This is a genomic window from Segatella copri, from assembly GCF_003465495.1.
Lineage (GTDB): Bacteria > Bacteroidota > Bacteroidia > Bacteroidales > Bacteroidaceae > Prevotella > Prevotella copri_G.
In genome coordinates this window covers 1-57,671 of sequence record NZ_QSAV01000019.1, presented here as the reverse complement: position 1 = coordinate 57,671, position 57,671 = coordinate 1, and the positions used below count along the sequence as shown (strand labels likewise).

The following is a 57,671-nucleotide window of genomic DNA, read 5'->3' as shown; positions in this document are numbered from 1 at the left end:
CCTTTCTACATATAAATCTAAACTATGCTTATTTATTATTGCTTTTTCTGCTTTTTTCTAAGGTTTCGGATAGATTTTCTGGTAATCTTCCATCCCTTCGGCTGCTCCCTGCATCACACCTTTAAATATATAGGAGTCGGAAACCACCTGCTTCTTTCTGTCGAAGATGGTCATGTGAGGAAGAGGCTGCACATTGATATCCCAGACATACGGGATAAGACCTGCCTTCATCATTTCGGCAGTCACAGCACCATACCATGCCATCATACTCTCATTATGCTTCTCCTGATTACCACCGAAGAGAGAGGCATCCTTACGGTTGGCACCATATTCGCCGATGACTACCGGATAGCCCTGATCTACAAACTTCTGTTTCATCTTCATCACCTGATTGGTGATATGCTGGTAGGCATCCACGTTCTTATTATTATACCAGATGGTGTTTACGGTTCGTCCCTGGTCATCGGCAGGCGCATGTCCTTTCCAATAAAGAGCCACCTTGCCCCAATCGGCATCTTTGTCCATCAGGGTAAATATATAAGGATCGTAGAAATGAACCTCTGCCATCAGACGGTTCTTCGCATTATCTTTCAGACGGGTGATGTCGTAAGAATCCTTGGCAGCCAAATCAATCTCGGTCTTTGGAGTCTGTACGATGAGCACACGACTGGAATTATTACCACCGGTAGCACGGACGGCATCGATAAACACCTGTTCGTATGCCAGGAGACGGTCGGCAAACTCCTTACTATCAGGAGCCAGCATGTCGCCTTGAACCTGCGGACTGGCACCTCCCACTCCCGGTTCGTTGAGGGCAGCAAAGAGAACCCGCTGGTCATAAGCCTTGAATTCCTTGGCGATATTCGTCCACAGTTTGCGGAACATTTCCTTATGCTCTGCCACATTCACCCCACTGGTAAAGGCATCATGCTCCATCCATCCGCCATCCCAGTGTTCGTTGATGATGACACAGAGACCGGCATTGAGACCATAGTTTACGATTTCCTTGATTCGTTTCATCCAGACAGAATCTATGGTCATATTCTCCTTATCCGCAAGATGTCCAGCCACCCAGGATGTAGGAATGCGAAGACTGTTGAATCCCTGCTGTTTCAAACTCCGGATATAGCTCTCAGTAGTCTTATCATTCTGCCATGAAGTTTCTGACTTCAGTCCTGCCTGATTGGTAAAGACATCATTCCAATCGCACGCCTCCATCGTATTACCCAGGTTGACTCCTGGAGCCATATAGTGAGCCAGTTCGGTAGCCGTGAGTTTCATTTTCGAGATACGACCATCCACTGGTTTAACCTGTGCACCAGCCCAAGCGAAATGAGCGGCAGCCAATATAATCATAACTATCTTCTTCATATATCAATCAAACGTATTATCGGGTTTTGAAGTTATCATGTTGCAAAGATATCGAAAAAACTGTAGCGTGAATGTATACTTTTGATAAAAGGATAGGTATATTATGTTAGGATGTACGATATTTGCACAAAAAAAGGACGCACATCAGAGAAAAATTCCCCTGATATGCGCCCACACACTTTATATTAAACCTAAAGACTTAATATCTCGTTTTTTATTTAGCAGGCCACTTTGCTGCAGCAACAGCAGCCTTAATACTCTCAAGCATATTAGCATTGCTAACACTTGCACCAGCACGGTTGAAGATAGTCATACTAGGATAATTACTATTTGTATCCCAAGCCATTGGAACACAACCATTATTGATAGCACTAGTTACAACAGCCTTGTAATAGTCCTTAACTGATGCATCATGAACAGCATCCTTACCGATGGCCAGACGCTGGTTGGCACCAAACTCACCAATCACTACAGGATAGCCCTTGTCGAAGAAGTTGGTCTTCATCTTCTTCATCTGAGCCTCTACATAATCCTCGTTGTATTTGGCATCAGCTGTACGACCAGCCTCAGAACCATTGGTGTTGTTCTTGCCCCAATAGAGGCAATACTTACCCCAATCCTTGTCTTCACTCAAATCGGTAAAATTATATGGATCATAGAAGTGAACCTCTACCATCAGTCGGTCGGTAGCAGAATCCTTAATCTTAGACATGTAGTTGTTGGCTACGAATTTATCGATATCGGTATTAGGGCCCTGAACTATCAGAACTCGCTTGGCATTGTTGCCACCTGTGGCACGAACCGCCTCAATGAAAGTCTGCTCATATTCAGCAATTCTATTGGCCAAATCCGCAGTGCCCAGCAATGCATTGGCATCACCGCCACCCACACCAGGCTCATTCATACCGGCAAAGATAAGACGCTCGTCATAATTCTTGAAACTATTGGCTATCTGAGTCCAAATCTTGGTGAGTTTTGCCTTGGTAGCATCCACATCAGTAGCAGCAGTGAAGCCATCATGCTCAATCCATCCACCATCCCAATGCTGGTTGATGATGACATAGAGATCGTTCTTGATGCAGTAATCTACCACCTCGTGAACACGAGCCAGCCAATCGGCATCGATGGTGCAAGCCTCAGCTTCTGTGATGTGACCCATCACCCAAGAACAAGGAATACGGACGCTCTTGAAACCGGAAGCCTTCACCAGGTCGATGAGCTGCTGGGTAGTCTTTGCCGACTGCCAAAAAGTTTCAGAACCGATACCGGCATTCTTCCAGTTATTGGCAGCATTTCCTGCCTCCATCGTATTACCCAGATTCCACCCCGGATACATCAAGGCAGCAATATCCATAGCTGTCTTGCTCATATCACCAGTAGTAGTACCCTGCTCCTGGTTAATGGTAACAGCTTCGGTGATGGAAGTACTGTCGTTTACCACCATGGTATAGCTGATGGTTGCCGAACGGGCATTGCTGATGTTGGCAGCCACCGAATAGTTGCGGGTGTATTCCACCATGTTGGCACGAGAAGTAATCTCACTCACCCAGTCATTGCTGATGACCTGAGAATAACTTGCATTTGCCTTCAGGGTAACAGTAACCTGACCACCGGCAGCCCCCACATTCATGGTTTTACCTGATGATATGAGCAGTCCCTCGGTAGAGTTCTGGCTCACGGTGATAGTCTTGGTATCAGAACCAGCCGCTACGGTGATAGTTGCCGAACGGTCATCATTGGCTGTATTTGCCTCTGCCTTGATGAGAAAATGATGGGTAATACTAGAAGAGCCAGCCACTGGAGTTACAGCCAACCAAGCCGCTTCGGTAGAAACCGTTGGTACCTGAGCCGCCTTGACATATAAATCAGTCTCACCACCATTCTTCGTAAACGCCATATCAGAACGGGAAACCACGAAGTCCTTAGAGAGTCCTTCACCGCCTCCGATGGTATCCTCATCAGAACAAGCTGAGAAACTGACCATGGCAAAAGCCATGATCAGAAACGATAAAATTGTTATTTTCTTCATATTCATAGAATATCAAAATAATACGTATGATTACTTACTTGGAGTCAAGACATGATTAATCTTAACCTTAACCTGAGTAGGATCAACCAGGTCTTTCCACAAATCGTAGAGTTCGATGGACCAAACCACTGCACCCGAGCACTTATCTGCCAAAGAAGCGGAAACTTCGTAGGTGCCATCGCCCTTCACATAAGTGCGACCGAATTCAGAACCGCCCCAGTAGCTAGGATACCAGCTAGGTGTGGCATAAGAAAGTTCTGTCTTGTAGTTCTTGGAAGCAGAATCCTTCAGGTTGCCGTCGATACCTGTGATGGTGAAGTTGACAATCAGATTACCAGTGAATGACAAGGCTGAAGCATCCACTCCATTTGCCTTGGTATTACCATACTCATTGTAGATTTCAATGCGACCGTCTGTGCCCTTGCCATCCTTGTTGACGAACTCTGTCTTGGAGAAATCCATAGAGAATTCAGGATCCACATCAAACTTGATGCTCACAATCTCTGCAGTAATCTTGGATGCATCGATGGCATCAGCTGCCAGATTGTTGATATCCACACAGAATACCGCTGCACCTTCTGCCTCGGCACCACCTGTCTCCATCCAAACCGTATAGAGACCATCGCCAGTAACGTTGGCATCATACTTGGAATTATCAAAGGCTGACCAGCGACTTGGATCCCAAGAAGCATCACCATATTCCAAACCAGCCACATGACTGCCCGCACCTTCCTTCATGTTATCTGTCAAACCAGAAAGACGGAAAGTAACCACCATGTTCTTGGTAAACTTAATCTGAGCCTGGTTGATGCCAGGATTGCTGCCCGTAGAACCATACTGGTTGAAAATCTCGATACGGATTCTACCATTATTCTCAAGGTCACCGACAACCAATTTGGAATTATCAACCTTCAACTCAGGTGACATACGAACAGGACGAATCGCCAAGCCCAGGTTGCGGGCCGAAACACCAGATGAAGCAGTACCATTGCTCAGATTGAGCGTCTGGCTATAATCCGTAGCGATGCTATAGTTATTGCCGCTCCAATACAAGCCCTGGTTGCCCTCACCTACCTTGGCAGTTCCATTGCGGTAACCGGTGTAAGGCATAAAGATGCTGTTGCCATTGGCTGCAGTAAATCTGATACCCTTCACGCCCTTCACCTCAACTTCTGTCTGAGTGGTATTGGCAATCAACTCACTCATCTGATCAGCTGTAGGAGTAGAACTGCGCATCAAGGCACCCGCATCCACGTTCACCTTCTTCAAGATATCCTTATCCGTACCGGCGATATCCTCCACTGTATTGTAATCGATGAGATAAGTACTCTGATTCACACCAGTCAAATCACCATAGCCCAGAAGGGTACCTGTCTCTTCCTCTGATTCTGCACCCAGGTTGCATTTAGCCCAAAGGATGCTCAAACCCAAGTCAACATATTCCATTGTCTGAGCAGGAGTGGTAAAGCTCTTGGTCTCACCATAGACAAAACCATCGCCCAACTCGAAATATGATGTATAATAGTAAGTAGTTCCAGGAAGCAAACCTTCCACACGTTGACTGATGGTCTTGGCACTGGCAGAGATTGGATAATCGATACCATTCTCTACATCTGCCTCAGAGGTTGAAATCTTGAAACCATAGTTCATCTGGGTCTCTCCCTCTATCAGGATGCCTTCCAAGCCATTGGCTGTAGCACTCAGGGTAGCCTTGGTAGCCGTAACATCCGTGGCTCCGGCTGTAGCAATCTGGGCATCAGTAGCCACGAAGCTCTTTACCTCACCAAACTTGGTTACTATGCCCTGTAACTGTACGTAAGTGGCATAATAATAGGTATTGCCCTTGGTCAATCCCGAGAGAGTGGCGGTTACATTACCTTCGGCATCAATCACGCCAGGCTGCTTGGAGCCGGCTGTGGTAGGATCGGGGTTGGTACCGTAAACAACACCCACCGCATAGGCACCGGCATCCTGCTTACTCAAGTCCAAGACCTTGCCGCTGACTACTGCCGAAATAGCAGTAACAGAAGCATCACCCGTCTCAATGGTGCTAATTACATTTCCTGTGGCTGCAGAGTAGTCATCATCGCTACAGGAAGAGAGCGAGCAAAGACCGGCCATCAGCAGCATCACACCTGCTAAATATTTCATTTTCATAATCTAATCCACATTAAAGTTTCTAATCTTATTTACCCTCTGAAGGTGTCACTACAGGAGCACCTGTATCCATCTTCACGGTGATAACCACTTCGATGCTTGAAGAACACTTGAAGTCGGTAAACTCATTTTTGCCGGAATCAAACTTGAAGCATGCGGCAGGTCCCCATGGGTTCAATACATAACGACGGAAGGAGTTGGTACTTGGGTCGTCATCTGTATATCCTCTTGGGATGAGTGTATCATCAAAATCAACACTCTTGCCATCTACCTTGATGCTCTTGATGGTGATATCGCAGTTTGGATTGTCCTTCAGAATCTTGTTGACGTCGATGTAGAGAAGATATGGATTGCTCTCTGCACCCTCAAACTTCAAGGAATAGTCGCCATCGCCTGTGATGAACACATTGGTGCTCATATAGTTGGCGATATCGCCATCGTGCTTCCAGCCCCAACCGGAGTTGTTGAAGAAGAGGTTTGCCTTATACTTAGGACCTGATGCAGAACTTGCGCTCTGGGCTACCCAGTGGTATGCCTGATACTGATAGAGATTGCCCTGGTCATCAAGACACTGGCTACCGAGCCACAAATCCTTCAGATGTCCGGTATAGTCATCCTTGCTGACTTTCAGAATACGCAGGGTGTTGTCGGCATTGGCATGCATGTTGTAATTGCCCGTTGCAGAAAGCTGGGTATTTCCGAAGCCCTTGTCGAAAGTGAATACGCCTTCATCGTTCAAGGTATATTTACCGGAAACCTGACTTCCATCAGGAGCGGTATAGATATAACTCTTTGACTCGCTGTTCATCACGAGGGTTGCATCCTCGATACCACTAGCTGCTGTAAGCTGAATGCCCTTGGCACTACCGTCGAGGTTGCAATAGTCAAACTGCCGTCCCTCTTCATTATCAGGGTTAGCCAACTTGTAGGTGATTTCCTTATTGGTCTTCTGCTCTACCCAGTCGCGCCAGTCAGTCATCAGCGTTGGCTTCACCTGGGTGTTCTCTGGCGCGGAAGGAGTCCAATTGTCCCAGTATTCCTCTGAAACGAAGTTGTAGCAAAGCAAGCACTTGCCCTCATCAGAATTGTCTCGAACTGTTGCTATCTGCAAACGGTCGTCGGCAAGTCCCATCAGCTTCAGTCCGCTACGCCAGTTGGTAGCAACCTGGTCATGTCCCGAATTGTGGAGCAGTTCCGCATCCGAGAAGGTGATGGTATGATTGTCTGTATCCAGCATGTAAGTACCCTTGAGGGTCTCACCGGTCTCAGCATTATATACGGTGACATGGGCACCGCCAATCAGGTCGAACTCCATATAACCATAGTCCATAGCCGACATCACCCAGGAGTTGCCTGGGACATCAGGAGTCCAGTTCCAATGGTCGCCGGCTGCAGCGGTCTGTCCCATCATGCAGGTACTCCAGTCATCATCCATACCCCAGAATCCGAGCGGACCTGCCCAGAGGTCTGAATGCTTGGTGATGACATTGGCATCGATATCCAACTTCCATCGCTTCGATTTGCCTACGCCGCCACTCAGATAGGTCCACAGAGGATCGGTAACGAATTCGGCACAGAAATCATCTACCTTGAACTCGGCGTAGGGTCCCCAGAGGAAACCGCCGCGGGTTTCAACACCGATACGTGCCTGATAGGTACCATTGAAAGGAATCTTCAGGCTCACCTCATCCTGCTGGAAACGTCCCTGAGGCGTATCAAAGACCACCGAATAGCTCGATGGCAACAGACTCTTGAACTTGACAATATTAGGATTGCTTTCGTCGTGAGTAATCGTGAAGGCGATGTTCTCAGCCAAATCCTCAGAAGACAAGTTCTTATCGCCCAGACCAAACTCGTCTGGAGAGCAGCTCGCCATGACGAGAATCATGACAGCTGCCAAAAGCGAATATATTTTATTTATAATCTTCATAAAACCAATACTTTAAAAAGTTAGAATTACCAACCTGGATTCTGTTTCAGGAGACCATGAGAAAGTCCGATCTCGGTGATAGGAATCTGAATCAAACCACGTTTCTTGATGATATTCTCGGCACTGATGGATACGGTGGTTTTCTCGCCACCATCCTTCACTTCCCAGGAACCGGCAATCTCCTTGGCTGCCTGCTCCACGCCCTGACGGAGCTGATCCCAATAGCGGATTCCCTCGAAGGCAAACTCAAGCTTGCGCTCTTTCAGGATGTTCTCCTTGGTGGCTGTCTGCTGAGAATAGTTGCCACTCAGGGTGGTGCCATCATCCTCGGTATAAGCACGCTTGCGAACCTGGTCGAAGTAAGACTGGGCATTAGGACTGCCCAACTCTGCTGCCATCAACAGGACATCGGCGTAACGGACGAGGACCCAATCCTGGAACTGACTGATTTGGAAATCGCCTGCACCAACTGTTTCCGTGTAATGCTGCAACTTGCCATCACCAGCAGTTTCGTGCTTAGACAAAGGGGTATATTTCTTCACGAAATATCCGGTGTATTCACGCTGGTCGGCAAGATAGGTGTTCTCGTAATCCTTCAACTGTGAAGCATCGATGATAGAGGCTGAACGGCGGGTATCACCCGTAGCATAGGCTGAAGCAATGGATGGTGTAACAGTGCATGCACCCCAACCCTGGCCATAGCCTTCGTAAACCAGACTACCGGTACGCATTCCTATCATTACCTGGAAACGGTTACCATCATTGTTGCCATTATAATCGGCTGTGTAGTTGAACTTCATCGAGAGTATGGTCTCTGGGTTTCCAGGACCAGCCCAGGAAGAGTTCTCATGTGCCCAAAGTCCTACGTGGTCACCGCTCTTGTCATCAGCAGAAGCTGGCCACAAATCTCTGAATCGAGGTACCAGACTGAACTCGCCACTGGAGATGATATCCTCGCAGGCTGCCAGGGCATCCGCCTTGGTCAAGCCCAACTGATCAGGCTCCTTGCCATAATAGCCACTATAGAAGAGGTACGCGCGAGCCAGAATTGCCTCGGCACCATACTTGGTGATATGTCCATCATTGGAAGCCGCATCCTTCTTAGGATAGGCATTGGCAGGAATATGCTCGATGGCATACTTCAAATCTCTAAACACCAGACTATATACAGAGTCAGGAACAGCCTGCGGAACCACATCGCTGGTGGCATGTTCCAGCAGCGGGATGTTCTCCCAAAGGCGAAGCATATCGAAATAGCACAAGGCACGAAGGGCATGAGCCTCACCCAGATAGGTGTTCTTTGCATTCTCATCATCCCAGGTAATGCCTTCACCCTTATCGATAAACTCATTGCAGCGGAAGATGGCTGCATAATAGCTCTTCCACAAGGTTTCGTGCATATCGGTATAAGACGGTGCCTGATTCATGTCGAAACGGTCGAGAATCTGCGTGTTGCGGCCATCGGTGTTACCCGTACCGCCAAAGCACTCATCACTCATCGTCTCGGTCAACTGATAGACGGTGAACGAAGGACCATCTGAAACGGTACGCTGCCAACCATCGTAGCAGGCATAGAGCGAGCGAAGTCCATCTTCCTGACTCTTATAGAAATTGCCGGAATTTGATTCTGTCTTGGAAGCCACATCCAGCCAACTGTCGCTGCAAGATGCCAGACCTCCCATAGCCAAAATACCCAAAGCGGCTATCTTTATTTTATTTGTCTTCATAATGATATCTCCTTTAAATTAGAACTTAAGATTCAAACCTACCATGAAGGTACGTGGACGTGGATAGTAACCCAAATCTACGCCTGATGCCCAACTATTGACACCATAACCGATTTCTGGGTCCATGCCGTCATACTTGGTAAAGGTAAACGCATTCTGAACCTGGAAGTACAAACGGGCCTGAGATACGAACTTCTGATGAAGCAGCTTGGCAAAATCATAACCTAAGGTGATGTTGCTGATTCTCAGGAAGTCACCATCCTGGATAAAGAGGTCGGAGAACTGATAGTTCACATTGGTCTCTGTTACACGTGGATATTTGTTGGATGTTCCCTCACCTGTCCAGCGCTGCAGAATAGCTGAAGTGTAGTTGGCAGTCTTGGCACCTACATTGCGGTAGCTCTGAACGATGTCGTTGCCTACAGAACCGTTGGCGGTTACAGAGAAGTCGAGTCCCTTGTAGCCGAAACCGAGTGAGAAACCATAGGTAAAGTCTGGCATACCATTGCCCAGGTTTACCTTGTCGGCATCATTGATGGTACCATCGTGGTTGACATCGTAATACTTTACATCGCCAGGTTTTACAGAAGACCCCTGAAGTACGCCATTGCCTGCCGCTACCCACTCGTTGATTTCTTTCTGGTTCTGGAAGATACCAGCGGTCTTGTAACCCCAGAAGTAACCGATTGGTTCGCCATTGCTGCAACGGTAGAACTCGGTAGAGTTATCATAGAGCTGACCATTACCATCGGTACCATGAATGATACCATCGGATGTAGGGATGCTTCCCACCTTATTCTTATTATAGGCACCGTTGACATTCACATAGTAGTTGAAATCTCTACCAATGTTGTCGTTCCAGCCCAAACCGATTTCTATACCGGTATTCTCTACGTCACCTCCATTGAAATAAGGGGCTCCCGTACCGGCTGTGCCTGGGATAGGCTTAACCAGCAACCAGTCTTTGGTGGTCTTCTTATACCAGTCGATGTTGACATTCAGCTTGCCCAGGAGACGCAAATCCAAACCGAAGTCCAACTGCTCTGAAGTTTCCCACTTCACATTCTCGTTAGACAGACGGCTTTCGTAAGCACCATAGTAATTTGACTGTCCGTCAGCACCCAAAGCCGTACCGAAGTTATAGTAAGCACCCGATGTTGAGATAGGAGAAATAAACATCAGGTCGCCAATATTCTGGTTACCAACCTGTCCCCAGCTTGCACGCACCTTGGCATAATCAAGCACCTTGAGCAGAGGCTTCACCCATTTTTCATTGGTTACAATCCAACCGGCAGAAACAGAAGGGAAGTAGCCCCAGCGGTTGCTACGGGCAAACTTAGAAGAAGCATCGGCACGCAGGGTAGCTGTTGCCATATAGGTTTCCTTCCAGTTCCAGCTTACACGACCAAAGTAGCTCACCATGCGCTGTGACAGAGAAGGAGCACCGCTAGCACCCAGACCATCGGTAGCGGTAGCAGCGGTACCATTGCTTACATAAGCATGGTTCCAGTCGGCAAAGCCACTCTTCAGGGTGGCATTGGATGCACTTACACCTACGCCATCAAAGCGCCAGGACTCCATACCTGCCAAGGCTGTGAAGCTATGATCCTTTACCTTGAAGTCGTAAGACAGGGTGTTGGTCCAGGTCAACTGCCAGTTATGTCCCATATTCTGGTTCACACTGGTACGGTTGGCTGTGTTGTAGCTATAAATGGAGAACTGATAGAGAGGAGTAAACGAACGGTAATCGCTTGCATAATATTCGTAACCTACTACAGTGCGATACTTCAAGTTCTTGATAGGCTCAATCTCCGCATACACATTACCGGTGAAACGGGCTGCATTCGTCTGATTGTTATTGTTCGTCATCATCAAGCCGTATGGGTTGCCATCGGCATTATACCAGTCGCTGTTGCTGGTATCATTAAAAGGAGAATCATACTTGTTGTTGTCGCTATAGACTGGCGACAATGGAGAGGTATTGAAGGCACTGCGCAGAGTGTTGTTGTAAGCATTGCCCACAGCGATACCCGTATTCTGGGTATAGATGAAACTGATCTGCTCACCCACCTTCAACCAGTCCTTCACCTTCCAGTCGGAATTGACACGGAAGTTGTAACGTTCATAATTGCTGACGTCCTTGCCGCCAACAATACCTTCCTGGTTCATATAACCCAGCGTCATGGCATAATTGGCAGTCTTGCTACCACCATTTACACCTATATTATAAGAAGAAGTCTTGGCATTCTTCACAAACATCTGATCTACCCAGTCGGTGTCAATCAAATCGCCATTGGCATCATAGATACTCTTGTATTTGCTCCAGTCGTAGGCGTTCTTACCTGAGTTGATGGCAGCCTCATCCAGAATAGTCATATACTCCCTGGCATTGAGCATATCAATGCTGCGTGGCTTGTTCTGCCAACCTACATAGCCGTCGAAGCTAACCACGGCACGGCCTTCCTTACCACTCTTGGTAGTAATCAGAACCACACCATTGGCCGACTGCGAACCATAGATGGCAGCCGATGCCGCATCCTTCAGCACATCAATGCTCTCGATATCGGCAGGATTCAGAGAAGCGATGTCACCACGTACACCATCAATGATGTAAAGCGGATCAGAACCACTCACGGTACCCATACCACGGATGTTTACCTTCAAACCGGAACCCGGCTGACCGGATGTTGAGATGATGCTCATACCAGGAGTCTGTCCCTGGAGCGCCTGAAGCGGATTGGAAGTGTTCAACTTGGCGATGTCATCACCCTTCACGTTGATGTTAGCACCCGTCACCAGCTTTTTCTTCTGAACACCGTAACCTACTACGACAACTTCATCAAGTGACTGCTTGTCTTCATTTAAGGTTACGTTGATTGTCGAACCTGTAACTTTAATCTTTTGGGTAATAAAGCCCAGATACGAAACTTCGAGTGTTTGTCCATTTTTTGCTTCAATGGTAAAGTTACCATCCAGGTCAGTAACGGCACCCGTCTTTGTACCCTGCACCATGACACTTGCACCAATCAATGGTTCATTGTCACTGCCAGAGATGACAGTACCCTTAACCGTCTGAGCATTGAGGACACCCGCTCCGATTCCTAACATTGCCTGGAACACCAACATGATGGCTACCAGAGCAACTTTGCAGAGCATGTGGCTCTGCGAGAATTTCTGAGATGTTTTTCTCATAATTACTTTAGGTTTAAATTAATAATTGTTGCTTCTAGGTGTAATATAGGGCCTATGTAACATAGGTCGAATATTGCCTTTATATAAATAAGGTATAAGCCTCGGTTATGAGGATTGCCTCGATTTATCGTTGTTTACATTTACTTTTCGGGGGCAAAGATAGATAAAAAACAGACACAATGGGGTATGTTTTGGTTAATCAATTACGTATAAAATGTTGCGCAACCTACATTTTTTAACGAAAAAGCACCAAAATGTAGCATAAAATACATTTTGGTGCAAAAATTGCTTAATTAATATGATATTTTATCAACCCCGGCATCGGAGCTTTCAAAATCTGGGAAATCTTGAGATGAAACTCATCCTCCATCACATTTCTCAAAGGTGATTCAAAGTAATAGGCAATGCTTCCAACAAAACCAAGCATCGGGATTTCTTCTTCCAAGGATGAATGCCATGCCTTCATGCCTGGCTCCAACTGGCTTATATCCTCGGTGCTCGCCTTGACATATTTAATATAAGGTGTGAGATTCTTTGCGTAGAACTGATTGAAACTCTCCAGTATCATGCGATAGAGAGCCATCGCTTCGTTCAGTTCGTCAGTCCCGTTCTCGTGTTTCTCACCTTCTGCTATCTGTTCTGAGATAAAAGGACAGATGGAAGCCAGGAAGCGATTGGCAAGCGGCTGTCTGTACACCTTATTAATAATAGTAGGATAATCCAAGCCCGACCAGGCAAGATATTTATTCTTTAGCGATACAGGCAATGTGCCCTTGAAGATACCATTGAGGAAAAGTTTGCCGATTACTGCCCCACTACCCTCATCGCCCAGAATATATCCCAACGGAGGCGTGTTCATCACAATCTTCTCTCCATCGTAAAGACAACTATTGGCACCGGTTCCCAAAATACAGGCGATACCCGGTTTCTTGCCAAAGAGGGCACGGGCTGCTCCTAGCATATCACCTTCTGCCTCAACCTTGGCTTCGGGAAAAGACTGCTGCAAGAGTGATTTCATGCGAGACTTCATCGCCTCGGTTACTCCACTGCCATAAAAGAAAACCTCCTGAGGCTGCTCTGACAGAACAAGTTCCTTACACAATACATCCAAAATCTCGGCATCACTCTGATGAATCGGACTGATGCCCTGCGTCTTACAGGTAACCATCACGTTACCCTGTTCATCAACCAGAGCCCAATCGGTCTTGGTGCTGCCACTATCTGCTATGAGTATCTTCATATTCTTATCTGATTAATTAACGTATCCTTTGACGTTGCAAATGTAATCAATTTATATGAAAAATGCAAAAGATAACCCTAAAAATCGAACGTAAAGGTGCTAATATATCAAAAAAGGCGGTTTTCTCTTTGCTTTTTCACGAATTATTAATAACTTTGCAGTCAAATTTACTAAATATGAAGAAGAGACTATACATCATAATTCTGCTGATGGTGGCATTCGTGCTGCCAAGCAACGCAGTGCTCAAGGAAGCCAACTTGGACACAACGCTCTATATGCTGCGTACAGAATTGACCAACTATCACATAGACTTGGAGAAACAGAACCAAGCTGCCAAGGCTCAACAGTTGGCTGTGATTCAGGAGCTCATCAGTATTGTGAAACAGGCTGACCAGAACTCCATCATGCTCTATTCGCAGCGCAATGGGTATATTTTCGACATGACGTATGCCTGTCATGAGGCTACAGAGCAGTTTAAGAAGTTTAAGTCGAAGGCTGTTCCTTTCCGCCAGATGATCAAGAAGAACAATGTTGAGGTGGCGCGTTTCGATTCGCTCATCAACTATCTCTACGGCATGAACACCATGTTTCTCAGCGAAGAAGCACAGGTGAACCGAAACGTAGACCTGACTCTGGCAGTCAATATCCGCCGCCAGCTGGTAGAGAAACAGAAACAGCTGCAAGCCTATGTGCAGGCTTACGACAGAACCGACCGTAAGCTACAGGCACTCAACGACTATGCCAACCGCAGATATGAAGATATCCAGAACAGCATCTTCAATAATGGAGGCGACAACTATCTGCGTATACTCCGCAATATCAGCATGAACTATAAGGAGGCGAAGACGTCTGTAACCGAGAAATACAAGCCCGTACCAGGCATGATGTCACAATGGGATGTTCGTATCATCTTCATCCTCTTTGGTATCATCGTCTTCTGGGGGCTCATCTCCATCTTCCTCAATCTCTTTACCATCCGCATCGTGATTACCCAACTCATGAAGCATGGTATGTTCGAGAACAGAAAGGAAAGTTTTATGGCAAAACGACCATGCCTTATCATGGCGATGACGGTAGTAACCTTCGCATTCATCCTGGGTATCGTAAGAATGGCGGTTACCCAGAACTTCGTGATTATGGCAAGCCAGCTGCTGGTAGAATATTCCTGGCTGGTTGGCGTCATCCTGGTATCTATCCTGCTACGTGTAGACAACGATAAGATCAAGAATACCTTCCGTATCTATTCGCCATTGATGCTGGTAGGTTTCATCGTTATCGTGTTCCGTATCATCCTGATACCAAACGACCTAGTAAACCTTATCTTTCCACCAGTCCTTCTGCTCTGCGCTCTCTGGCAGTGGAATGTAATTGGCAGAAAGCACAATCATGTATTGCGTACCGACAAGACATACGCATTCATATCGCTTGCAGTATTCGGAGTAAGTACCATTTTTGCCTGGACAGGTTTCACACTGCTTGCTGTCCAGCTTATCATCTGGTGGACCATGCAGCTTACCTGCGTGCTTACCATCACCTGTTGCGAAGGATGGCTCAGCGTATATGCCAAGCGTAAGAAGTTGGCTGACAAGGCGATTACCGACAAATGGCTGTATCGCTTTATCTATAAGGTATTGCTCCCTATTTCAGGCGTATTCTCGTTCATCATCTCTATCTACTGGGCAGCAGATGTATTCAACATGAGCGATACTACTTGGGAGATATTCAACAAGGATTACATCAAGACCAGCAACTTCACAGCATCGCTCTTCAGCATTTCAGAGGTAGCTTGTCTGTACTTCCTGTTCAACTACATCAACATTACTTCTGTAGACTTCATGCGCCATCACTTCGAGAAGGCAGACCCGACATCTGCTGCCTCAAAGATTGTGATGTTCAAAAACGTGATGCAGGTGATTATCTGGGGTATCTGGCTGATGATAGCCCTAAACGTGTTCCAGGTAGGAAAATCATGGCTGCTTGCTATCTTTGCCGGCTTATCAACCGGTCTGGGTTTTGCATCAAAGGATATTCTCGAGAACATCTACTACGGCATCTCTCTGATGATGGGCCGTGTGAAGGTGGGTGACTATATTATCTGTGACGGCACCCGTGGTAAGGTAAGCAGTATCAGTTATACCTCTACAATGCTGGAGGCTACCGACGGTTCGGTCATAGCCTTCCAGAACTCGCAGCTTTTCTCGAAGAACTACAAGAACATGACCAAGAATCATGGTTATGAGTTGGATATTCTGGAGGTAGGTATTGCTTATGGCAGTAATGTGAAGGAAGTGAAACAGATTCTCATCGATGCCCTGATAAAACTTGACTGTATCTATCAGGACAAAGGGGTGAAGGTATTATTGAAAAGTTTCGATGACAGTTGCATCACACTCAGAATTGTGGTATGGGTGAACGTGCTTACCCAAGCCATCGATGATGCCACCATCATGGAGTGCATCTACGATACGCTCAACGATCACAACATCGAGATTCCGTTCCCACAGCGTGAGATTACAATTAAACAAGTTAATAATTAACAGTTTGTAGTTTACAGTTAATAGCAGGTTTACTCCCTATTAACTATAAACTATCAACTATAAACTATAAAAAGATATGGCAACATTCATAGCAGGTCCTTGCGTCATCGAGTCAATGGAACTATTGGAAACAGTAGCTCAGGAACTCGTCCGCATCAACGAAAAGTTAGGAACCCAAATCATATTCAAGGCTTCATTCGATAAAGCCAACCGTACCAGCATCCACTCTTTCCGTGGTCCAGGACTGGAGAAAGGACTCCAGATGCTGGGAGATATCAGGGAGAAGTACAACCTTCAGGTTACAACAGATATTCATGAGAGTTATCAGGCTTCAGCTGCAGGCGAAGTATGTGATATTCTCCAGATTCCAGCCTTTCTCTGCCGTCAGACCGACCTTCTGGTTTCTGCAGCCAAGACTGGTAAAATCGTCAACATCAAGAAGGCACAGTTCCTGAGCGGTAGAGATATGAAATATCCTGTAGAGAAAGCATTGGAGAGCGGTGCCAAGGAAGTTTGGCTCACAGAGCGCGGCAACTGTTTCGGCTATAACAATCTCGTGGTAGATTTCAGAAACATCCCTGACATGAAGGAGATTGTGCCAAATGTCATCATGGACTGTACCCATAGCGTTCAGCGCCCGAGTGCAGGTGACGGCAAGACCGTAGGCGACCGTAAATTCGTTCCAGCAATGGCAAAGGCGGCTAAAGCTTTCGGAGCTACAGGCTACTTCTTTGAAGTACATCCAGACCCAGACCAGGGCAAGAGCGATGCAGCCAATATGCTGGAATTAAACAAGTTGGAATCACTTATAGAAGAACTCCTGTAAGTGAAGAACGAAGAAACAACGTTCGGCGTCCGAAGGGAAAGCCAATTCAAATGATTTAGAAATGACCGATAAAAATAACAATATAGATGATAAGATTGTTCGCGGTTATGGCGAACAGGCTCTTAGAGACGAGGCGCAGGCCATCCTCGACCAGATACCTTATCTGGACGACAACTTTGAGAAAGCTGTAGACATGATGTATCATTGCCAAGGCAAGATTATCGTTACAGGAGTGGGCAAGAGTGGACACGTAGGTGCCAAGATTGCCGCTACACTTGCCTCTACAGGCACACCAGCCTTCTACATCAATCCACTGGATGTCTATCACGGCGACTTAGGTGTGATGACCGACAAGGATGTGGTTCTGGCACTGAGTAACAGCGGTCAGACCGATGAACTGCTTCGTTTCATCCCGATGGTACTCCACATGAATGTTCCTATCATTTCCATCACCGGAAATCCAGATTCCCTGCTGGCAAAATACTCCAACCATCATATCACCGTAAAGGTAAAGAAGGAGGCTTGTCCGCTGAACCTCGCCCCTACCAGCAGTACTACTGCAGCATTGGCTATGGGTGATGCACTGGCTATCGCCCTGATGCAGGTACGCCACTTCAAGCCTCGTGACTTTGCACAGTTCCATCCTGGTGGAGAATTAGGCAAACGACTGCTGACCACAGCAGAAGATGTGATGCGCAGCGATGATATGCCTATCATTCCTAAGGAAATGCACCTGGGCGAGGCTATCATCCACGTAAGCAAGGGCAAACTGGGATTGGGTATCTCATTGGATGAAGACAACCACGTTATCGGACTTATTACCGATGGTGATATCCGACGCGCCATGGAGAAATGGCAGGCTGAATTCTTCAACAAGACTGTAAGCGACATCATGACCACCACTCCGAAAATGGTGACTCCGAAGACGAAGATTTCGGAGATTCAGCGCATCATGCACAAGTATAAGGTGCATACGGTACTGGTTGTAGACAAGGATAATCATCTGAAAGGTATCGTAGATCACTATGCCTGCATGGTATAATTTTTTAGGCACGGATAACACAGATTACACGGATTTATTGATAACACGGTTATAGATAAGATGAGATATTTTTTATTAATAGCAACATTATGGCTGTCTTGTTCGCTGTGCAGCGCACAGACTAGCGATTCACTGATCGTAAATCAGCTTCGTGGGAAAGGTGTGAGTTTTTCTCACGATAATTCAGTAACCCTACTGATGAACGGTCAGGAAAAGTTTGATGATATGTTCCAGGCAATCCGACAGGCTAAACATAGTGTACACCTGGAATACTTCAACTTTCGCAACGACAGCATCGCCTCCCTTCTCTTCGACCTGCTAGCTCAGAAAGTCAAGGAGGGTGTGAAGGTGAGAGCCTTATATGATGGTTTCGGAAACTCTTCCAACAATAAGCCTCTGCGAAAGAGACATCTCAAGAAAATCCGTGCCAACGGCATAGAGATTTATGAATACAAGCCCCTGAAGTTTCCATGGGTACATGCAATCTTCAACCGTGATCACCGTAAAATCGTAATCATTGACGGACAGATTGCCTACACAGGCGGTATGAACGTTGCCGACTATTATATAAAAGGTACGAAGGTTGTAGGAGAATGGCACGATATGCACTGCCGCATCGACGGAAGCGAGGTGAATACCCTGCAGAAGATATTCCTCAAAATGTGGAATAAGGTGAGCGGACAGAATGTGCACAGCACTGAGTTCTGGAGATATAAGAAGAAGGATTATCTGGTAGAGAATCTCAAGCCGGATACGACAGCTACAGCCTACAGAAAGATGGTCGGCATCATCAACCGCGAACCGCATATTACAAAGGATATCATCCGATATTTCTATGTGAATGCCATCAATGATGCACAGGACAGCATCAAGATTATCAGCCCCTACTTCACCTTGAGTCATAAGCTCAAAAAGGCATTGAAGAATGCTGTGAAAAGAGGAGTAAAGGTAGAAATCATGCTCTCTACCAAGAGCGACATTCCTCTGACTCCTGACTGTGGTTTCTATAATGCCCACAAACTGATGAAGGCAGGATGCAATGTTTGGATGTACACACGGGGTTTCCACCATACCAAGATTATCATGGTAGACGGCAAGTTCTGTACCGTGGGCAGTGCCAATCTCAATGCCCGAAGCCTGCGCTGGGACTATGAAGAGAATGCAGTGATTGTGGATTCTTGCACTACCCAACAACTGGTACAGCTTTTTGATGGAGAAAAGAAAGACAGTTTCTTACTCAATGAGAAGAACTGGAGAGAGTGGCGTACGGGCTGGCAAAGATTCAAAGGATGGTTTGCCGCAAAGGTACTCACTCCATTCTTGTAAAAACAAGATATAAGTATAACCCAACTTTCACTAGCAGAAATAAAATAAACAGAGATGAATGAAGAAATGATGAAAGCCATGGCTGGCAAACAGATGCTGGAAATGGCAATAGTAGAGAGCAATACACTCGCCGCAATGGGACTCAGACAACTGCTTGAGTCGGTGATGCCCATGATGAAAATCTCGACCTTCGGTTCGTTCCGTCAGTACGAGGCAAACAATCCAGACCACTTTGTTCATAGCTTTGTATCTATGCACATTGTACTGGAACACCGTTACTTCTTCACACAGGGCAACAGGAACCGCCACGTGATCGTTCTGACACCCAGCAACGATCCCAATTCGCAACTTGCAGAATTTCATTGTCTCTGCGTCAATATACCAGAAGGATACCTGATAAAAGAGCTTCTCAACCTGCAGCATTCCGGTCATCCTCATGGCGAACATATCCCTGCCATGCCCCCTGTCACTCAGGAAAAAGTTCTGTCGGATAGAGAAATAGAGGTATTATCTCTGGTAGCACAAGGGAAAATCAACAAAGAGATAGCCGACCAACTCTGTATCGGACTGACTACTGTGATTACCCATCGCAAGAATATACAGGAAAAACTGGGATTAAAAAGTGTGTCTTCACTCACCATTTATGCTGTGATGCATGGTTTTGTTGACATCAATATGATCTAACCTTCACCATAAATAGTGATGCAGAATCATCACATACCTAAATATAATGATAGCGCCTTCACCTCATGTGAGAGGAAGGCGCTATCATTTTAGGAAAAATAACATTATTTAAACTGATATTCCACAGATAAACTACAGCTTTACAGTAGAAATATCAACCAGATTGTTCACGATGGCATAAATTGTAAGACCTGCAGGAGAGTGAATCTGAAGCTTTCGGGCGATATTTCTGCGGTGCGTAATGACCGTATTGATAGAGATAAACAGGTGGTCAGCAATCTCCTTGTTGGTCATTCCCTGAACCAAAGCAACAATCACATCTTTCTCACGGTCGCTCAACTGTTCATCGCTCATCGGAGTCTGATTAATCATGCTCGAAATCTTGGCACTCACATCGTTCTGCTTCAGTTTACGCTCTGCATTTCTTACTGCCGGAATAAAGATTTCTTCCTCAACCTCAGAATGATGTTTCAGCCATTCCTCATTATTATATATATCATAAAGAGTGGCGCTGAGCTGATTATTATGCAAGCCATCAGAAGGCAAATACTTGATAATGATACTCTTGAGTTCCTTTAACTTCAAATCTACCTGAGCATGGTGCTTCGAGAAGGTTTCTATATCAAAGTTTGCATTGGCATTACCATCTATAAGTGCCTGAACATAAGGGAATACCATTCTTTCCTCATACTTCATGTGATTGGTGATGCTATGGGCATAGTCATCATAAAGCTTGAGGATAAGGCGCGCCAGATTATCCTTTTCATCCAGCGCTTCAACCAGTTCCTTACGGATAAACGGCAACTGGAAATCTATGTAATAGGCATGCGATGCTTTGAGATAATGCAATAGGGTCGGCAGCGACAGGCGGTCAGCATCGTCATACTCCTTGTAACCATTAATCGTCAAGTTAACCACGGACAGGAAAGTATAGGTATCCACCTGCTGTTCTTCGCAAACTTCGCACACAGTTTTATCACCAAAGCCCAGGTTGATACCGAAGCTGCCGAGGCTCTGTAAAATGTTATAATTGTCTCTAATGATGCTGATCATCTTGTCATCAGCTTCATACATCTTCTGATTTTTCATCTTTCTTTATCCTTAAATGAAAACATCCTTGTATCAAGAACATTCATAATGTTTCTATTTCGGTTGCAAATATACAAAAAAGTTTCGAAACTCGCAATACCTAAAAATGGGGATGCGACAGTTTACCGATTTTTAGGTATTGCAAGATATTTTAAAACTCTGTAACTTTGCACCCGAAATCGAGAAAGAGCGCGGTGATGATTGCCACTCCCGAGCGGCAGAGCTGCGTAATTCCTTATCATGCCTCATGGCTTTAAGGAGATACTAGGCCTCTAAAGTATCGAGACCACAAGCAGACATCCGCGCTCTTTTCTTTATTATACTAAGGATAGTACGATAACAATAATTTCAAAATATTAAAGATGAACAATTTAAGAATTGGATTGATGTCAGCTGCCCTCGTTGCCGGTTTGGCAACGGCAAGTGCACAAACTGTGGCTGCTGACAGCGTGATGCAGCATGTAAACGGCAAGCGCCTCAGCGTGGGTGGTTATGGCGAGGTTGCCATGAGCCGCAACTTCTATAGCGACCACGTAAGCCGTTACAGTTTGGCTGACGAGCACAAGAATGACCCTAGCCATGGTCGTTTCGACATTCCTCATGCAGTAATTTACCTGGGTTACGACTTCGGAAAGGGTTGGACTATGGGTACCGAGATTGAGTTTGAGCATGGTGGCGTAGGAATGGCCTATGAGAAAGAAGACGAAGAAGGTGGCGAATGGGAACAGGAAGTTGAAAAAGGCGGTGAAGTCGAACTCGAACAGTTCTGGATTCAGAAGTCATTCGGTCATTGGGCTAACATCAAGGCTGGTCACATTGTAGTGCCTGTAGGTTTGAACAACGCTTACCATGAGCCATTGAATTTCTTCACTGTTTATCGTCCTGAAGGTGAGAATACGATTCTTCCAAGCACCTGGCATCAGACAGGTGTCAGTTTTTGGGGACGTACCAAGGGTTGGAGATATGAATTGCAATTCCTGGCAGGCCTGAACTCAGACAACTTTACCAATACAGGTTGGATCAAAAAGGGACCAGGCACTCCTACCGAAGGTGAAATTGCAACAAAATATGGTACAGCCCTCCGTATCGACAACTACTGCATCAAGGGCTTACGCATCGGTCTGAGCGGATACTATGGTCATGCCATCGGCAACTCTTATCCAAACAACAAGGATGGAGCAGAATCTAAGTACAAAGGTGTGGTAGCTATCGGAGCCATCGACTTCACATACAATAATTATAACTGGATTGTACGCGGTCAGGCAGACTATGGTTACCTGAGTGATGCAAAACAGCTGAAGTACTTCACCAACCGTCTGAATGGTCTCTCTCCGTTCCACCACTCAGCATTCGTCAGCAAGAATGCTTTTGCCTATGGTATCGAGGCAGGATATAATATCTTCTCACAAATTGAGAAACTCCGTCAGGACAACCAGAAACTGTATCTCTTTGGCCGTTATGAGCACTATAATCCATACGCTTCCAAGACCAAAAATACATCATACGACTACACAAACGTACAGCGTATGGCATTTGGTATCAATTACTATCCTGTGAAACAGATTGTAGTAAAGGCAGAATATTCACATCGCTTCCTGAAGAGCCAGTACAACAATGAGCCAGCCATCAACATCGGTGTGGCTTATGAAGGATGGTTTCTCTAAAGATTCTCACAGAAGAACTTAATATAAAGTGATTGAAACAAACATATCAGTAACAAAATATTTATATAAAAAATGAAAAAGGTTTTTAAAAGTGCAGTAATGCTCATGGCAGCTTTCATGTTGCCATTAGGTTTCACATCATGCAGCAGCGATGATGATCCTGTAGAGAAAAACAATGACTTTACAAACAAGGAGTATGGTCAGGATGCCATGGATGCCTGCGAAGAACTTTGCAATGCCCTCCGTGCAGCCTACAGCAAAGTAGACAACGCAAATTTGAGCGCAGATCAGGAAACATACCTGAAGAATGTATGTGCTAATGCTGTAGATAATACCATCCAGCCAACCTACAAGTCATTGGGTGACGCTGTAGAGAAGTTGCATACAGCTCTTCCTAAGAGTGTAGATACCAACAACCTGACTCAGGAGAACATCAACAATGCCTGCGCAGCTTTCAAGGACGCACGTGCATTGTGGGAGAAGAGCGAGGCTTTCCTCGGTGGTGCAGCATCAGACTTCGATATTGACCCACACATCGACTCATGGCCATTGAACCGTACACTCCTCCACAGCTACTTTGCTACAGGTAAGTTTAGTGATGCTGCGATTGAGGATGCTTCTATCCTTGGTTTCCATGCACTTGAGTTTATCCTCTTCCGTGATGGACAGCCACGTAAGGTTGCAGAGTTCAAGGGTAACGATACATACAATGGCTTTACAGATGTAAAGGGTTCTGAGGAATTGAAGTATGCCGAGGCAGTTATCGAGGACTTGGTAAACCGCGTATATGAGCTGGAGGTAGCATGGTCTGAGAATCCTAACGCATCTCGCCTCGCAGCAGTAAAGGCAGCAGGTCTTGAGTACCAGACAGACAAGGGTCAGTCATACGCTGCCAACATGAAGAATGCAGGTAACATTTCTGTTAGTAAGTTCCCTTCTTTGAAGAGAGCCGTCCAGCAGCTTCTCTCTATGGAGGAAGGTTCTTGCTTTGCTATCTCTAACGAGGTAGGTACAGCCAAGATTGCCAACCCATTCCAGAATGGTGATATCAGCTACGTAGAGTCTCCATATAGCTACAACTCTATCACCGACTTCCAGAACAACATCCGTTCTATCGAGAACTTGTGGTATGGTGGAACTAATGGTACAAGCTCAAATGCTAAGTATAGCTTCCATCAGTTCTTCAAGGATAATGCATCTGCAGAAGGTCAGCGTGTAGAGACAGCTATCGCTAATGCTATCAGCAAGATTGGTGGTATGCCTTACCCATTCGTTAAGTATGTAAGTACCGTTTGGGGCAAGAAATTTGACGAAGTAAACCCAAAATAATCTTGGGTAAACAAACATACAGGAAGCATCTCACCATACGCTTTTTGGTGAGATGCTATTCTGCGTAAAACAAGAATATAAAACATTATAAAACAGAATAACATTATGGTTTATCAAAGAATTAGCAAAATGTTATTGCTCGGCTTGCTCGTATTGCCATTGGCATCCTGCTCTGACGATAACAGTGTTGTAAACAATGACAAGTTAAATGGTGACTCTCAGTTTGGTAAGGCAAACGATGTTTTTGAGGCCTCAGAATGGTATCCAGGTGGTGAACTTGGTACAGACGAAGGCATGAGCTATTCGGCAGAAACTCCAGCTACCACCAACCAGGGATTGTCAAACAGTTTCAACAAAGGTGAGGATTTCTTCGAGCACCTTTACACCATCACAGAGGCTCCACGTAAGGGTCTTGGCCCAGCTTGGGTTCGCAGCAGCTGTATTCACTGCCATCCTAACTATGGTCATGGTAAATTCCAGAACCAGTATCAGGCAGACCAGTTTGGTAACGGCTATCTGCTCGTAGTTTATCACCCTACAGCAGGTACTACCGCTGACGGAAAGCCTTACGCAGCAAACAGCTACATATCTGAGGTTACAGGTATGCCACAGACCAAGGCAATGACTCCATTCTCTGCTCCTATCGACGAGAAGCAAATCAACATTCAGTGGAATGAGGTTACAACCATGCCTAGCGGTTTGGCTATGAAGTTCCCTAAGGATGGCGAGGCTTTTGCTTTGCAGTATCCAGAGGTTACTATCCCTCAGTCTGCATTCAATACCAATCCTAAGCCAGACAACTATGAAGTACGTTTGGAATCAACCATCGGTATCTATGGTACAGGCTTGCTTGATGCCATCGACCAGGATGATATGAAGAAGGTTTATCAGGATGAGGCGAAATACGGGGTAAAGCTGAACCCTGCCATGTGGGACAAGACTGCTAACGATTGGGCTTCAAGTGCCTGGTACACTTTGGCAGATGGAACCAAGAAGGTGAAGAAGTTTACCTATGCCATGACCCGTGCCTCCCTGCAGGATGGTCCAGGTGCTAACGCCATCTGGAACATTACCAACGTAACACGTTCCGATCGTCATTACCTCTATACCACTCCAGCCTGGGCAAAGTATCAGAGCGAAGACCCAGAAGTAATTAGCTATATCAAGAAGCATGGTGCTGACAAGTCTTCTGTACTCCACCCATACTATGCAGATGGAACTGACGAAGGTATCAAGGAGAGAGTAAACGAGATTCTGAGCTGTAACAAAGCACCTAAAGATGGCAAAGAAAATGCCTTTGAGAAGTACCTCCTCAAGGGTGCTCCTTACAATGGCGAGGAAGAGATGAACAACAAGGATTACTATGACTTCATGGTATGGCACCGTGGTCTAGCTGTTCCTGCTGCCCGTAACCTCGACAACGCACAGGTTCAGGAAGGTAAGAAGCTCTTCACTCAGTGGGGATGCACTCATTGCCACAAGCCATCATGGAAAACAGGTGCTGACAACTATTGGGTAGATAATGCTATCAAGGCTTACGCCAAGAGCATAGGTCAGGATCCTAACACTATGTTACCAAAGTATCCAAACCAGACTATTTATCCATACACCGACTTGGTACAGCACCGTCTGTTCATGGCTAACGACATCCGTACAGGATGGTGCCGCACTACTCCACTTTGGGGTCGTGGCTTGTCAAGCATGCTAACTGGTAGCAGCGACCGTTTGCACGACTGTCGTGCCCGCAACGTAGTAGAGGCTATCATGTGGCACTGCTATGATAAGCGCAGCGATGCATACAAACCAGCACTCAACTTCTACAATGCAACCAAGGAAGAGCGTGATGCTGTAGTGGCATTCATCAATGCTATCTAAGTCTTTATATGAAGAAACAAAAATAAGAAAAGCTGCCAGGCTATCAAAAGCATTTGGCAGCTTTTTTTATCAGAACCTCTAAATATACATATAAAATCTTGCTCGTCTCCGAATAATATCGTAATTTTGCAGCGGAAATTCTATCAAGATTCTAACTAAGTATGGTTAAAAAGATTATATTCATTCTTTACATCCTTGTGCTCGTATGCATGGCAGCCGCCACCATCGTGGAGAAAAGCCAGGGCACGGATTATGCCCATGCCCACTACTATGGGGCATGGTGGTTCATTCTTATCTGGGCAGTACTTGCTGCCCTCGGTGCTTTCTACATCATAAAAAGAAAAGTGAAGTGCGCTTCTACATTGGCACTCCATCTCTCCTTCATCATCATCCTTGCCGGGGCATTGCTCACACATATATCAGCTAAACGGGGCATGATTCATCTGCGCATCGGTCAGCCTACAGATACTTATATGGCTCAGGATGAAGAGCAGGGTATGCAGGAAGAGAAACTCCCTTTCTCGCTCTGCCTGCAGAAGTTTGAAGCGAAGATGCACGATGGAACCAACGCCGTGGCTGACTATTCTTCAAAATTCACCGTAATAGACGGAGATGATAAGAGCGAAGGCGAAGTTTCGATGAACAACATATATTCCCACCAGTCTTACCGTCTTTATCAGTCATCTTACGATGAAGACGGCAAGGGAAGCGTGCTCGCTATCAATGCCGATCCATACGGCATACCAGTCACCTATACTGGCTATGCACTGCTCTTCATCTCCCTCGTATGGATGCTCTTCGACCCTAAGGGCGGTTATCGCAAACTACTGAAGAGTCCTTTGCTCAAGAAGGGAGCCTTGATAACAGCACTCATCCTCAGCATGGGCAATATACAGACACTGCATGCAGAATCTGCAACAGGCAATCTCCAAAATGCTGTATTGCCAAAGGAAACTGCAGAGAAGTTTGGCGAGCTTCATATTCTCTACAACGACCGCATCTGTCCGGTACAGACCTTTGCCCTCGATTTCTGCAAGAAGATATATGGAGCCAGGAGCTATCTGGGATTGACTGCAGAACAGGTACTCTCTGGTTGGGTATTCTATGGAAATACTTGGGCAAACGAGCCTTTCATCAAGATCAAGAGCGGAGAAATGAAAACAGCGATGAATCTGCCTGACTATGCTTCGCTCAATACTTTCTTCAATCGTGAAATGGGTGGCTATACCATCGGACAGTATGTTCAGGAATACTACAATGGGCAGCAGGACAAGTTCCATCAGCAAGCCGCCGATATCGATGGCAAGATACAAATCATCATGGAGTTGCGAGAAGGTATCTCATTGAAAGTTCTTCCTTACACCTTCACCAAGAATGTGAAGGCTACCAAGGATCATTCATTCATCAAGGCTGGCACTACCACGTGGTTTTCACCTGTAGATAAGTTGCCACAGGCCGTGGAGCACCAGCATGCGCTCTATATCAAGAATGTATTCTCTCTGCTGAATGGTGATGTAAAGGCAGGCAATACGCGCCGTGTAAACGAGTTCTTCGTCAAGATGAAGAAATATCAGGAGGTTAGTAGCGGTAATTCGCTGCCAACAGCTACACAGTATAAGGCAGAACGCATCAATAATGCCTTTCCTTTTGCCACCATTCTCTTCATGGCAAACCTCACATTGGGCTTCATTGCCCTCTTCTACACCATCTATCGCATGACGAAGAAGAGAGAAATCAAGGCATTGAACATCGCTTTGCCTATCTTGCTTGGCGTATCCTTCCTTGCATTAACCTTCGGATTGGCATTGAGATGGATTATCAGCGGCAACATACCTATGTCTAACGGATATGAAAGTATGCTGACTGTAGCCTGGTTCGTGATGCTTATCAGTATTCTGATGCAGTTGCGCATCCGCATCGTGATGGTATTCGGCTTCCTGATTTCAGGATTCTTCCTTCTTGTAAGCCATATCAACCAGATGGATCCTGCTATCGGACAGATGATGCCGGTATTGAACAGTCCGTTACTCAGCATCCATGTCAGCATCATCATGATGAGCTATGCACTGCTATCCTTGACTTTCATCTGCGGCATCATGGGCATCTGCATGCGCTCTCATGGCGACGAACTGCGGGATTTAAGCCGTCTCTTCCTCTACCCTGCCCTCACCACGATGGGGTTCGGCATCTTCATCGGAGCTATCTGGGCTAACGTGAGCTGGGGTAATTACTGGAGTTGGGATAGCAAGGAAACATGGGCACTCATCACCTTTATGATTTATGCTGTGGTGGTACATACGCAGAGTCTGCCGGTCTTCCGCAAGCCGCTGGTGTATCACATCTACATCACCCTAGCCTTCCTGAGTATCGCCATGACCTACTTCGGTGTGAACTATTTCCTCACGGGCATGCACTCTTATGCATAGCCCGTCAGAAGCCAGAATATATTTAGTCTTAAGGCAAAATTTATTTTCCCTTAAAGCTAATTTTATTTTCCCTTAAGGATAAATATATGATGGTGTTGACATCAATCTAATCATCATGCTCTTCAAGAAGGGAGAAATCCATTCCCCCACACTCTTTTTATGTTTTTTTAATATCCTACGGTCACAATTGTTACCGTAGGATTATTTTTAAAGCCGTAATTTTGCAGCCGGAAACCAGGAATGGCAGATTGCCGCCTGGAAGAAAACATTAAAATAACTCATTAATTTATAGCAATATGGCAGAAAACAAGATGTTCTGTTTCCAGTGTCAGGAAACAGCTAAGGGTACAGGCTGTACCATCAAGGGTGTTTGCGGTAAGGAGGCTACAACTTCCAAGTGGCAGGATCTGCTGCTCAGCGTGGTTCGTGGCATAGGAACCATACAGCATAGCATAGACGAAGAGCCGACACCAGAGGTAACCCGTTTCCTCACGGATGCACTCTTCACCACCATTACCAACGCCAACTTCAACGACCAGGATATCCTGCAAAAGGTAGATAAGGGCATCGTACTGAAGAAACAGCTGCTGGAAAAGGCGGCAAGCATGAATATCCACCTACCTGCCTATCAGGAGGTAACCTGGGGTGGCGAGAAGACAGACTATGAGGCAGAGGGCGCCCGTGAATCCGTGCTCCGCCACGAGAATCCAGATATCCGCTCTCTCAAGGAACTCACCATGCTCGGTCTGAAGGGTATGGCAGCATACTACGAGCACGCAGCCCATCTGGGAGAAGAGAACAGCGAGATTATAAGCTTTATCTGCCGTGCTCTCGCCACCATCAGCAACCCTGATGCTGATATGAACACGCTGCTGGGCGTGGTGCTCGAAACAGGAAAGTACGGCGTGGATGTGATGGCACTCCTCGACAAGGCCAACACCCAGGCATACGGTAATCCGGAACTCACCCGGGTGAACATCGGCACAGGCAGCAATCCGGGCATCCTCATCTCCGGTCACGACCTGAAGGATATCGAAGATCTCCTCATCCAGACCGAAGGCACGGGCATCGACGTCTATACCCATGGCGAGATGCTTCCTGCCCACTACTATCCGCAGCTCAAGAAGTACAAGCATCTGGTGGGCAACTACGGCAATGCGTGGTGGAAACAGAAGGAGGAATTCGAGAGCTTCAACGGTCCTGTAGTCTTCACCACCAACTGCATCGTACCGCCATCGCCATCGGCAGGCTACAGGAACCGCGTCTTCACCACCAACTCTACCGGTTTCCCTGGCTGGAAGCATATCCAGGCGGGTGCCGACGGCCACAAGGACTTCTCCGAGGTGATTGCGCTTGCCAAGACCTGCCAGCCACCTAGGGAGATAGAGACAGGCGAGATCATCGGCGGTTTTGCGCATGCCCAGGTCTTTGCCCTGGCAGACAAGATAGTAGAGGCTGTGAAGAGCGGAGCCATCCGCAAGTTTGTGGTGATGAGTGGCTGCGATGGCAGAATGAAGAGTCGCAACTACTACGAGGAGTTTGCCAAGGCGCTGCCTCAGGATGTAGTGATACTCACCAGCGGCTGTGCCAAGTTCAAGTACAACAAGCTCAATCTGGGCGATATCAACGGCATTCCTCGTGTGCTGGATGCCGGTCAGTGCAACGACTCCTATTCCTGGGCGGTTGTGGCATTGAAGCTGAAGGAGATCTTTGGAGCCAGCGACATCAACGAACTTCCTATCTTCTTCAATATTGCCTGGTACGAGCAGAAGGCAGTCATCGTACTTCTTGCCCTGCTGCATCTGGGCATAAAGAACATCCATCTGGGTCCTACGCTCCCAGCCTTCTGTTCACCAACCGTACTGAAGGTTCTGGTAGATACCTTTGGCATTGCCGGAAACGGAACGGTAGAAGAGGACATCAAAAAATATATAGGATAAGAACTGCAGCTACAGAGTTAAGGGAGAATTTGCAGCCGTTAGACAACGTCCATGCCGAGCATACAACAATAAAGGGAGATTTCTTGGCGAAATCTCCCTTTATCTATTGCTAAAAGCAGCTATAATTTCTTTATTTCATCTAATGACAACTGGGTTGCTGCTGCCACTTGCTCGGCAGACAAGCCCATTGCAAGAAGACGACAGGCTGTGGCCTTCTTCTCATCTTTGGCTCCTTCGGCACGACCTTCTTCTCGACCTTCTTCTCGACCTTCTTCTCTACCATCGGCAAGACCTTTCTGCCAGCCATCATCATAACCCGTCTTGATAACGCTGCGCTGATAGCGCAGATTCTCCATGTGACGGACATAATCATTCTTTTCCGCTACGGTCAACTTATCTATATCCAGGCATTTGCGGGCATCTGCCAAACCTGGGGCCTGGGCTGCCTCGCTGATCTCGCCGGTCTTGAGAAACTCGATCCATTCATCCAGATTGTTCACCGCCAACTTATCAAAGTTGTTCACGCAGAGCAGATAATACTCCGGGAATATGTCTCCGGCTTCGCGATTAGTCTTGCGCCCCTGAGGGATTTCATCACCGAAGAAGAGTTCACTCTGTCGGTTGGAGAGTTTCAGGACATCATTCGGCTGATGCAGTCCCTGGAACATCGTCTTGCCATGATATACATAATCCTTAGCCTGTCCCAATGTGAAATACACGATATTGATGGAATATACCTTGCGCACTTTGTCGTAATCATCGCCCAGACTGATATTGTCTGTGATGACCTTGGAAACTCCATAGAGCATACGGTGGAAATAGGTATGTTCACGGGTATTCTGTATCTCGAAGATGATGAATTCTCCCTTCTCATTTTCTGCCAGGATATCCACTCTGTTGAATTTATCATTCTCGGTCTGCTGATTGCTCTCACTATCCAGGAATCGGTTGATCTTGAATTTCTCGTTCAGCAGCGAACACATAAAGCCTTCCAGCACGGCATAGTTTGCCTTGTTGCGAAGCAGGCGCTTCATCGCCCAGTCAAATCTGATATAATTTGCCATATTCTTCCTCCATTTATTAATATTCAGCTGCAAAGTTACGACTTTATTTTAAGACACCAAAGTTTTTTCGTATTTTTCTTGCTTATTACCAGAACTTTAGCTAGTAAGATTCCACTCTTATAGGGCGTGCGGAGATTCTGCCTTCAAGATTCTAAATGGAGCAAACAATAAATCGGGGGAAAATGCGTTATTGAATATAAAACTTAAAAGTATGAAAGAATCAATATTCGTTACCTTGCAGAAATGCACAGTGTTTGAGGGGTTTACTCCAGAGGAAATCAGAGAGGCACTGTCGATGGTAAGCTACAGGATGGTGGAGCTTGCTGCCAGGGAAACCTATGTGCTGGCAGGAATGCCCTGCAGATATGCCGACATCATTGTCGAGGGGGAGATGATAGCCCGCATGTCGGGATTGTCGGGCAAGCAGGCCCAAATAGAGCGGCTGGGAGAATCGATGCTGATAGCCCCTGCCTATATCTTCGCACATCATAACGAGATGCCCGTAAGCGTGGAGACAAGCAAGAAGACTACCCTCCTGCGCATGAGGCCTTCGGAACTGAAACTGCTGATAGATACCGACGAACGCATACGCTGGAACTTTATCCAGCACCTGTCAAGGATAGATATCTTCCTTTCGCAGAAAATGCGCATGCTCTCCCTTTTCTCCGTCAAGGAGAAGGTGGCGCAATACCTCATCAAGATGGCTACCGAACAGCAGAGCAGAACCATCCGACTGGATGTCAGCCGCCAGGAAATGGCGGATATCTTCGGTATCCAGAAGTTCTCGCTCCTCCGCTGCCTCTCCGAATTCGAGGAGAAGGGTGCCATCAGGATTGAGGGCAAGACCATCACCATACTCAACTCGGATGAAATGAAATAAGAAGCAAGAATGAACATTGCAGACTACATCCTGGTTGCTGGGGATAACATATCCCCAGAGCATAAAGAGGTTAGGACATTTATTAGCGGCGGATTGTAAATCCGCCGGAACGCCTAACGGAGGAAAGGGCATATCCAACGCTACGAAATTACCTTAATATATATGTGAAACAAGACGATTATGAGAAAAAACTGCCTTAAAATTTGGAGGTTACAAATATTCAGCGTATCTTTGCATAAGATTTGCGGCACTCGGCAATTTGAAAGCAAGCTTTCATTGCACTCGCTGGCAAAATCTTTGCATAAGATTTAAAAAGAATGACGTATGAAACAGGTATAAGAAACATACATCAGCTTGCTGACCGACTTCGGTTTCAAGCGAATATTTGGAACGGCAATGAACAAGAATTTACTGATTTGCTTCCTCAACAGCTTGTTTAATGGCCGACAGGTTGTGAAGGACGTGTCATATCTGAATCCAGAGCACGTAGGAGGCAAGTAAGATGACATATCGTGATATCAAAAACTCTATTGATACGGCGAAGCAAGAAGGTAAGAATGAGAAAGCCTTGGAAATTGCTAAGAACATGCTTGCCGATGGTGTTGACATCAATCTAATCAAGAAGTATTCCGGTCTAACCCAGGAACAGATAGAAAAAATGAAATAACTAATAGAATAAAAAAAGAAAAAAATCAAGTTGGTTGGCTGGAGCATTCTGGGAATCGTGCTTATCGAAACAATAATCGCCATATCGTGCTTGTTCCTTCTGGATTCAAAGATTTTGAACTTCCCGACCATTCAGTACAGACAACAGATGCTTCACGTTTCTGGGCAGCTCCCCAAAATTAGTAACTGCCATTTACTAGATCTACCCCAGGAACAAATACAATAGGCTTCGATGGCAAATGAAGCCTATTACATTGACTAACGAAAGTAGTTTCATGCGCCCATGAAACTACTTTCGTTTTTTATTGCTTTTTCTACTATATTTTATACCATAAAAACGGAGCGCCAAAGACTGTAGCGGGCTTCGGGGTTCAACTGCTCCAACTGCTGGAAGACGGCTTGCATATCCGAACGGCGGGTAGTCTCTTCGTAAGGACACAACGCCTTCTGCTTAGTGAAATGCGACTCTTCTGCCACCTTACGGATATCCGCCTCATGCACCAGACAAAGGGGGCGGATAATGGTGAGCGGATAATGTTTTAAAGGAAGACTGGGCTGCATGGTGGAATGAGAACCCTCAAAGGTGATATTCATCAGCAGGGTAACGAGGATATCATCCATATGATGGCCCAAGGCTATCTTGTTAAAACCATTATTTACCGCAAACTCGAAGAGCGTCTTACGTCGGTTCCAGGCACAGAGGAAGCAACGGGTCTTACGGGGATCGGTGGATTCATCAAACGAACTATGAAGGATATGGAGCTTGATGCCATTCTCTGCACAGAAATCCTGCAGATAAGAGCGGTCGGTCTCGTAAGGAATGTTATCCATGATGATATGAGCCGCCTCCACTTCGATATGAGGTTTATAGATACGGGCACGCTGAGCCAGCAAACGGACCAGTTCCAGGGAATCCTTTCCACCACTCAAGGCTATAAGAATATGGTCACCATCTTCCAAAAGCCGGTAATCGACACATCCTTTATTGAATCGCTTTAATACTTTCTGTTCTGCTTTCATCATATTCTGAAAAGGGAAAAGAAAAGCCGCACCCTATAAACAGAGTACGGCTTTATCAAGATACATCTCTCTACCTTGCAGAAGAGAAACGACAATTTAAACTTCAAATATAATTCTATCTTACTTAGCGTAAGCTACGCTTCGGGTTTCACGAATTACAGTAATCTTAACCTGACCAGGATAAGTCATCTCATTCTGAATCTTGGTTGCGATTTCATCAGAAAGCTTGATACTCTCTTCATCGTTCATCTTATCCGCACCAACGATGACACGGAGCTCACGACCCGCCTGGATAGCGTAAGTCTTGGTTACACCAGGATAACTCATTGCGATAGCTTCGAGATCATTCAAACGCTTGATATAAGCCTCTACAATCTCACGACGGGCACCAGGACGGGCACCAGAGATAGCATCACAAACCTGTACGATAGGCGCCAACAATGTGTTCATCTCCATCTCATCATGGTGAGCACCGATGGCATTGCAGATATCAGGTTTTTCCTTATACTTCTCAGCAATCTTGGCACCATACAATGCGTGTGGCAATTCGCTCTCCTCATCAGGCACCTTACCAATATCGTGCAAGAGACCGGCACGCTTAGCCTTCTTAGGATTCAATCCCAATTCAGAAGCCATAACCGCACAGAGATTAGCTGTTTCACGGGCATGCTGCAAGAGGTTCTGACCATAAGAAGAACGGTACTTCATCTTACCGATGATACGAATCAACTCTGGGTGCAGACCATGAATACCGAGGTCGATAGCTGTACGCTTACCAGTTTCGATAATTTCATTATCCAACTGCTTCTTCACCTTGGCTACCACCTCCTCAATACGGGCTGGGTGGATACGGCCGTCAGCAACCAACTGATGGAGAGCCAGACGGCAAACCTCACGACGAACAGGGTCGAAGGCTGAGATAACAATTGCCTCTGGAGTATCATCCACTACGATTTCTACACCAGTTGCAGCTTCCAAGGCACGGATGTTACGGCCTTCACGACCGATAATACGTCCCTTCACCTCATCATTATCAATATGGAAAACGCTAACAGAGTTCTCAATAGCTGTTTCAGTAGCAACACGCTGGATTGTCTGAATCACAATCTTCTTAGCCTGCTGGTTAGCATTGAGTTTGGCATCATCCATAATTTCGTTCACATAGCTTGCAGCATCGAGTTTAGCCTGATCTTTCAGACTCTCAATCAATCTCTGCTTAGCCTCTTCAGCACTCAGACCAGAAAGTTCTTCCAGTTTAGCCTGCTCCTGTTTCTGCATCTTATCAAGTTCCTGCTGCTTGACAGACAAGAGTTTCTTCTCGTTGTCAACACGCTGCTGATACTGATCAATCTCCATCTTGCGTCGACCGAGGTCTTCCTGACGCTGATTGAGAGAAATCTCGCGCTGTTTCAGCTTATTCTCATTCTGCTGGATGCGAGAATTACGCTGCTGCACTTCTTTTTCGAGTTCCGCCTTCTTGTTGAGGAATTTCTCCTTCACTTCCAAAAGCTTCTTCTCTTTTACTACTTCTGCCTCTTTGTTGGCAGCTTCTATCATTTCATTATATTTTCCCTTAATGACATAACGGAAAATGAAATACCCAGCAGCACCGCCGATAACAAGCGCCACCAAGGCTGCTATAATAGTTACTATCATTATATTATATATATGTTTATTAATATTCTTATTTCAAAGCGTCTTCAATCTCGGAGGTAAGCTTCTCAAGAATATCATCATAAGGTTTCGTATCATTCCGATCCGATTCCTTCTCATATCTCAATGCCACATCAATGAGCGCCATATACAGGATTTCCTTATCGCTCTTTCTGCCTTTGAAAATCTTGGTATATGAGTTTACAATATCATCTATCAGCTTAGCTGATTTACGATAATACTCCTCGTCTTCCCTAGGTATTCTTACCGAAAGATCTGTATCATAGACGTGTAATCGTATGAGTAATTTATCTTGTTCTTGTTCTGCCATCGTTCCGATTTTTACTTTTCACCCAATAGTGTGATACACTTATTGACATCTCTTATGAGCTTGGCGATGCGCTTCTGAGTAGCTTCCATATCATTGTCAGAAATCGTCATCATCTTCGCCATCTTCAAGCTGTCGTAATCACTCTGCGCTTGAGCCAACTTTTCCTCCAATGCCTTGATTTTGGCATCGCGCTCATCCACCATCGCATAGAGTTCAGCATTCTCCTGCTTGACCTCGTCAAACTTGAGAATCATCTGCCTTACTCTTGTGGCAAACGTATTAATTGTTTTCTCATTTGCACTCATGACTATTATTTTTGGCTACAAATTTAAGAGAATTATTTGAATAAAACAAATATTCTGCTAGTTTTTTTTATTTTGGGCGCAACATTTGTTACTTTCCCATCTTCTGCTTCGCCTTTTCTACGTCTTCATCTGATGGACGTGGCTCTTTTTTGGCAAGCATCAATACCTGGAAGGTAAAGTCGGTTACCCATTGCTGGCTGAATGCCAAGCGCTTGTTGAACTGGCGCAACTGAAGCACGGTTTTCAGCACACTGGCATCAGAGAAATCGTTCTTGGTAAAGATATCTTCTACAGTTTTAGCAGTCATCTTATATAGCGAATTCTTCATGAAGCTAGGCAAACGGAGTTTAAACTTCATCAGATTGCCCATCAGCATCATCAGATCCTGCGTAAAGTTTTGGAACTGGATGAGATATACGTTTACATCCTGCAGTTTGTGGCAGTTCTTACGGATACTGGAATCTATTTCCTTGAAGAAGGCATCATCCGTATCATAGATATTCTTCATCATTTTCTTCACCTGTGCCTTTTCACCAATACCCAGACGATTGTTGACCGTCGGAACATGCAGACTTGTCTTGAAGACACGCAAGTCTGGCAACATGGCCAAATTGGTGATACCTAACTGAGAAGCAAGTGCAGCCTGAAAGTATACACGGACCAAGGTCATGTAATCTTCCATTCCACCTACCTTTTTATCGTCGTCTTTACGACCGAATAGTTTTGCAAAAATTCCCATTCCTTTATTATTTTATTTTCTATATCTATTTAAATTGTTCTGCAAAAATACAATAAAATCAGTAAATACCCAAATCAAAGCGATGTTTTTTATCTAAAACGGTGTTTTTTTTATCAAAAAATGCATTTTTATGGCTTATGATTTCACGCATTCAACTTTTTTTAGTAACTTTGCCGCGTTTTTAAGATTAAGACTATCCAACTTCATTATATTAGAAATAGAGAAGATATGAAAGGAATCGTATTAGCGGGAGGTTCGGGTACAAGACTTTACCCTATTACCAAAGGTATCAGTAAGCAATTGATACCAATTTTTGATAAGCCAATGATATACTACCCTGTTTCCGTGCTAATGTTGGCAGGAATCAAGGAGATTTTGATTATATCTACCCCATTCGACTTGCCTGGTTTCAAACGTCTGTTAGGCGACGGCAGCGAATTGGGTGTACACTTCGAATATGCAGAACAGCCATCACCCGACGGTCTGGCTCAAGCCTTCATCATTGGTGAGAAGTTTATCGGTAATGATACAGCCTGTCTGGTTTTGGGTGACAACATTTTCTATGGAGCCGGTTTTACGGGTTTACTCAAGGAAAGCGTAAAAGCTGCAGAAGAAGGACTGGCAAGCGTATTTGGCTATTATGTCAACGATCCGGAAAGATATGGTGTGGCAGAGTTTGATGAAAACGGCAACTGCCTGAGCATAGAAGAAAAACCGGATATGCCTAAGAGCAACTATGCGGTTGTAGGACTCTATTTCTATCCAAACAGCGTGGTGCATGTGGCTAAGAACATCAAGCCTAGCGCAAGAGGTGAGTTGGAAATAACAACAGTAAACCAGCACTATCTGACAGAAAAGGCTCTGAAGGTAAGAACCTTACAGCGCGGTTTCGCCTGGCTTGACACCGGTACCCACGATAGCCTTTCGGAAGCCAGCACCTTTATAGAAGTCATCGAAAAGAGACAGGGTCTGAAAGTGGCATGTCTGGAAGAAATCGCATTCAAACAAGGATGGATTGACAAAGAACAGTTGCTGAAACTTGCCCAACCGATGCTCAAAAACGGGTATGGACAGTATCTGAAAGAACTAGCGGCAAGCAGATAGCACAGATTCTATCATTTATCTTATACAAATATAAAAAGGTGTAAACACAATAGAATATAAAATAATGGAAGAAACAAAGAACTTTGATTTAGGACGTGATCAAGAGCAGGAAGAAAAGTCATCTATTGACTTCCAGCTGATTTATTCTACTCTTATCCTCAACTGGAAATGGTTCGTTCTATCACTCATTGTATGTTTGGGATTGGGATATCTCTACATACGCCATGCAAGACCGCAATACCAGGCAACCGCCAAGGTACTGATAAAGGATGACGACCAGAGAAAGAACAGAGGAATGGGTAACAGCATGATTCAGAATGCTGCAAACCTCGGTTTTATTTCAAACTCAAACGGTATAGACAATGAGATTGAAATTCTTTCGGCTCAAGACTTGGCTAACCAGGCTGTAGTAGACATGAAATGCTACGTGAACTATTACCATAAAGGAACCTTCAGGGATCAGTTAGTCTACAAAGAGCAGGAGGTCAGCGTTGACTTAGACCTGGCTCATCTCAAGAAACTGAATGCTCCTATCAAGCTTCTTATAGAGAAAACTGGCAGCCAGTATCAGGTTACAGGTTCATACTACATACCTGTAGATGCCTTCTCCTATCAGAAGGATCCTGTAAAGATTGAAAAGACTTTAGCTGGTCTGCCAGCAAGCATCAATACACGTGTAGGAACCCTCCACTTCACTCAGAACGGCAAATACGCATTAAAAGACGGTGAGAGCCTGAAGGTGATTATCGTGTCACCAGAAATGGCGGCTAAGGGCTATACAAAAGCACTGACTGTCAGCCAAACTTCAAAGACCACAACCATAGCCGAACTGGTGATGAAAGATGAAGATCCTCAGCGCAGTATCGACTATCTGAGAACTCTGGTAAATGTTTATAACCGCCAGGCCAACGAGGACAAGAATGAAATTTCTTTCCGCACAGAACAGTTCATCAACCAGCGTCTGGAGAAGATCAACAACGAACTGGGCAATACAGAAGGCCAGCTCGAAAGCTACAAGAAGCGTAACAATGTTGTAGAGATGAAGCTCAACGCAACAGCTGCCATCGCTAACTCAGACACATACGCCCAGAAACTCCAGGAGGCTAACACACAGGTTGAACTTCTGAATGAGCTTGGCAAATACATGAACGAACCTGGCAACAGATATCAGCCTATCCCATCAAACGTAGGTCTGACTGATGAAAGTTCAACAGAGTTGATTAACGAATACAACAAGATAGCTCTGAACCGCAACCAGATGTTGCATTCTGCCAGTGAGAATTCTCCAACCGTCACACCATTATCAGCCCAGTTGGATGACCTTACAAAATCTATCAAGCGCGCCATGCGCCAGGCTAAGCTTGGTATGGAAATCCAGCGTAACAGCATTGCCAAACAAGCTGCCATGTATGCCAGCCAGATAGGTAACTCGCCAGAACAAGAGCGAGTTCTTACACAGATTGGTCGCCAGCAGGAAGTAAAATCTGGTCTTTACCTGATGCTTCTTCAGAAACGTGAGGAAAACTCCATTTCGCTAGCAGCAACGGCAGACAAGGGTAAGGTTATCGATGCTCCTTCATTGGAAGGAAAGGTTAGTCCTAAGAATCCTATCATTATGCTGATAGCACTGGTACTGGGTATTGCAATCCCTGCCGGCATCCTCTTCCTGAGAGAATTCTTCAAGTACAAGATTGAGGGACATGAAGACGTGATGAAACTCACTCAGATACCTGTCATTGCCGATATTCCTGTGGCAAGCGACGCTGCCAAGAAGGAAGGAAAGGCTGACATTGTGGTTCACCAGAATGTAAACAACCTGATGGAGGAGATTTTCCGTGGCCTGCGTACCAATATTCAGTTTATGCTGAAAGAAGGTGAGAAGGTGATGATGTTTACCTCTTCTACATCAGGTGAAGGTAAAACATTCGTGGCATCCAATATCGGTATCTCGCTCGCCTTGCTGGGCAAGAAGGTTATCATGGTAGGTCTGGATATCCGCAAGCCACGTCTGGCAGAGCTCTTCGAGATTGACAACCACCATAATGGTATCACCAATCTGATTATACACGACCATAATACATGGGATGACATTCAGAAACAGATTCTCTCTTCGGGTATCAACAGTAAACTCGACCTCCTTATGGCTGGTCCTGTTCCTCCTAACCCAGGAGAGTTAGTAACCAGAGCAAGCCTTGACGACATTATCAGTCAGTTGAAGGAACATTACGACTATGTTATCCTCGATACGGCTCCTGTAGGTCTTGTAAACGACAGTTTGCAGCTTGGACGTCTGGCTAATCTCTGTGTATACGTCTGCCGCGCAGATTATACTCCAAAGGCTAGTTTCGGCATGATCAATGGTTTGAAAGCCGAGAATAAATTGCCTAACATGTGCTTAGTACTCAATGGCGTCGACCTCTCTAAGAAGAAGCACAGCTTCTATTATGGTGTCGGTAAGTACGGCAAATATGGTAAATATGGCAACTATGGTTCTTATGGATCATATGGCAAATATGGCAAATATGGAACTTACGGCCAGTATGGCAGCTATGGCAACTATAGCAACAGCCACTATGGCAATGCCAACGACAACAGTATCAAGAAGTAATCAAGAACATACATACAACAAAGAAAAGAGTCTTTCTATCCAGATAGGAAGACTCTTTTAGATTTTAAAAACATTAAGACTATATGGCAACAATTGCAGTAGATTTTGATGGTACAATCGTAACCCACGAGTACCCGAAGATTGGTACAGAGCTACCTTTCGCAACAGAAACATTAAAGATGTTGATTAGAGACCACCACAAGCTTATTCTATGGAGCGTACGCGAAGGAAAGCTCCTGGACGAGGCAGTAGAATGGTGTAGAGAAAGAGGAGTTGAATTCTGGGCTGTAAACAAGGATTATCCTGAAGAGAGTCTGGAGAACAATAACCACTTCTCCCGCAAGCTCAAAGCCGACTGGTTCATTGACGACCGAGGTATCGGCGGTTTGCCTGATTGGGGGGAGATTTATCAGATTATCACCAACCATACCAGTTATCGCAGAGTACTGAAACAGAAGTTCGGCGAACAGCAGGAAGCTCCCAAAAAGAAACATTGGTGGAGCCGCGGATAAAATGCTTCTCCAAAAGATATTCTTGTAGATACAATAAAAGATATCCCAATAAATAAAAAAGGTGTATTGCCAAGAGCAATACACCTTTTTTTATTGGAATGAATTTACTAGTCTGAATTAGAAGAACAAGTAGCGGTTATCTACTACATGAGCGTTCAGATAAAGCTCGTTCATGAAGTTACCTGCATACTGCATAGCCTTCTGGCGGCACTTCTGCTCGTATGTCTTGTCATCGAACTTAACAGGACGGTTAGTCTTGTTAGTAACCTGGAAGAGATAAACACCAGCGTTACCCTTCACTGCATGAGCAGAGAAAGCACCCTTCTTAGTACCTGCAACAGCACCAGAGAGAGCTGGCTCGCTAGCGCCAGTAGCTGCGATGAATACAGGAGCAGCAAAAGTAATCTGGTTTACAGAAGAAACCTTACCACCCTTAGCCTTAGCAGCTGCGATGTTCTTAACACCATTCAACTTAGCCTCAATCATCTCAGCCTTCTTATCCTTGAGCACCTCTGCCTTAACAGTCTCCTTGACAACTGCATCATTCAAATCACGATAACCGATATGATGAATCTTATCAAGAACCACAACCAACAGGTGGTTGTTGTCACCACACTCATAGAGAGGTGAAATCTCACCCTCCTTGCTATCGAAAATCCACTTCAAAGCCTCGCGTGTAGAATGGATGTTTGCTACATAGTGAACAGAAGTTGTAATATCCTTCAAGTCCTGAACCTTGTAACCTTCCTTAGCTGCATTCTTCAAGAGATCCTCTGACTTAGGATTAGCACTTACGAAACTAGAGAACTTGTTGTAAGCTGTACGGTAAGTACCCTGAGAGAAGTCGATAGGCTTCTTGATAACGGCAGCAGTATACTTGCTGACCATTGCCTTGCGGTCAAGAACCTGAAGAACTACATATCCCTGCCCCAACTGAAGCTGGTTCAAAGAGTTAACTGCTGCAGTATTCAATGTATTGATGAATGTCTTGTTGTCCTTATCCATAGACTGAGCATACTCATACTGCTTAGTAGTCATCCAAGCCTTGTCACCAGTCTGACCATACTTCTTAGCGATAGCCTCGAAATCAGCACCACCGGCAATAGCGCCCTGAATAGAATCTGCCTTAGTCTTAGCCTCAGCTACAGAGTTAGCAGCAACCTGGATAACACGATACTGTACTGAATCAGGCAATTCCTGCTTAGCTACCAACTTAACGATGTTCAATGTATTGTCACCAGCATTAGCCTTAACAGCAGAAGTAGAACCTACAGCCATAGAATCAAGCTGAGCAGCGATATCACGTGGGAAAGCATCCTTTGAAACAGGAATACCAAGATATGCTACAGTAGAAGCTGACTTACGTACAACCTCTGTAGGATCTGCAGCAGCAGCCAACTGTGAGTGATAACCTGCAAATTCCTTGTTAAGAGCAGCACGGTCTGCATTTGAAGCCTGAACCTCGATATCAACGAACTTGATGTCACGGCTCTCAACAGGCTGCTTGAAGCGTGCCTTGATCTCATCATACTTAGCCTTCAGATCGCTTTCAGAAATCTTTACCTTATCATCCTGGATGTCAGAGTAAGGGAAAGCAGCCAACTGAATCTGGCTCTCTTCATTCTCCTCCTTGAAAGCCATCTTTGCCTCTACAGGGTTTGACAGGAAGCAACCGGCGAGAAGAGCCTGATACTTCTGAGCCAATGTCTGCTGGCGGAGAGTCTTCTCGATGAATGACCAGTAGTTGTAAATCTTGGTATACTGATCCATCATCTGTGCGTTAGCAGATGGGTTAGCCTTCTGTGCCTTGTAGTCTGCCAAGAACTTCTGGAGAGCAGATGCGTCGAAACGACCTGTCTGCTGATTTACGAAAGGAGTCTGCTGAAGCATAGGGTTAGTACCTGTCTTCAAGATGTCCTGAAGCTCTTCGTCGGTCACAGTGAGACCCAACTTGCTAGCTTCCTTAGCGATAATCTGGTTCTGGATGTAGGTATTCCATACCATATCCTTCACCTGATTCATCTGCTCTTCAGGAAGATTTTCCTGACCCTGTTGCATTTTAATAACTTCTGAATACTCATCAACGAGCTTCTGGAAATCCTGCACGCTGATTTTTTCGCCCAAAACCTCACCAATCTGCTGGCGCTCATTATTCTTTGCTGAATCGCAAGAGCGGAAAGCTTCCTCGGCAATAAAGGCGAAAAGGCCGAAACTGATGATACAAACCAGTATCACGCCTCTTTTTCTAATTGTTCCTAATGCTGCCATTACGTTTTAATTATTATTATTATTTTTATTTTTTCCTAAGTTTAGATTGAACCACTTTTGATGCTAGTAGCCAATTGTCTGCAAAAATACAAAAATAATACGAGAAAAGGGAATTTTTTGCTATCTTTTTTGACTATTACCTCAAAAAAAGCAAAAAATTCCCTTTTCCTGCTCAGCTATTTGATGATGTGGAGTTTAACAAGCTCTATTTTACGCGATGTTGACTTGATAATCTTGAACTCAAAGTTATCAAACTTAATCACCTCGTTGAGTTTAGGAAAGCTCTGATATTCATGCAATATCAAACCGCCTACAGTCATATATTCATCACTTTCCGGCAGTTCAAGACCAAACATATCGTTCACCTTGTCAATCTCCAGTCGCGCAGAAAGGAGATAGTCACCATCATCGGTTTTCTTAGCTACATATTTGGCTGAATCGTGCTCATCTTCTATATCACCGAAGATTTCCTCAACGATATCTTCCAGACTCACCAAACCGCTAGTACCTCCAAACTCATCTACAACGATACCTAAAGACTTCTTCTGCTGCAAAAAAGTCTGCATCAGTTTCTGTGCCTGCATCGTTTCCGGCACAAAAGGAAGTGTACGGATATGATCCTGCCAACGTGAAGGATGGTGGAAGAGTTCGGAACTGTGAATATATCCCGCAATATGGTCTATATCCTCTTCATATACAATGATTTTCGAATTACCGCTCTCTATGAATTTCTGCTGCAGTTCTTCGAGAGAAGTATCCATTTCAACAGCCTGAATCTCAGTACGGGGCACCATACAGTCGCGTACTTTAGTATCGGAGAAATCAAGGGCATTCTGGAATATCTTCACCTCATCATTAATTTCATCTTCATTGGTAGCATTATCGATACTTGACTGCACAAGATAATCAAGGTCTACCTTAGAAAAGCCTTCATCCGCCCCCTCAGTATCCATCTTCATACCTATCAGACGCAGCAGGCACTTACTCAAGAAAGTACTGAATTTACTGATAGGCCACAATACCACATAGCACAGATAAGCTACCGGACTGAAGATAGAAAGCAAGCGGTTCGGGTTAGACTTGAAAAGCGTCTTTGGCAGAAACTCACCCGTAAAGAGTACTATCAGCGTAGACAGAATGGTATCTGCAGGCACCGTAAAGGCTGCATCAAAACCTGCGAAAATCGTATTGTCAAAAAGACGGGCTATCAGAATACCATAAACCACAAGGGCTATATTGTTGCCCACGAGCATGGTACTGACAAAGCCATTCGGATGATTATAAAACAAAGATAACAGTCGTTGCGTAAGGCCGTTTTTCTCCTTATCCATCTCCGCCAACATACGGTTGGAAGAGACGAAGGCAATCTCCATTCCGCTGAAGAATGCTGAGAAAACCATCGTAATGAGAATGCCTACGACTAAACTCATATCCACCTGTTCATTCATTATATCTTTTTCTTTTTAATTAGTGCATGATAGGAATCGTAGTGGCTCTGACTGGTGTAGCCGGCTGACGGAAGTTATTCTTGACAGAATCAGGCTGGCTGCTCAACGTATCGGCAGCACCACCACCTCCTGTCAGGTCTCCCTTTTCAAAGCTACCCTTCGAATTGCTCACATAATAGCGCGTCATCTTTTCATCACTCCAGAAATGAGAACCCTGTAGCGTTCTTTCAGGAGTAACAAGTTTACTGAATACGTTACTTGACAATTCGTGCTTGTTCTGGTCCCAGGTAAGTTGCTCACTATTGAAGCGCAAACCATCTTTGGTCAGGATACTCACCCTACCATAAAGTTTCCATATCTTCTGCTGATCATAATAATAAGCTGTATCACACTGGATATAACTATTAATATGGAATTTCTCATCAAACTGCTCCAGCAAAAGTCCCTTATCAAAGATCCACAAAGATGGATTCTTGCTGGTATTCACCTCCCACCGTTCTGTTACGATGCGATATTTCATAACTCCCGAGTCGCTTACCAATGTATTTACACCATACGACGTCATCATCGCCACCGAGTCTTGCGGACGGATGGCGGGCGCAGTATGTTCTACCTGGTTTTGGCAACCAGCCAAAATCAGGAACATCAGGATACCGACAATATAAGAGCCTTTTATTCTATACATTATTATATATAGATTCTATACATTATTATATATAAGTGGAAGATTAATCCATCTTCCACTTCTTAAACCAATCCTCGTTGAATGTGAATCCGATATTAATACGGAAAGTATTTTCCTTAATCAGATCCTTAGCCGAACTCTTCACCCACTGACCGCTGATATTCAGCATAGAGCGGTTGTTGTAAGAGTTCATGATAGGAATACCGAAACCGGCACTTACAGAGATTTCCTTCGAACCATCAACACCATTCATCTTATAATAAGGTGTGGCGTAGCTGGCACCTACCCGATACTGAACACGCTTGAAGAAAGCACGGCTGCGTTCTCCATAGCAATACTGGGCACCGAGATTGAACTTGCTTCTATCCTTGTAGATACCATTTTTCAAGGCGTAGTTGGTTCCATCGAAACTAGGATAGCCCAAGCTACCCCACTTCTGCAGACTGTAATCAAAGCCAACCTTCCACTGGTTGTTATGATTCCACATCACACCCGCACCAATCATGGTAGGCAACTTGTAAGCCTTGCCGATAGAGTAAGCGGTGGTATCGGTAACACCGTTCTGGGTATCATTAGAAATGATTTTCATATCAGCAGAAGCCCCGAGACCATGTCCTGGCGAGAAGGTGACACCCACGGTAGCCCAATCTTTCTTTGAGAACTGATGGGTATACTGTACACCGAAATCAACCTTATAGCTGTTCACCTGCATAGAATAGTAGCGGGTGAGGGTCTTGTAATAAGAATTGCTGTAGCTGTTTGCTACACTTCTGTCTATACTACCCCAGAGATATGAGAAGTTGGCACCTACGGCCAAGCCCTTGACCGGTTCCCAACCCGCACCGATGTATGCCTGATGCAAACCACCATCGCCGGAATAAGTATTAGTATAGTAAGCTTCCTTGTCAGCATTCACCCATTCTGATGCAGAATAATTATAGCCAACATTGGTAAAAGGAATGATACCGAAGCTCATACCTACATGTGGCAGCAAGCGGAAGCCTGCAACAACATACTCAAAATTTGAGTTGTTGGCATTCTTCTTCACACCATTCTCTTCAAAATTTGTCACCTGACCAGAGATACCGGCATCAAGGATGAAAGTCATCGAATCAATCGAAGCATAAGATGCAGGGTTGAGATAGTTTACCTGATTATGCTCATGAAAGCCAAGACCGACTCCATTCATACCGCGATTAAAACCAGAAGTCTGGTCCGACAAGATGCCAAGACCATACTGGCTGTATGGCGAATTAGTACCACTTTGGGCATTAACCATAAGGGCTGAACCCAACAATAGGGTTGCTAAAAAAAGCTTTCTCATTCTTTAATAATCATTCAAAATTATATTCAGAGTGCAAAAGTATTAAAAAAAATCTAGAAAAAAGAAGGATAATTGAAAATAATAAGGTATTTTTGCATCGTGAAACGTTTTAAGCATATTTTTAGTGCCATTTTAGCAGTAATTTTAATCAATTTAACTACTGAAGTGGCTGCACAGGATTTTTCAAGAGACAAAGACTCTGATATTTCTGTGCAGAACAGTCGTGTCAATGAAGAAGCTACTGCGTGGCTCGATTCTGTTGACATTTCTCTCCTGACTTGCGGACCAGGTCAGGAGGTGTGGTCGTATTATGGACATACCGCTCTACGCATCCAGAACAAAGCTATGGGAACGGATGTTGCCGTCAACTGGGGTATGTTTAGTTTTAACCAAAGTTGCTTCGTACTCCGTTTTGTTTTCGGACTCACCGACTATCAGATTGGCATCTACCCGATGAGCGACTTCATTGCCGAATATGCACATGAAGGCAGATGGGTAAGACAGCAGCGCCTCCGTCTCTCCCGTACAGAGAAACTGGGAATTCTGAGAAGCATCGACAAGAATGCACAGCCGGAGAACCGCGTATACCGCTACAATTTCTTCTATGATAACTGTACGACCCGGGCACGCGAGATGATTCTCTCCAACATTGGGAACCAGAGTACCAACTTTAAAGATACCCCTACCACTTTTACCTACAGGGAAGAGATTCACAAACTCAACGGACAGCACCGCTGGGCAAGATTCGGCAATGACCTTCTTTTGGGTTGTCAGGCAGACCGCCCTATCACACAAAGAGAATGGGAATTCTTGCCAGACAATCTGAGCAAGGACTTTGCCACAGAAGGAAGAACCGACTTTATTGATGCATCTCAGACTGCAGACGGCAAGACCAATGCAACAAGTGCCAGCGGCTATATCACTCTGGTAGATGAAACATCCGATATTATCCCAGCCCAGGCACAAATAATAGACGATACTCCTGTTACACCACAAATGATAGCCATAGCTCTGGCAATCATCATCATAGGAACAACGGTAAGAGAATGTGTAAAAAAGAAAAACTACTGGTGGTTTGATGCCATCCTGCTTGTCCTGACAGGATTACCGGGACTGATTCTCTTTACCATGATCTTCTCGCAGCATCCTACCGTACAGATAAATTTCCAGATTCTGATACTGAATCCGCTCAACCTCATCTTTGCCTGGAAGACTGTCAAGAGGATGAAAGCAGGTCGTCAGTATTGGTATTTCGAACTTCTGGGATGGCTTCTGCTCATTGCCCTGTTCATGCAGATATGGCAGAACTATGCTGAGGGTATGAGTATTTTGGCACTTTCTTTGCTAGCGAGATACTGCGTCAAATCGACCATGATGGATTTAAGTCCAAACAATTATGGTTTGCAGAAGCATATCGTAAAGAAATTCAGAAAGAATAAATAGACATTAAAATATACGTAAGGAAACGATTGGCACAATATCGTTTTCCGTACAGAAGAAGAAGATAAACAACAATGATGGTAAACAGATATATCACAGCCCTTTTGGTTGTCCTGGCGGCAACCGGCATGGAGGCGCAGACTTATCAGCAGGCGCTGAAGTTTGCGCTTACGGATATATCCTACGATGAATTCATCCAGCAACCGGAGGCGAAGGCATTGGAGGAGGACATTCTCTGCGTGCTCAAAGCCATCAAAGCGGCATCAGAAGATGAGAGCATCGCAACGCATCATCCTATCCTGGCGGCAACACTTGCCGCCAATTCTTCTGACATTCTGACAGACATTCATTCACATATTTATTATGAATCCCCTACGGAGCACAGACACAAAGTTCCGTATGGGAGTATCGTTATTCGAGGTCCAGACTGCTGATTTTATGCTTTCAGTAAGCAAAACTCAGAAGATTTGCCATAAAAACAGGTAATAATTGGCAATTCCTTGCAGATTTACAGATATTTTTAGTAAATTTGCAAGCTAGTAATAAACAACAGGAGATTTTACTCCCAAACATCATCGAATAATAATAAAAAATAAATATACAATGAACTTTAACAAAATTCTCCAGTCATTGTTTGGCAACAAGTCAACTCGCGATATGAAGTTGATCCAGCCAATCGTAGAAAAGATCAAGGCAGAGTATCCTAAGATGCAGGCCTTAAGCAATGACGAACTTCGTGCAAAAACAAAAGAACTTCAGAAGTACGTACAGGAGTACGCCAAGGAAGAGAAGGCTAAGATTGCTGAACTCAAGGCTAAAATTGAAGACACTCCTATCGATGAGCGTGAAGGTATCTTCAACCAGATCGACAAGTTAGAGCAGGAAGCACTCGACAAGTATGAGGAAGCCCTCAACGAGGTTTTGCCTCAGGTTTTCGCTATCGTTAAGGATACTGCTCGCCGTTTCGCTGAGAACGAGGAAACAATAGTTACTGCTACCGACTTCGACCGCGAGTTGGCTTCAAACCCTGCTAACGACTTCGTAACCATCGATGGCGACAAGGCTATCTATCACAACCACTGGACTGCCGGTGGTAATGATATGAAGTGGGAAATGATCCACTACGATGTACAGCTCTTCGGTGGTGTTGTTCTCCATCAGGGTAAGATTGCCGAGATGGCTACCGGTGAGGGTAAGACCCTTGTAGGTACAACACCTATCTTCCTGAATGCCTTGACTGGTAATGGTGTTCACGTCGTTACCGTGAACGACTATTTGGCTAAGCGTGACTCTGAGTGGATGGGACCTCTCTATATGTTCCACGGTCTCTCTGTAGATTGTATCGACAAGCACCGTCCTAATTCCGACGAGCGTCGCAAGGCATACCTGGCAGATATCACCTTCGGTACCAACAACGAGTTCGGTTTCGATTATCTTCGTGATAACATGGCTACCAACCCAGCCGATCTGGTACAGCGCCAGCACAACTACGCCATCGTCGATGAGGTCGACTCAGTATTGATTGATGATGCCCGTACCCCATTGATCATCTCTGGTCCTATTCCAAAGGGCGACGACCAGATGTTTGAGCAGTATCAGCCATTGGTTGAGAAACTTTATGAGGTACAGCGCAAGCAGGCTACAGAATTGCTCGCCGAGGCTAAGCAGAAGATTAACGAAGGTACAAAAGCTAAGAATCAGGAACTCCTTGATGAAGGCTTCCTCGCACTCTTCCGTTCTTACAAGGCATTGCCTAAGAACAAGCCATTGATCAAGTATCTTTCTGAGGAAGGTATCAAGGCTGGTCTGCTGAAGACCGAGGAGTACTACATGGCAAACAACAACCGTGAGATGCCTAAGGCTACTGAGCCATTGTACTTCGTAGTAGACGAGAAAATGAATTCTGCCGACCTTACCGATAAGGGAACCGACTGGTTGGCTAAGCAGGTAAACGACAAGGAACTCTTCGTATTGCCTGATATCACAACAGAAATGAGTGAACTCGAGGCACGCACAGACCTTACCGACCAGGAGCGTCTTGACAAGAAAGACGAGATGCTGGCTCACTATGGTGTACAGAGCGAACGTGTTCACACCTTGCAGCAGCTCCTGAAGGGTTACACCATGTTCAATAAGGACGACGAATATGTTGTCATGGACGGACAAGTGAAGATTGTGGATGAGCAGACAGGACGTATCATGGAAGGCCGTCGCTGGAGCGATGGTTTGCACCAGGCTATTGAAGCTAAGGAGCACGTAAAGGTAGAGGCTGCTACACAGACCTTTGCTACCATCACACTTCAGAACTACTTCCGTATGTACCACAAACTCGCAGGTATGACCGGTACAGCAAGTACAGAGTCAGGTGAGTTCTGGGATATCTACAAACTCGATGTTGTTGAGATTCCAACCAACCGCCCTATCCAGCGTAAGGACTTGGATGACCGTGTATACAAGACTGCCCGCGAGAAGTATCGTGCAGTTATCGACGAAATCGAGGAAACACGTAATGCTGGCCGCCCAGTCTTGGTAGGTACAACATCTGTCGAGATTTCTGAGTTGTTGAGCAAGATGTTGAAGATGCGCAACATTCCTCATAATGTATTGAACGCTAAGCTGCACCAGCAGGAGGCTCAGATCGTAGCCGAGGCAGGTCGCTCAGTAAACGGTAAGGGTGCCGTAACCATCGCTACCAACATGGCAGGTCGTGGTACCGATATCAAGCTGACTCCAGAGGTAAAGGCTGCAGGTGGTCTTGCCATCATCGGTACAGAACGTCATGAGAGCCGCCGTGTAGACCGTCAGCTCCGTGGTCGTGCCGGTCGTCAGGGAGACCCAGGTTCTTCTGTATTCTATGTATCATTGGAGGATAAGCTGATGCGTCTGTTCGCTTCAGAGCGTATCGCCAAGGTAATGGACCGTCTCGGTTTCGAGGATGGCGAGCGTATCGAGAGCCCAATGATCAGCAAGAGTATCGAGCGTGCTCAGCGCAAGGTTGAGGAAAACAACTTCGGTATCCGCAAACACCTCTTGGAGTATGATGACGTGATGAACCGTCAGCGTACCGTTATCTACGAGAAACGTCGCCACGCCCTCATGGGTGAGCGTATCGGTATGGATATTGCCAACATCATCTGGGACCGCGTATTGAACATCGTTAACAACAACGACTTCTTCGGTGCCAAGGAAGAGTTCCTGAAAGTTCTCGCTATGGAGATTCCATTCAACGAGGATGAGTATGAGAACGGCAGACGTGAGGATTTGGCAGAACGTGCTTTCCAGGAAGCTATGGCTACATTCAAGCGTAAGACAGACCGCATCCAGGCTACAGCTATGCCTATCATCAAGCAGGTATACGAAAACCAGGGTGCTATATACGAGCGCATCATGGTGCCTATCACAGACGGCAAGCGCATGTACAATATTCCTTGCAACCTCAAGGAGGCATACGAGAGCGAGGCTAAGAACGTAGTGAAGGAGTTTGAGAAGAGCGTTGTTCTCCAGATTATCGATGACGACTGGAAGGAGAACCTCCGCAAGCTCGACGAACTGAAGCACTCTGTACAGAATGCAAGCTACGAGCAGAAGGATCCTCTCCTCATCTTTAAGTTGGAGAGTGCCAAGGTTTGGGATGCCATGATTAATGACATGTACGACCGTATTGCAAGTATCTTGATGCGTGGTCAGATTCCAGTAATGGAGCAAGAGCAACCAGTTCAGGAGGCAGCTCCTGAGCAGCACACTCAGCAGAACTATGTAGAGAGCAAGGTAGATTTGGATGCAGAGCGTGAGGCACAGGAGGCAGCTGCTAACCAGGATACCCGAGAGGGCGCACAGGTAAACCGCACTCCTTACCGTGCAGAGCACATGCCACGTCCTAACGACCCATGTCCATGCGGAAGCGGCAAGAAGTTTAAGAACTGCCACGGCAGAAACCTGTAATCACAGGAAATGATGATGCTCTTATATATAATAAGGTATAAGAACATCCATCATCAGAAATAATGATAAGAATACCTAGATTTGATGATACTCTCATCATTTCTAGGTATTTTTGTTTTAAAACCACATTATTGCTACCAAGTTGCAAAAAATTATTAGTATTTTTGCAGTCGAAAAGAAAAAAGAGCTGATCATGAGGTCATGCCCCAAAGAAAAGAACAAGATTAAAACAAGGAAAGATATATGAAATTATCAGAACTTAAAACAGGTGAAAGCGCCGTTATCGTCAAGGTATCAGGACACGGTGGCTTCAGAAAGAGAGTCATCGAGATGGGATTCATCAAGGGCAAGAAGGTAGATGTACTCCTTAACGCCCCACTCCAGGACCCAGTGAAATACAAGATTATGGGTTACGAGGTGTCTCTCCGTCACAGCGAAGCCGACCATATCGAGGTGGTTTCCATTGATGAAGCCAAGAACGATGCAAAGCTCTGCAAGGCGGAAGAAGAAGACCGCCAACAGGTAATTGACTCAAAAGTAGTAGATTCCAACGATAGCGACGAGCAGGCGCTCGGCGACAAGATGCTCGTGGCTGAAAGAAAAGACAATGCCAGCAACGAAGCCCTGGCTGAACAGGAAGCAGAAAGACTCCACCGCGTCATCAATGTGGCACTGGTGGGAAATCCAAACTGCGGTAAGACTTCCCTCTTCAACTTTGCTTCGGGTGCTCACGAACGCGTAGGCAACTATAGCGGTGTAACCGTGGATGCGAAAGTAGGTGAAGCCGATTTCAACGGCTACCACTTCAATCTGGTAGATTTGCCGGGTACCTATTCCCTCTCGGCTTATTCGCCAGAAGAACTCTATGTGCGCAAGCAGCTCATCGAGCACACGCCGGACATCGTCATCAACGTCATCGACACCAGCAACCTGGAGCGCAATCTCTATCTCACCACACAGTTGATAGATATGCACATCCGCATGGTCTGCGCCCTCAATATGTTTGATGAAACCGAGAAGCGTGGCGATAACATCGACTACGACAAACTGGGCGAGCTCTTCGGTATCTCGATGATTCCTACCGTCTTCACCAATGGCAGAGGCGTAGACAAGCTCTTCGAGACCATCATCGAACTCTACGAAGGCAAGGAAGATTCCAGCGCTCACTATCGCCATATCCACATCAACCACGGACATGAGATAGAACATGGTATCGAGCATATCCAGAAATATCTGAAGGCAGATGATTCCATCCGCCAGCGCTACTCTACCCGATACCTCTCTATCAAGTTGTTGGAGAATGATAAGCACGCCGAGGAATACGTAAGTCATCTGAAATCGGCCAAGGAAATTTTCGCAGCCCGTGACGAGGCTGCCAAGCGTGTGAAGGAAGAGACCCAGGAGGATAGCGAAACCGCCATCATGGATGCCAAATACGGTTTCATTCATGGCGCATTGCAGGAAGCAGGCTATGAACCGGGCAAGGCAAAGGATACCTATCAGGTAACCCACCTCATCGACAGCATCCTGACCAATAAATATGTAGGCTTCCCTATCTTCGTTCTCCTGCTGTTCATCATGTTCTCAGCCACCTTCGTGTTGGGCGAGATTCCTAAGGGATGGATTGAGGACGGCGTGGCATGGCTGGGCGAGTTCATCAGCAATACGATGCCGGATGGACCAGTGAAGGATATGCTGGTAGATGGTGTGATTGGTGGTGTAGGTGCCGTGATCGTGTTCCTGCCACAGATTCTGATTCTGTATTTCTTCATCTCTTATATGGAGGATTCGGGATATATGGCTCGTGCTGCCTTCATCATGGATAAGCTGATGCACAAGATGGGCCTGCATGGCAAATCATTCATTCCGCTGATTATGGGATTCGGATGTAACGTACCTGCCGTGATGGCAACAAGAACCATCGAGAGTCACCGTTCCCGTCTGATAACGATGCTGATTTTGCCATTGATGAGTTGTTCAGCTCGTCTGCCAATCTACATCATGGTTATCGGAACATTCTTTGCCATCCAATACCGTTCGCTCATCATGGTATCGCTCTATCTCATCGGCATCTTCCTAGCCGTGATATTGAGCCGCATCTTTGCCAGTTTCGTGGTGAAGGGCGAAGATACCCCGTTCGTAATGGAGTTGCCTCCTTACCGCTTCCCTACCTGGAAGGCGATAGGCCGCCATACCTGGGAGAAGGGTAAGCAGTACTTAAAGAAGATGGGTGGTATCATCCTTGTGGCAAGTATCATTGTCTGGGCTTTGGGCTATTTTCCTCATAATGAGGAGCTTGATAACCAGGCTCAGCAGGAGCAGAGCTATATCGGCAGAATCGGTAAGACCATCGAGCCTATCTTTACCCCACAGGGTTTCGACTGGAAACTGGATGTGGGCTTGGTTTCCGGTGTGGGTGCCAAGGAGATTGTAGCCTCAACAATGGGCGTGCTCTACAGCAACAACGACAGTTTCTCTGATGATCAGGATTACAACGATGAAGACGGAAAATACGAAGTCTTGAAGAAGCAGATGACTTCCGACCTGAAGAAGACCTACGGTTACAGCGATGCCGAGGCAGCAGCGAAGGCAACGCTCACCGCCTACTGTTTCCTCCTCTTTGTATTGCTCTACTTCCCTTGCATCGCCACCATCGCTGCCATCAAGGGCGAGACGGGCAGTTGGAAATGGGCAGGCTTCGCCGCCGGCTACACCACGCTCCTGGCATGGGTAGTATCAGCCCTGGTCTTCCAGATAGGATGTTTGTTTATCTAATCAAGGTGTCTGCTTTAAGAAAACAAACAAAGAGAGCGCACAACACCTGAACGACAGCCGCACAACAGCTGAGCGACGCTTGCACAACACCTGTTGTGCAAGCGCACATCAGCTGTTGTGCGGCTTACTATATAATATATCCAGAAGACTTATTCTATATATCTGAAAGACTTCAAGTAACTGTTTGGAAGATTTTAGTCATATACTAGAACGTTATCAGTCATATACCTGAACGACATCAATCATATCATTAGAAGACATCAACCGTTTCCTTATTCAGGATAATCTCTTTCCTACCTTTGCGGCAACAAACGCTATCATCAGACCCAGGCAGGCGGCAATGCTGATGGCAATGCGGAGACCGGTAGCCTCAGCAAGCCATCCGATAACCGGAGGTCCTACCAGGAAACCGAAGAAACTGATGCTCGAAACGATGGTAATGGCGATGCTCGCCTTGATGGTTCCCAATTTTCCGGCGATACTGTAACAGATAGGAACCGACGAAGAGATGCCGAAACCTACCAGCAGAAAACCCAAGGTGGCAGGAATCAGATAAGGCAAGGCGGCAGCCAGCCACAAACCGCCCAATATCAAACCACCACAAACCTTCAATACTCTGGCTGGGCCGTATTTCGTAACAAACCCATCTGCCATGAATCTACCCAACGTCATCGCACCCATACCAGCCACATAGCCCGCACGGATAAAAGCCTCATCGGGTTTTACTACTGATGAAAAATATACGCTACTCCAATCGTAAACGGTACCTTCACAGAACATGCCTGCAAATCCCATCAGTCCCAAAAGGAACAGAATCGGGTCGATGGTCTTGAAAGAGAACTTCGGAACATCCTCCTCTTCTGCTTTCGCCATGGCATCATTAATCAGAAAGCGGAAACCGACAGCAATGATGAGAATACTCAGAGCCAGAATAGTTCCAAAGTGGACATCTATCGGAAGCAAAGTGTTGGCAAAGATGGCACCGATGATACCACCGGAGAATCCACCCAGGCTCCACAGACCATGAAACGACGACATGATGTTGCGCCCATACATCTTCTCTACCAGACATGCCTGCGTATTGGTGGCAATGTTCATCAGATTCGCCATCATTCCGAAAGCAATAAGACTCAAAATCAGATGAAAAACCGTAGTACTGCTACCGATGCAGAAAAGAACCAGGGCATAGAGCACCTCAGAGAGAACCAGCATCTTCTTGCTGCCAAATCTACTCACCAGGATACCCGAGAAAGCCATCATCAGAAGTTGGCCGATAGGAATGGCGAAAAGCACCGTTCCCAACTGGCCGTTGCTCAGATGCAACATCTGTTTTACATCCGGAATACGGCTTGCCCAACTGGCAAACACTACTCCCGGTACAAAATAATAAGCCGCAACCGCCACTCGCTTGCGCGCCAAATCACTTAAATTACTCAAACTGACTGTCATCCTTAATAATATACCTATTATAAATACTCATTTCTATTAGCGGCTGCAAAATTACAAAAAAAAACAGAAAAAGACTGATATTTGAACAATAAATGTTGCGCCGTTTGAGATTTTTGCCGTACCTTTGCACTCAGGAAAAAAAATTAAAAACAAACTAGCAATGAAGAAACAAACAATGATTACCCTGGCACTCGCCCTCACTCTGGCAATGCCAACCCTACCCGCCTTCGCCCAGAAGGCGATGAGCAAGAAAGAAATCGCCGAAAAAGAAAAGGCTTTCAAGAACCTTCAGCATCCTTGGAAGGGAAAGAAGGTGGCTTACTTCGGCGATTCCATCACAGACCCTAACATCAAGGCATCAAAAGTAAAATACTGGGGATTCCTGCAGGATTGGCTCGGCATCACCCCTTACGTTTATGGTGTGAGCGGCAGACAGTGGAACGATATTCCCCGTCAGGCAGACCAACTGCAGAAGGAACATGGTGATGATTTTGATGCCATTCTCATCTTTATGGGAACCAACGATTACAACAACGGTGTGCCTGTAGGCGAATGGTACACGGAGACTTTCGACAGCGTGAGAGTAGCCCGCCACAAGCCAAGCGAAATGGTACAGCGCCGCCACCGCCACTTCTGCATGGACAAGAATACATTGAAAGGCCGCATCAACATCGCCATGTCGAAGTTGAAGCAGATGTATCCTACCAAGCAAATCGTGGTGATGACTCCTGTGCATCGTGCTCTCTTTGCCAGTGGTGACAAGAACATCCAGCCAGATGAGATGTACGAGAATGCGCGAGGCATCTTCTTCAATGAATACGTGAAAGCTATCAAGGAAACAGGCAATGTCTGGGCAGTTCCGGTCATCGACCTCAACTCCCTTTCCGGTCTCTTCCCTCTTTACGATGCTGGTGCGCAGATGTTTAACAAGCCGGATATCGACCGTCTTCATCCTAATGATGCCGGCCACTCCCGCATGGCTAAGACCATCATGCAGCAGCTATCTGCATTGCCTTGCGTCTTCTAGAAATCCGTGTAAGCGGCTCCGCGTTTATACCTTGCATAATTCAAAAA

The 57,671-nt window shown here is 45.7% G+C and carries 39 protein-coding genes and 1 pseudogene; 21 read left to right on the top strand and 19 right to left on the bottom strand.

What is annotated here, in order from left to right; genetic code table 11:
• Nucleotides 1-57: 57 nt before the first annotated feature.
• The 7 genes from DWV53_RS07295 to DWV53_RS07265 all read right to left on the bottom strand — a co-directional run bounded on the left by DWV53_RS07295 (nucleotide 58) and on the right by DWV53_RS07265 (nucleotide 13,646).
• Nucleotides 58-1,371 (bottom strand): glycoside hydrolase family 5 protein, encoded by a 1,314-nt coding sequence (locus DWV53_RS07295; protein WP_118152673.1) that lies wholly within the window; start codon nucleotides 1,369-1,371, stop codon nucleotides 58-60.
• Nucleotides 1,372-1,585: 214 nt separating this feature from the next.
• Nucleotides 1,586-3,400, bottom strand: coding sequence for a cellulase family glycosylhydrolase (locus DWV53_RS07290; RefSeq protein WP_118152679.1), 1,815 nt, complete (start codon nucleotides 3,398-3,400; stop codon nucleotides 1,586-1,588).
• 30 nt (nucleotides 3,401-3,430) lie between these two features.
• Nucleotides 3,431-5,551, bottom strand: a complete 2,121-nt coding sequence (locus DWV53_RS07285) for a hypothetical protein (protein ID WP_259318937.1) — start codon at nucleotides 5,549-5,551, stop codon at nucleotides 3,431-3,433.
• 34 nt (nucleotides 5,552-5,585) lie between these two features.
• Nucleotides 5,586-7,487 carry a hypothetical protein gene (locus DWV53_RS07280; protein WP_118152671.1) on the bottom strand — a complete coding sequence of 634 codons (1,902 nt, stop codon included), beginning with the start codon at nucleotides 7,485-7,487 and terminating at the stop codon, nucleotides 5,586-5,588.
• Nucleotides 7,488-7,513: 26 nt separating this feature from the next.
• Nucleotides 7,514-9,214 (bottom strand): RagB/SusD family nutrient uptake outer membrane protein, encoded by a 1,701-nt coding sequence (locus tag DWV53_RS07275; RefSeq protein ID WP_118152669.1) that lies wholly within the window; start codon nucleotides 9,212-9,214, stop codon nucleotides 7,514-7,516.
• An 18-nt stretch (nucleotides 9,215-9,232) separates the two neighbouring features.
• A complete protein-coding gene (locus DWV53_RS07270) occupies nucleotides 9,233-12,406 on the bottom strand; it encodes a SusC/RagA family TonB-linked outer membrane protein (protein ID WP_118152667.1) in 3,174 nt (1,057 codons plus the stop codon).
• Nucleotides 12,407-12,695: 289 nt separating this feature from the next.
• Entirely contained in the window at nucleotides 12,696-13,646 is a 951-nt protein-coding gene (locus DWV53_RS07265) for an ATPase (protein ID WP_118152665.1), read from the bottom strand.
• A 176-nt stretch (nucleotides 13,647-13,822) separates the two neighbouring features.
• Between DWV53_RS07265 and DWV53_RS07260 the strand changes: the two genes are divergently transcribed.
• The 5 genes from DWV53_RS07260 to DWV53_RS07240 all read left to right on the top strand — a co-directional run bounded on the left by DWV53_RS07260 (nucleotide 13,823) and on the right by DWV53_RS07240 (nucleotide 20,061).
• Nucleotides 13,823-16,183: a mechanosensitive ion channel family protein gene (locus DWV53_RS07260; RefSeq protein WP_118152663.1), complete on the top strand. Its 2,361-nt coding sequence runs from the start codon at nucleotides 13,823-13,825 to the stop codon at nucleotides 16,181-16,183.
• A 76-nt stretch (nucleotides 16,184-16,259) separates the two neighbouring features.
• Complete coding sequence (gene kdsA / locus DWV53_RS07255) at nucleotides 16,260-17,009, top strand: 3-deoxy-8-phosphooctulonate synthase (protein ID WP_118152661.1); 750 nt, start codon at nucleotides 16,260-16,262, stop codon at nucleotides 17,007-17,009.
• 61 nt (nucleotides 17,010-17,070) lie between these two features.
• A complete protein-coding gene (locus DWV53_RS07250; RefSeq protein WP_022120878.1) occupies nucleotides 17,071-18,051 on the top strand; it encodes a KpsF/GutQ family sugar-phosphate isomerase in 981 nt (326 codons plus the stop codon).
• Between the two features lie 60 nt (nucleotides 18,052-18,111).
• Nucleotides 18,112-19,377 (top strand): cardiolipin synthase, encoded by a 1,266-nt coding sequence (gene cls, locus DWV53_RS07245; protein ID WP_118152659.1) that lies wholly within the window; start codon nucleotides 18,112-18,114, stop codon nucleotides 19,375-19,377.
• A gap of 54 nt (nucleotides 19,378-19,431) precedes the next feature.
• Nucleotides 19,432-20,061, top strand: coding sequence for a response regulator transcription factor (locus DWV53_RS07240; protein WP_118152657.1), 630 nt, complete (start codon nucleotides 19,432-19,434; stop codon nucleotides 20,059-20,061).
• 132 nt (nucleotides 20,062-20,193) lie between these two features.
• Here DWV53_RS07240 and DWV53_RS07235 read toward each other — a convergent pair whose 3' ends face one another.
• Entirely contained in the window at nucleotides 20,194-21,150 is a 957-nt protein-coding gene (locus tag DWV53_RS07235; protein WP_118152655.1) for a LuxR C-terminal-related transcriptional regulator, read from the bottom strand.
• Nucleotides 21,151-21,512: 362 nt separating this feature from the next.
• On the opposite strand from DWV53_RS07235, the gene DWV53_RS07230 reads away from it, so the two are divergent.
• The 5 genes from DWV53_RS07230 (at nucleotide 21,513) to hcp (ending at nucleotide 30,384) form a co-directional block, all read left to right on the top strand.
• On the top strand, nucleotides 21,513-22,814 hold the full coding sequence (locus tag DWV53_RS07230; RefSeq protein WP_118152653.1) for a hypothetical protein: 1,302 nt from the start codon (nucleotides 21,513-21,515) through the stop codon (nucleotides 22,812-22,814).
• Nucleotides 22,815-22,886: 72 nt separating this feature from the next.
• Nucleotides 22,887-24,143: an imelysin family protein gene (locus tag DWV53_RS07225; protein ID WP_118152651.1), complete on the top strand. Its 1,257-nt coding sequence runs from the start codon at nucleotides 22,887-22,889 to the stop codon at nucleotides 24,141-24,143.
• Nucleotides 24,144-24,272: 129 nt separating this feature from the next.
• Nucleotides 24,273-26,018 carry a di-heme oxidoredictase family protein gene (locus DWV53_RS07220; protein ID WP_259318936.1) on the top strand — a complete coding sequence of 582 codons (1,746 nt, stop codon included), beginning with the start codon at nucleotides 24,273-24,275 and terminating at the stop codon, nucleotides 26,016-26,018.
• Between the two features lie 161 nt (nucleotides 26,019-26,179).
• Nucleotides 26,180-28,444 carry a cytochrome c biogenesis protein CcsA gene (ccsA, locus tag DWV53_RS07215; RefSeq protein ID WP_118152647.1) on the top strand — a complete coding sequence of 755 codons (2,265 nt, stop codon included), beginning with the start codon at nucleotides 26,180-26,182 and terminating at the stop codon, nucleotides 28,442-28,444.
• Between the two features lie 296 nt (nucleotides 28,445-28,740).
• On the top strand, nucleotides 28,741-30,384 hold the full coding sequence (gene hcp, locus DWV53_RS07210) for a hydroxylamine reductase (RefSeq protein WP_118152645.1): 1,644 nt from the start codon (nucleotides 28,741-28,743) through the stop codon (nucleotides 30,382-30,384).
• A gap of 119 nt (nucleotides 30,385-30,503) precedes the next feature.
• On the opposite strand, the gene DWV53_RS07205 is transcribed toward hcp, so the two are convergent.
• On the bottom strand, nucleotides 30,504-31,448 hold the full coding sequence (locus DWV53_RS07205; RefSeq protein ID WP_118152643.1) for a PD-(D/E)XK nuclease family transposase: 945 nt from the start codon (nucleotides 31,446-31,448) through the stop codon (nucleotides 30,504-30,506).
• 211 nt (nucleotides 31,449-31,659) lie between these two features.
• On the opposite strand from DWV53_RS07205, the gene DWV53_RS07200 reads away from it, so the two are divergent.
• The 3 genes and pseudogenes from DWV53_RS07200 (at nucleotide 31,660) to DWV53_RS15720 (ending at nucleotide 32,995) form a co-directional block, all read left to right on the top strand.
• Entirely contained in the window at nucleotides 31,660-32,328 is a 669-nt protein-coding gene (locus DWV53_RS07200; protein ID WP_118152641.1) for a Crp/Fnr family transcriptional regulator, read from the top strand.
• Between the two features lie 348 nt (nucleotides 32,329-32,676).
• Nucleotides 32,677-32,820, top strand: a pseudogene (locus DWV53_RS07195) (PD-(D/E)XK nuclease family transposase); the annotation flags it as partial.
• A gap of 10 nt (nucleotides 32,821-32,830) precedes the next feature.
• Nucleotides 32,831-32,995 carry a hypothetical protein gene (locus DWV53_RS15720; RefSeq protein ID WP_181992440.1) on the top strand — a complete coding sequence of 55 codons (165 nt, stop codon included), beginning with the start codon at nucleotides 32,831-32,833 and terminating at the stop codon, nucleotides 32,993-32,995.
• Nucleotides 32,996-33,318: 323 nt separating this feature from the next.
• Here DWV53_RS15720 and DWV53_RS07185 read toward each other — a convergent pair whose 3' ends face one another.
• From DWV53_RS07185 to DWV53_RS07165, 5 genes are all read right to left on the bottom strand, one after another.
• The gene (locus DWV53_RS07185; RefSeq protein WP_118152637.1) at nucleotides 33,319-34,017 is read right to left on the bottom strand and encodes a tRNA 2-thiocytidine biosynthesis TtcA family protein; all 699 of its coding nucleotides are present in this window, start codon (nucleotides 34,015-34,017) and stop codon (nucleotides 33,319-33,321) included.
• A gap of 117 nt (nucleotides 34,018-34,134) precedes the next feature.
• Nucleotides 34,135-35,670: a ribonuclease Y gene (rny, locus tag DWV53_RS07180; protein WP_117586134.1), complete on the bottom strand. Its 1,536-nt coding sequence runs from the start codon at nucleotides 35,668-35,670 to the stop codon at nucleotides 34,135-34,137.
• Between the two features lie 28 nt (nucleotides 35,671-35,698).
• Nucleotides 35,699-35,998 carry a cell division protein ZapA gene (locus tag DWV53_RS07175; RefSeq protein WP_022120985.1) on the bottom strand — a complete coding sequence of 100 codons (300 nt, stop codon included), beginning with the start codon at nucleotides 35,996-35,998 and terminating at the stop codon, nucleotides 35,699-35,701.
• Between the two features lie 11 nt (nucleotides 35,999-36,009).
• Entirely contained in the window at nucleotides 36,010-36,303 is a 294-nt protein-coding gene (locus DWV53_RS07170) for a hypothetical protein (protein ID WP_022120986.1), read from the bottom strand.
• Between the two features lie 88 nt (nucleotides 36,304-36,391).
• Nucleotides 36,392-37,042 (bottom strand): hypothetical protein, encoded by a 651-nt coding sequence (locus DWV53_RS07165; RefSeq protein ID WP_118065623.1) that lies wholly within the window; start codon nucleotides 37,040-37,042, stop codon nucleotides 36,392-36,394.
• A gap of 228 nt (nucleotides 37,043-37,270) precedes the next feature.
• Between DWV53_RS07165 and rfbA the strand changes: the two genes are divergently transcribed.
• From rfbA to DWV53_RS07150, 3 genes are all read left to right on the top strand, one after another.
• The gene (gene rfbA / locus DWV53_RS07160) at nucleotides 37,271-38,146 is read left to right on the top strand and encodes a glucose-1-phosphate thymidylyltransferase RfbA (RefSeq protein WP_118152635.1); all 876 of its coding nucleotides are present in this window, start codon (nucleotides 37,271-37,273) and stop codon (nucleotides 38,144-38,146) included.
• A gap of 64 nt (nucleotides 38,147-38,210) precedes the next feature.
• Nucleotides 38,211-40,754 (top strand): GumC family protein, encoded by a 2,544-nt coding sequence (locus tag DWV53_RS07155; protein ID WP_118152633.1) that lies wholly within the window; start codon nucleotides 38,211-38,213, stop codon nucleotides 40,752-40,754.
• 83 nt (nucleotides 40,755-40,837) lie between these two features.
• Nucleotides 40,838-41,266, top strand: coding sequence for a BT0820 family HAD-type phosphatase (locus DWV53_RS07150; RefSeq protein WP_006846429.1), 429 nt, complete (start codon nucleotides 40,838-40,840; stop codon nucleotides 41,264-41,266).
• Between the two features lie 117 nt (nucleotides 41,267-41,383).
• Here DWV53_RS07150 and DWV53_RS07145 read toward each other — a convergent pair whose 3' ends face one another.
• The 4 genes from DWV53_RS07145 to DWV53_RS07130 all read right to left on the bottom strand — a co-directional run bounded on the left by DWV53_RS07145 (nucleotide 41,384) and on the right by DWV53_RS07130 (nucleotide 46,991).
• Nucleotides 41,384-43,534: a peptidylprolyl isomerase gene (locus tag DWV53_RS07145; RefSeq protein ID WP_118152631.1), complete on the bottom strand. Its 2,151-nt coding sequence runs from the start codon at nucleotides 43,532-43,534 to the stop codon at nucleotides 41,384-41,386.
• Nucleotides 43,535-43,710: 176 nt separating this feature from the next.
• Entirely contained in the window at nucleotides 43,711-44,982 is a 1,272-nt protein-coding gene (locus DWV53_RS07140) for a hemolysin family protein (RefSeq protein WP_118152629.1), read from the bottom strand.
• Between the two features lie 19 nt (nucleotides 44,983-45,001).
• The gene (gene lptC, locus DWV53_RS07135) at nucleotides 45,002-45,667 is read right to left on the bottom strand and encodes an LPS export ABC transporter periplasmic protein LptC (protein WP_181992439.1); all 666 of its coding nucleotides are present in this window, start codon (nucleotides 45,665-45,667) and stop codon (nucleotides 45,002-45,004) included.
• A gap of 43 nt (nucleotides 45,668-45,710) precedes the next feature.
• Nucleotides 45,711-46,991 (bottom strand): hypothetical protein, encoded by a 1,281-nt coding sequence (locus tag DWV53_RS07130; protein ID WP_118152627.1) that lies wholly within the window; start codon nucleotides 46,989-46,991, stop codon nucleotides 45,711-45,713.
• A gap of 165 nt (nucleotides 46,992-47,156) precedes the next feature.
• On the opposite strand from DWV53_RS07130, the gene DWV53_RS07125 reads away from it, so the two are divergent.
• The 4 genes from DWV53_RS07125 to feoB all read left to right on the top strand — a co-directional run bounded on the left by DWV53_RS07125 (nucleotide 47,157) and on the right by feoB (nucleotide 55,148).
• A complete protein-coding gene (locus DWV53_RS07125) occupies nucleotides 47,157-48,434 on the top strand; it encodes an Lnb N-terminal periplasmic domain-containing protein (RefSeq protein ID WP_234699037.1) in 1,278 nt (425 codons plus the stop codon).
• Nucleotides 48,435-48,505: 71 nt separating this feature from the next.
• A complete protein-coding gene (locus tag DWV53_RS16110; RefSeq protein ID WP_259318934.1) occupies nucleotides 48,506-48,865 on the top strand; it encodes a hypothetical protein in 360 nt (119 codons plus the stop codon).
• Between the two features lie 169 nt (nucleotides 48,866-49,034).
• A complete protein-coding gene (secA, locus tag DWV53_RS07115; RefSeq protein ID WP_022120998.1) occupies nucleotides 49,035-52,373 on the top strand; it encodes a preprotein translocase subunit SecA in 3,339 nt (1,112 codons plus the stop codon).
• Between the two features lie 243 nt (nucleotides 52,374-52,616).
• Complete coding sequence (gene feoB, locus DWV53_RS07110) at nucleotides 52,617-55,148, top strand: ferrous iron transport protein B (protein WP_118152623.1); 2,532 nt, start codon at nucleotides 52,617-52,619, stop codon at nucleotides 55,146-55,148.
• A gap of 276 nt (nucleotides 55,149-55,424) precedes the next feature.
• Here the strand turns inward: feoB and DWV53_RS07105 are convergent, their stop codons facing one another.
• Nucleotides 55,425-56,585: an MFS transporter gene (locus DWV53_RS07105; RefSeq protein WP_217746046.1), complete on the bottom strand. Its 1,161-nt coding sequence runs from the start codon at nucleotides 56,583-56,585 to the stop codon at nucleotides 55,425-55,427.
• A gap of 172 nt (nucleotides 56,586-56,757) precedes the next feature.
• Between DWV53_RS07105 and DWV53_RS07100 the strand changes: the two genes are divergently transcribed.
• Nucleotides 56,758-57,624, top strand: coding sequence for an SGNH/GDSL hydrolase family protein (locus tag DWV53_RS07100; RefSeq protein WP_259318933.1), 867 nt, complete (start codon nucleotides 56,758-56,760; stop codon nucleotides 57,622-57,624).
• The last annotated feature ends 47 nt before the right edge of the window (nucleotides 57,625-57,671 follow it).

What these genes read in the sequence shown, in the direction of transcription:
- feoB (WP_118152623.1), top strand. Translation starts at nt 52,617, where the DNA reads ATGAAATTATCAGAACTTAAAACAGGTGAAAGCGCCGTTATCGTCAAG.
- DWV53_RS07165 (WP_118065623.1), bottom strand. Translation starts at nt 37,042, where the DNA reads ATGGGAATTTTTGCAAAACTATTCGGTCGTAAAGACGACGATAAAAAG.
- DWV53_RS07150 (WP_006846429.1), top strand. Translation starts at nt 40,838, where the DNA reads ATGGCAACAATTGCAGTAGATTTTGATGGTACAATCGTAACCCACGAG.
- DWV53_RS07140 (WP_118152629.1), bottom strand. Translation starts at nt 44,982, where the DNA reads ATGAATGAACAGGTGGATATGAGTTTAGTCGTAGGCATTCTCATTACG.
- rfbA (WP_118152635.1), top strand. Translation starts at nt 37,271, where the DNA reads ATGAAAGGAATCGTATTAGCGGGAGGTTCGGGTACAAGACTTTACCCT.
- DWV53_RS07200 (WP_118152641.1), top strand. Translation starts at nt 31,660, where the DNA reads ATGAAAGAATCAATATTCGTTACCTTGCAGAAATGCACAGTGTTTGAG.
- secA (WP_022120998.1), top strand. Translation starts at nt 49,035, where the DNA reads ATGAACTTTAACAAAATTCTCCAGTCATTGTTTGGCAACAAGTCAACT.
- DWV53_RS07185 (WP_118152637.1), bottom strand. Translation starts at nt 34,017, where the DNA reads ATGATGAAAGCAGAACAGAAAGTATTAAAGCGATTCAATAAAGGATGT.
- DWV53_RS07155 (WP_118152633.1), top strand. Translation starts at nt 38,211, where the DNA reads ATGGAAGAAACAAAGAACTTTGATTTAGGACGTGATCAAGAGCAGGAA.
- lptC (WP_181992439.1), bottom strand. Translation starts at nt 45,667, where the DNA reads ATGTATAGAATAAAAGGCTCTTATATTGTCGGTATCCTGATGTTCCTG.
- DWV53_RS07295 (WP_118152673.1), bottom strand. Translation starts at nt 1,371, where the DNA reads ATGAAGAAGATAGTTATGATTATATTGGCTGCCGCTCATTTCGCTTGG.
- DWV53_RS07225 (WP_118152651.1), top strand. Translation starts at nt 22,887, where the DNA reads ATGAAAAAGGTTTTTAAAAGTGCAGTAATGCTCATGGCAGCTTTCATG.
- DWV53_RS07230 (WP_118152653.1), top strand. Translation starts at nt 21,513, where the DNA reads ATGAACAATTTAAGAATTGGATTGATGTCAGCTGCCCTCGTTGCCGGT.
- rny (WP_117586134.1), bottom strand. Translation starts at nt 35,670, where the DNA reads ATGATAGTAACTATTATAGCAGCCTTGGTGGCGCTTGTTATCGGCGGT.
- kdsA (WP_118152661.1), top strand. Translation starts at nt 16,260, where the DNA reads ATGGCAACATTCATAGCAGGTCCTTGCGTCATCGAGTCAATGGAACTA.
- DWV53_RS07275 (WP_118152669.1), bottom strand. Translation starts at nt 9,214, where the DNA reads ATGAAGACAAATAAAATAAAGATAGCCGCTTTGGGTATTTTGGCTATG.
- DWV53_RS07285 (WP_259318937.1), bottom strand. Translation starts at nt 5,551, where the DNA reads ATGAAATATTTAGCAGGTGTGATGCTGCTGATGGCCGGTCTTTGCTCG.
- cls (WP_118152659.1), top strand. Translation starts at nt 18,112, where the DNA reads ATGAGATATTTTTTATTAATAGCAACATTATGGCTGTCTTGTTCGCTG.
- DWV53_RS07235 (WP_118152655.1), bottom strand. Translation starts at nt 21,150, where the DNA reads ATGAAAAATCAGAAGATGTATGAAGCTGATGACAAGATGATCAGCATC.
- DWV53_RS07290 (WP_118152679.1), bottom strand. Translation starts at nt 3,400, where the DNA reads ATGAAGAAAATAACAATTTTATCGTTTCTGATCATGGCTTTTGCCATG.
- DWV53_RS07170 (WP_022120986.1), bottom strand. Translation starts at nt 36,303, where the DNA reads ATGAGTGCAAATGAGAAAACAATTAATACGTTTGCCACAAGAGTAAGG.
- DWV53_RS07270 (WP_118152667.1), bottom strand. Translation starts at nt 12,406, where the DNA reads ATGAGAAAAACATCTCAGAAATTCTCGCAGAGCCACATGCTCTGCAAA.
- DWV53_RS07100 (WP_259318933.1), top strand. Translation starts at nt 56,758, where the DNA reads ATGAAGAAACAAACAATGATTACCCTGGCACTCGCCCTCACTCTGGCA.
- DWV53_RS07130 (WP_118152627.1), bottom strand. Translation starts at nt 46,991, where the DNA reads ATGAGAAAGCTTTTTTTAGCAACCCTATTGTTGGGTTCAGCCCTTATG.
- DWV53_RS07250 (WP_022120878.1), top strand. Translation starts at nt 17,071, where the DNA reads ATGACCGATAAAAATAACAATATAGATGATAAGATTGTTCGCGGTTAT.
- DWV53_RS07280 (WP_118152671.1), bottom strand. Translation starts at nt 7,487, where the DNA reads ATGAAGATTATAAATAAAATATATTCGCTTTTGGCAGCTGTCATGATT.
- DWV53_RS15720 (WP_181992440.1), top strand. Translation starts at nt 32,831, where the DNA reads ATGACATATCGTGATATCAAAAACTCTATTGATACGGCGAAGCAAGAA.
- DWV53_RS07265 (WP_118152665.1), bottom strand. Translation starts at nt 13,646, where the DNA reads ATGAAGATACTCATAGCAGATAGTGGCAGCACCAAGACCGATTGGGCT.
- DWV53_RS07205 (WP_118152643.1), bottom strand. Translation starts at nt 31,448, where the DNA reads ATGGCAAATTATATCAGATTTGACTGGGCGATGAAGCGCCTGCTTCGC.
- DWV53_RS07260 (WP_118152663.1), top strand. Translation starts at nt 13,823, where the DNA reads ATGAAGAAGAGACTATACATCATAATTCTGCTGATGGTGGCATTCGTG.
- DWV53_RS07145 (WP_118152631.1), bottom strand. Translation starts at nt 43,534, where the DNA reads ATGGCAGCATTAGGAACAATTAGAAAAAGAGGCGTGATACTGGTTTGT.
- DWV53_RS16110 (WP_259318934.1), top strand. Translation starts at nt 48,506, where the DNA reads ATGATGGTAAACAGATATATCACAGCCCTTTTGGTTGTCCTGGCGGCA.
- hcp (WP_118152645.1), top strand. Translation starts at nt 28,741, where the DNA reads ATGGCAGAAAACAAGATGTTCTGTTTCCAGTGTCAGGAAACAGCTAAG.
- DWV53_RS07220 (WP_259318936.1), top strand. Translation starts at nt 24,273, where the DNA reads ATGTTATTGCTCGGCTTGCTCGTATTGCCATTGGCATCCTGCTCTGAC.
- ccsA (WP_118152647.1), top strand. Translation starts at nt 26,180, where the DNA reads ATGGTTAAAAAGATTATATTCATTCTTTACATCCTTGTGCTCGTATGC.
- DWV53_RS07240 (WP_118152657.1), top strand. Translation starts at nt 19,432, where the DNA reads ATGAATGAAGAAATGATGAAAGCCATGGCTGGCAAACAGATGCTGGAA.
- DWV53_RS07175 (WP_022120985.1), bottom strand. Translation starts at nt 35,998, where the DNA reads ATGGCAGAACAAGAACAAGATAAATTACTCATACGATTACACGTCTAT.